General features: G+C 34.5%; 55 protein-coding genes (1 of these 55 running past the window's edge). 6 read left to right on the plus strand and 49 right to left on the minus strand.

Annotated elements, in window-relative coordinates:
* Window positions 1-270 precede the first annotated feature (270 nt).
* From alaS to nagB, 10 genes are all read right to left on the minus strand, one after another.
* Window positions 271-2,889: an alanine--tRNA ligase gene (gene alaS, locus ACVRZD_RS03130; protein WP_447450255.1), complete on the minus strand. Its 2,619-nt coding sequence runs from the start codon at window positions 2,887-2,889 to the stop codon at window positions 271-273.
* A gap of 254 nt (window positions 2,890-3,143) precedes the next feature.
* Window positions 3,144-4,088 carry a peptidylprolyl isomerase PrsA gene (prsA, locus tag ACVRZD_RS03135; RefSeq protein ID WP_037625866.1) on the minus strand — a complete coding sequence of 315 codons (945 nt, stop codon included), beginning with the start codon at window positions 4,086-4,088 and terminating at the stop codon, window positions 3,144-3,146.
* Window positions 4,089-4,150: 62 nt separating this feature from the next.
* Window positions 4,151-4,858 (minus strand): O-methyltransferase, encoded by a 708-nt coding sequence (locus ACVRZD_RS03140; RefSeq protein ID WP_037625868.1) that lies wholly within the window; start codon window positions 4,856-4,858, stop codon window positions 4,151-4,153.
* 135 nt (window positions 4,859-4,993) lie between these two features.
* Entirely contained in the window at window positions 4,994-6,241 is a 1,248-nt protein-coding gene (locus tag ACVRZD_RS03145) for an L-lactate MFS transporter (RefSeq protein WP_447450256.1), read from the minus strand.
* 137 nt (window positions 6,242-6,378) lie between these two features.
* Window positions 6,379-7,017, minus strand: a complete 639-nt coding sequence (locus tag ACVRZD_RS03150) for an HAD family hydrolase (protein ID WP_037625991.1) — start codon at window positions 7,015-7,017, stop codon at window positions 6,379-6,381.
* A 169-nt stretch (window positions 7,018-7,186) separates the two neighbouring features.
* A complete protein-coding gene (pepF, locus tag ACVRZD_RS03155; protein WP_447450257.1) occupies window positions 7,187-8,989 on the minus strand; it encodes an oligoendopeptidase F in 1,803 nt (600 codons plus the stop codon).
* A 25-nt stretch (window positions 8,990-9,014) separates the two neighbouring features.
* Window positions 9,015-9,956 carry a competence protein CoiA gene (locus ACVRZD_RS03160; RefSeq protein ID WP_447450258.1) on the minus strand — a complete coding sequence of 314 codons (942 nt, stop codon included), beginning with the start codon at window positions 9,954-9,956 and terminating at the stop codon, window positions 9,015-9,017.
* Window positions 9,957-10,033: 77 nt separating this feature from the next.
* Complete coding sequence (locus tag ACVRZD_RS03165) at window positions 10,034-11,179, minus strand: MFS transporter (RefSeq protein ID WP_037625870.1); 1,146 nt, start codon at window positions 11,177-11,179, stop codon at window positions 10,034-10,036.
* Between the two features lie 97 nt (window positions 11,180-11,276).
* Window positions 11,277-11,993 carry a pseudouridine synthase gene (locus tag ACVRZD_RS03170; RefSeq protein WP_447450259.1) on the minus strand — a complete coding sequence of 239 codons (717 nt, stop codon included), beginning with the start codon at window positions 11,991-11,993 and terminating at the stop codon, window positions 11,277-11,279.
* 72 nt (window positions 11,994-12,065) lie between these two features.
* A complete protein-coding gene (gene nagB / locus ACVRZD_RS03175; RefSeq protein WP_037625872.1) occupies window positions 12,066-12,776 on the minus strand; it encodes a glucosamine-6-phosphate deaminase in 711 nt (236 codons plus the stop codon).
* A 191-nt stretch (window positions 12,777-12,967) separates the two neighbouring features.
* On the opposite strand from nagB, the gene queA reads away from it, so the two are divergent.
* On the plus strand, window positions 12,968-13,996 hold the full coding sequence (queA, locus tag ACVRZD_RS03180; RefSeq protein ID WP_447450260.1) for a tRNA preQ1(34) S-adenosylmethionine ribosyltransferase-isomerase QueA: 1,029 nt from the start codon (window positions 12,968-12,970) through the stop codon (window positions 13,994-13,996).
* A gap of 61 nt (window positions 13,997-14,057) precedes the next feature.
* On the opposite strand, the gene ACVRZD_RS03185 is transcribed toward queA, so the two are convergent.
* The 6 genes from ACVRZD_RS03185 to ACVRZD_RS03210 form a co-directional block, all read right to left on the minus strand.
* Window positions 14,058-15,116: a serine hydrolase gene (locus ACVRZD_RS03185; RefSeq protein ID WP_037625873.1), complete on the minus strand. Its 1,059-nt coding sequence runs from the start codon at window positions 15,114-15,116 to the stop codon at window positions 14,058-14,060.
* Between the two features lie 315 nt (window positions 15,117-15,431).
* A complete protein-coding gene (sodA, locus tag ACVRZD_RS03190; protein ID WP_037625874.1) occupies window positions 15,432-16,040 on the minus strand; it encodes a superoxide dismutase SodA in 609 nt (202 codons plus the stop codon).
* A gap of 112 nt (window positions 16,041-16,152) precedes the next feature.
* Complete coding sequence (holA, locus tag ACVRZD_RS03195) at window positions 16,153-17,181, minus strand: DNA polymerase III subunit delta (protein ID WP_037625875.1); 1,029 nt, start codon at window positions 17,179-17,181, stop codon at window positions 16,153-16,155.
* Window positions 17,182-17,226: 45 nt separating this feature from the next.
* Complete coding sequence (locus ACVRZD_RS03200; RefSeq protein WP_155274943.1) at window positions 17,227-19,281, minus strand: DNA internalization-related competence protein ComEC/Rec2; 2,055 nt, start codon at window positions 19,279-19,281, stop codon at window positions 17,227-17,229.
* Between the two features lie 169 nt (window positions 19,282-19,450).
* Window positions 19,451-20,128 carry a helix-hairpin-helix domain-containing protein gene (locus ACVRZD_RS03205; protein ID WP_037625877.1) on the minus strand — a complete coding sequence of 226 codons (678 nt, stop codon included), beginning with the start codon at window positions 20,126-20,128 and terminating at the stop codon, window positions 19,451-19,453.
* Window positions 20,129-20,187: 59 nt separating this feature from the next.
* Window positions 20,188-20,928 carry a lysophospholipid acyltransferase family protein gene (locus tag ACVRZD_RS03210; RefSeq protein WP_037625879.1) on the minus strand — a complete coding sequence of 247 codons (741 nt, stop codon included), beginning with the start codon at window positions 20,926-20,928 and terminating at the stop codon, window positions 20,188-20,190.
* Window positions 20,929-21,064: 136 nt separating this feature from the next.
* Between ACVRZD_RS03210 and ACVRZD_RS03215 the strand changes: the two genes are divergently transcribed.
* Window positions 21,065-21,838 carry a tRNA1(Val) (adenine(37)-N6)-methyltransferase gene (locus tag ACVRZD_RS03215; protein WP_037625881.1) on the plus strand — a complete coding sequence of 258 codons (774 nt, stop codon included), beginning with the start codon at window positions 21,065-21,067 and terminating at the stop codon, window positions 21,836-21,838.
* Window positions 21,816-22,103 (plus strand): GIY-YIG nuclease family protein, encoded by a 288-nt coding sequence (locus ACVRZD_RS03220; protein WP_447450261.1) that lies wholly within the window; start codon window positions 21,816-21,818, stop codon window positions 22,101-22,103. Before ACVRZD_RS03215 ends, ACVRZD_RS03220 begins: the two co-directional genes overlap by 23 nt.
* A 19-nt stretch (window positions 22,104-22,122) precedes the next feature.
* On the opposite strand, the gene ACVRZD_RS03225 is transcribed toward ACVRZD_RS03220, so the two are convergent.
* Together ACVRZD_RS03225 and cshA are read right to left on the minus strand one after the other, a co-directional pair.
* The gene (locus ACVRZD_RS03225) at window positions 22,123-24,120 is read right to left on the minus strand and encodes a KUP/HAK/KT family potassium transporter (protein WP_447450262.1); all 1,998 of its coding nucleotides are present in this window, start codon (window positions 24,118-24,120) and stop codon (window positions 22,123-22,125) included.
* Window positions 24,121-24,280: 160 nt separating this feature from the next.
* Window positions 24,281-25,900: a degradosome RNA helicase CshA gene (gene cshA / locus ACVRZD_RS03230; protein WP_037625883.1), complete on the minus strand. Its 1,620-nt coding sequence runs from the start codon at window positions 25,898-25,900 to the stop codon at window positions 24,281-24,283.
* 150 nt (window positions 25,901-26,050) lie between these two features.
* Between cshA and ACVRZD_RS03235 the strand changes: the two genes are divergently transcribed.
* A complete protein-coding gene (locus ACVRZD_RS03235) occupies window positions 26,051-26,827 on the plus strand; it encodes a Cof-type HAD-IIB family hydrolase (RefSeq protein ID WP_037625885.1) in 777 nt (258 codons plus the stop codon).
* Between the two features lie 115 nt (window positions 26,828-26,942).
* On the opposite strand, the gene ACVRZD_RS03240 is transcribed toward ACVRZD_RS03235, so the two are convergent.
* From ACVRZD_RS03240 to ACVRZD_RS03290, 11 genes are all read right to left on the minus strand, one after another.
* Window positions 26,943-27,152 carry a hypothetical protein gene (locus ACVRZD_RS03240; RefSeq protein WP_037625887.1) on the minus strand — a complete coding sequence of 70 codons (210 nt, stop codon included), beginning with the start codon at window positions 27,150-27,152 and terminating at the stop codon, window positions 26,943-26,945.
* A gap of 220 nt (window positions 27,153-27,372) precedes the next feature.
* The gene (locus ACVRZD_RS03245) at window positions 27,373-28,917 is read right to left on the minus strand and encodes a peptide chain release factor 3 (protein WP_447450263.1); all 1,545 of its coding nucleotides are present in this window, start codon (window positions 28,915-28,917) and stop codon (window positions 27,373-27,375) included.
* A gap of 146 nt (window positions 28,918-29,063) precedes the next feature.
* Window positions 29,064-29,759: a TMEM164-related integral membrane acyltransferase gene (locus tag ACVRZD_RS03250; RefSeq protein ID WP_037625889.1), complete on the minus strand. Its 696-nt coding sequence runs from the start codon at window positions 29,757-29,759 to the stop codon at window positions 29,064-29,066.
* A gap of 99 nt (window positions 29,760-29,858) precedes the next feature.
* On the minus strand, window positions 29,859-31,229 hold the full coding sequence (locus ACVRZD_RS03255; protein ID WP_037625890.1) for a UDP-N-acetylmuramoyl-tripeptide--D-alanyl-D-alanine ligase: 1,371 nt from the start codon (window positions 31,227-31,229) through the stop codon (window positions 29,859-29,861).
* 296 nt (window positions 31,230-31,525) lie between these two features.
* Window positions 31,526-32,572: a D-alanine--D-alanine ligase gene (locus ACVRZD_RS03260; protein ID WP_037625892.1), complete on the minus strand. Its 1,047-nt coding sequence runs from the start codon at window positions 32,570-32,572 to the stop codon at window positions 31,526-31,528.
* A 121-nt stretch (window positions 32,573-32,693) separates the two neighbouring features.
* Entirely contained in the window at window positions 32,694-33,290 is a 597-nt protein-coding gene (gene recR, locus ACVRZD_RS03265; RefSeq protein WP_447450264.1) for a recombination mediator RecR, read from the minus strand.
* Window positions 33,291-33,304: 14 nt separating this feature from the next.
* Window positions 33,305-35,395 (minus strand): penicillin-binding protein PBP2B, encoded by a 2,091-nt coding sequence (gene pbp2b, locus ACVRZD_RS03270; protein WP_037625996.1) that lies wholly within the window; start codon window positions 35,393-35,395, stop codon window positions 33,305-33,307.
* Between the two features lie 88 nt (window positions 35,396-35,483).
* On the minus strand, window positions 35,484-36,254 hold the full coding sequence (locus ACVRZD_RS03275) for a formate/nitrite transporter family protein (protein ID WP_037625894.1): 771 nt from the start codon (window positions 36,252-36,254) through the stop codon (window positions 35,484-35,486).
* Window positions 36,255-36,364: 110 nt separating this feature from the next.
* Window positions 36,365-36,901 carry a hypothetical protein gene (locus tag ACVRZD_RS03280; RefSeq protein ID WP_037625896.1) on the minus strand — a complete coding sequence of 179 codons (537 nt, stop codon included), beginning with the start codon at window positions 36,899-36,901 and terminating at the stop codon, window positions 36,365-36,367.
* A gap of 67 nt (window positions 36,902-36,968) precedes the next feature.
* Window positions 36,969-37,490, minus strand: coding sequence for a transcription repressor NadR (locus ACVRZD_RS03285; RefSeq protein ID WP_037625998.1), 522 nt, complete (start codon window positions 37,488-37,490; stop codon window positions 36,969-36,971).
* 96 nt (window positions 37,491-37,586) lie between these two features.
* Complete coding sequence (locus ACVRZD_RS03290; RefSeq protein ID WP_037625898.1) at window positions 37,587-38,279, minus strand: phosphoglycerate mutase; 693 nt, start codon at window positions 38,277-38,279, stop codon at window positions 37,587-37,589.
* Window positions 38,280-38,512: 233 nt separating this feature from the next.
* Here ACVRZD_RS03290 and ACVRZD_RS03295 point away from each other — a divergent pair, with 233 nt between their 5' ends.
* Entirely contained in the window at window positions 38,513-39,448 is a 936-nt protein-coding gene (locus ACVRZD_RS03295) for a dihydroorotate oxidase (RefSeq protein ID WP_037625900.1), read from the plus strand.
* 307 nt (window positions 39,449-39,755) lie between these two features.
* On the opposite strand, the gene ACVRZD_RS03300 is transcribed toward ACVRZD_RS03295, so the two are convergent.
* From ACVRZD_RS03300 to ACVRZD_RS03390, 20 genes are all read right to left on the minus strand, one after another.
* Entirely contained in the window at window positions 39,756-39,938 is a 183-nt protein-coding gene (locus ACVRZD_RS03300) for a hypothetical protein (protein ID WP_037625902.1), read from the minus strand.
* Window positions 39,939-40,005: 67 nt separating this feature from the next.
* Window positions 40,006-41,859: a heavy metal translocating P-type ATPase gene (locus ACVRZD_RS03305; RefSeq protein WP_037625904.1), complete on the minus strand. Its 1,854-nt coding sequence runs from the start codon at window positions 41,857-41,859 to the stop codon at window positions 40,006-40,008.
* Window positions 41,860-42,132: 273 nt separating this feature from the next.
* Window positions 42,133-42,408 (minus strand): non-specific DNA-binding protein Hbs, encoded by a 276-nt coding sequence (gene hbs / locus ACVRZD_RS03310; protein ID WP_037625905.1) that lies wholly within the window; start codon window positions 42,406-42,408, stop codon window positions 42,133-42,135.
* A gap of 92 nt (window positions 42,409-42,500) precedes the next feature.
* Window positions 42,501-43,106, minus strand: coding sequence for a YpmS family protein (locus ACVRZD_RS03315; RefSeq protein ID WP_037625907.1), 606 nt, complete (start codon window positions 43,104-43,106; stop codon window positions 42,501-42,503).
* Window positions 43,093-43,926, minus strand: a complete 834-nt coding sequence (locus tag ACVRZD_RS03320) for an SGNH/GDSL hydrolase family protein (RefSeq protein WP_037625910.1) — start codon at window positions 43,924-43,926, stop codon at window positions 43,093-43,095. The genes ACVRZD_RS03315 and ACVRZD_RS03320 overlap by 14 nt, the downstream gene beginning before the upstream one ends.
* Window positions 43,919-44,758, minus strand: coding sequence for a fatty acid kinase binding subunit FakB (gene fakB / locus ACVRZD_RS03325; RefSeq protein ID WP_037625912.1), 840 nt, complete (start codon window positions 44,756-44,758; stop codon window positions 43,919-43,921). The genes ACVRZD_RS03320 and fakB overlap by 8 nt, the downstream gene beginning before the upstream one ends.
* A gap of 117 nt (window positions 44,759-44,875) precedes the next feature.
* Window positions 44,876-46,537 (minus strand): DNA repair protein RecN, encoded by a 1,662-nt coding sequence (gene recN, locus ACVRZD_RS03330; protein WP_037625914.1) that lies wholly within the window; start codon window positions 46,535-46,537, stop codon window positions 44,876-44,878.
* A 15-nt stretch (window positions 46,538-46,552) separates the two neighbouring features.
* Window positions 46,553-47,023, minus strand: a complete 471-nt coding sequence (locus ACVRZD_RS03335) for an arginine repressor (protein ID WP_037625918.1) — start codon at window positions 47,021-47,023, stop codon at window positions 46,553-46,555.
* Window positions 47,010-47,837 carry a TlyA family RNA methyltransferase gene (locus tag ACVRZD_RS03340; RefSeq protein WP_037625919.1) on the minus strand — a complete coding sequence of 276 codons (828 nt, stop codon included), beginning with the start codon at window positions 47,835-47,837 and terminating at the stop codon, window positions 47,010-47,012. Before ACVRZD_RS03340 ends, ACVRZD_RS03335 begins: the two co-directional genes overlap by 14 nt.
* Window positions 47,830-48,699, minus strand: a complete 870-nt coding sequence (locus ACVRZD_RS03345; RefSeq protein ID WP_037625921.1) for a polyprenyl synthetase family protein — start codon at window positions 48,697-48,699, stop codon at window positions 47,830-47,832. The genes ACVRZD_RS03340 and ACVRZD_RS03345 overlap by 8 nt, the downstream gene beginning before the upstream one ends.
* Window positions 48,699-48,914, minus strand: a complete 216-nt coding sequence (locus tag ACVRZD_RS03350; RefSeq protein WP_037625923.1) for an exodeoxyribonuclease VII small subunit — start codon at window positions 48,912-48,914, stop codon at window positions 48,699-48,701. The genes ACVRZD_RS03345 and ACVRZD_RS03350 overlap by 1 nt, the downstream gene beginning before the upstream one ends.
* Window positions 48,892-50,232 (minus strand): exodeoxyribonuclease VII large subunit, encoded by a 1,341-nt coding sequence (xseA, locus tag ACVRZD_RS03355; protein ID WP_037625925.1) that lies wholly within the window; start codon window positions 50,230-50,232, stop codon window positions 48,892-48,894. The genes ACVRZD_RS03350 and xseA overlap by 23 nt, the downstream gene beginning before the upstream one ends.
* 128 nt (window positions 50,233-50,360) lie before the next feature.
* Window positions 50,361-51,206 (minus strand): NAD(P)H-hydrate dehydratase, encoded by an 846-nt coding sequence (locus ACVRZD_RS03360; protein ID WP_447450265.1) that lies wholly within the window; start codon window positions 51,204-51,206, stop codon window positions 50,361-50,363.
* On the minus strand, window positions 51,203-52,057 hold the full coding sequence (locus ACVRZD_RS03365) for a bifunctional methylenetetrahydrofolate dehydrogenase/methenyltetrahydrofolate cyclohydrolase (RefSeq protein WP_037625927.1): 855 nt from the start codon (window positions 52,055-52,057) through the stop codon (window positions 51,203-51,205). The genes ACVRZD_RS03360 and ACVRZD_RS03365 overlap by 4 nt, the downstream gene beginning before the upstream one ends.
* 62 nt (window positions 52,058-52,119) lie before the next feature.
* On the minus strand, window positions 52,120-52,257 hold the full coding sequence (locus ACVRZD_RS10645) for a FeoB-associated Cys-rich membrane protein (protein ID WP_230588946.1): 138 nt from the start codon (window positions 52,255-52,257) through the stop codon (window positions 52,120-52,122).
* Between the two features lie 5 nt (window positions 52,258-52,262).
* Window positions 52,263-54,416, minus strand: coding sequence for a ferrous iron transport protein B (feoB, locus tag ACVRZD_RS03370; RefSeq protein ID WP_037625930.1), 2,154 nt, complete (start codon window positions 54,414-54,416; stop codon window positions 52,263-52,265).
* Between the two features lie 16 nt (window positions 54,417-54,432).
* Entirely contained in the window at window positions 54,433-54,891 is a 459-nt protein-coding gene (locus tag ACVRZD_RS03375) for a ferrous iron transport protein A (RefSeq protein ID WP_037625932.1), read from the minus strand.
* A gap of 114 nt (window positions 54,892-55,005) precedes the next feature.
* Window positions 55,006-55,740, minus strand: coding sequence for an amino acid ABC transporter ATP-binding protein (locus ACVRZD_RS03380; protein WP_037625934.1), 735 nt, complete (start codon window positions 55,738-55,740; stop codon window positions 55,006-55,008).
* A complete protein-coding gene (locus ACVRZD_RS03385) occupies window positions 55,737-56,426 on the minus strand; it encodes an amino acid ABC transporter permease (protein ID WP_447450266.1) in 690 nt (229 codons plus the stop codon). Before ACVRZD_RS03385 ends, ACVRZD_RS03380 begins: the two co-directional genes overlap by 4 nt.
* Window positions 56,427-56,554: 128 nt before the next feature.
* The gene (locus ACVRZD_RS03390; protein WP_037625936.1) at window positions 56,555-56,785 is read right to left on the minus strand and encodes a DUF1797 family protein; all 231 of its coding nucleotides are present in this window, start codon (window positions 56,783-56,785) and stop codon (window positions 56,555-56,557) included.
* Window positions 56,786-57,072: 287 nt separating this feature from the next.
* Between ACVRZD_RS03390 and ACVRZD_RS03395 the strand changes: the two genes are divergently transcribed.
* On the plus strand, window positions 57,073-57,671 hold the 5' end (the start) of the coding sequence (locus ACVRZD_RS03395; RefSeq protein ID WP_447450267.1) for an ATP-dependent Clp protease ATP-binding subunit. 1,681 nt of this gene lie beyond the right edge of the window; 599 of the gene's 2,280 nt are visible here — the first part of the coding sequence; its start codon is at window positions 57,073-57,075; the stop codon falls past the right edge of the window.

The raw sequence follows: 57,671 nt of genomic DNA on the forward strand, positions 1-57,671 counted from the left end.
TTTGGAAGGGCTAAAGAATATCACAACCTTCGTTATACGAGAGAAATTGGAATGTCCAAAATGAAAGCTAAGGTTGGACTGACTTTGGCGTGCCTAAATCTCAAAAAATTGGTTAAAATGATGGCATGAAGGCCTTTTTATTTTGGCTTAAATAGCATAATTTATCAGATTTTAGAGAAATTAAGACTAGACAAGAAAAAACAAACTAGCAACTTCACTAGTTTGTCTTCGTTCTGAAAGTAGAAAAGAGTAACTTTTCTACTTTTTTTATTATAGTTGATTTTGCACTTCGTTTAGAAGATTGTCAATTTTACTTGCATCAGAACCACCAGCCATTGCCATGTCTGGTTTACCACCACCACGACCTGAAACAATTGGAGCCAAAGCTTTAATTATATTACCAGCATGAATATCTTTTGATTTACTTGCCACTAAGACATTAACTTTTTCACCAATTGTTGCAACAAGAACTAACACATCTGAGTAGTCTTTTTGTTTCCAGTTATCAGCAAAAGTACGGAGTGCACCTGCGTCAGAAACTGAAACTTGTGTTGCAATATAAGTATGCCCATTAACTTCTTTAACATCTTTAAAGACATCGCCAGCTTGAGCAGCTGCTGCTTTTTCTTTCAATTCAGCAACTTCTTTTTGCAATTCACGGACTTGTTCATTCAAGCTTGCTACTTTTGTAGGCACTTGTTCAATTTGCGGCGCTTTAATTGTACTTGCAATTTCTTTCAAGGCATCTTCTTCTTTGCGGTAAGCTTCAAATGCTTGTTTACTTGTAACTGCTAAAATACGTCGTGTTCCTGAACCAATACCTTCTTCTTTAATAATCTTGAACAAACCGATTTCAGAGGTATTTGAAACGTGTGTCCCACCACAAAGCTCAACAGAATAGTCACCAATAACAACAACACGAACTAACTTGCCATATTTCTCACCAAAGAGCGCCATAGCCCCCATTGATTTAGCTGTTTCAACATCTGATTCAACAGTTTGAACAGTAATGGCATTCCAAATTTGTTGGTTAACTTCTTCTTCGATACGACGTAATTCTTCAGCAGTCACTGCCTCAAAATGCGTAAAGTCAAAACGAAGGAATTCTTCTTCATTTAATGAACCTGCTTGAGTCGCATGTTTACCAATAATATGATGCAAAGCAGCATGTAATAAGTGCGTTGCTGTATGATTTTTCTCTACTGCAAAGCGACGCTTGTGATCCACTTTAAGCATATATTTTGTACCAACTGATAAACTTGCTAGAACCTCAACTGTGTGAAGAGCTTGACCATTTGGTGCTTTTTGAACATCAATGATATTGGCTACAACATCACCAGTATCATTTAAAATGATACCATGGTCAGCAACTTGCCCACCCATTTCAGCATAAAAAGGCGTTTGGTCAAATACTAATAAGGCTTGACCTTCCGAAACAACTTCTCTACGTTCATTATCAACGACGATGACTGATAATTTACCTTCTAATTTTTCTCTGTCATAGTTAAATTCAGATAACTCAGTGATGTTTGCAAGAGTTTCATTTTGCATACCCATTGAACCACCCTTAACGACAGCAGCACGCGCACGGTCTTGTTGTTCTTTCATGGCAGCTTTGAAGCCATCATGATCAATCTTATAACCGGCATCTTCTGCCATTTCCTCAGTTAATTCGACTGGGAAACCATAGGTGTCGTATAGTTTAAAGATGTCCTTACCTTCAAGAGTATCTTTACCATCTTCTTTTAACTGTGCCAACAATTGATCCAAATGACCAGAACCAGCATCAATAGTACGCGCAAAGGTTTCTTCTTCACGTTTAACAATTTTTTCGATGAACTCTTTTTTCTCTAAAACTTCGGGATAGTAAGATTCCATGATTTGACCAACAACAGTTACCAACTTATAAAGGAAAGTTTGGTTAATCCCTAAACGACGACCATGCATAACCGCACGACGAAGTAAACGACGTAAAACGTAACCACGACCTTCATTACCTGGAAGGGCACCATCACCAATAGCAAATGATAAGGCACGAATATGGTCAGCAATAACTTTAAAGCTCATATTGTCACCATCTTGATCATAAGTTTTACCAGAAAGCTTTTCAACTTCACGAATGATTGGCATAAACAAATCTGTTTCAAAGTTAGTTTTAGTACCTTGCATAACAGCCACAAGACGTTCTAAACCAGCACCCGTATCAATGTTTTTATTCGGCAACTCTTTATATTCAGATCGTGGAACTTCAGGATCAGCATTAAATTGGGATAGAACAATATTCCAAATCTCAATGTAACGATCATTTTCTAAGTCTTCTTCCAAAAGACGAATACCAATGTTTTCAGGATCGAAAGCTTCACCACGGTCAAAGAAAATCTCTGTATCAGGACCTGAAGGACCTGCACCAATTTCCCAGAAGTTTTCTTCCAAGGGAATTAAGTGACTTGGCTCAACGCCAAGAGCAATCCAACGGTTGTAAGAATCAGTATCAGCTGGATAATAAGTCATGTATAGTTTGTCTTTAGGGAAATCAAACCATTCTGGACTGGTTAATAATTCAAAACCCCATTCAATGGCTTCATCACGGAAGTAATCCCCAATTGAAAAATTCCCAAGCATTTCAAACATGGTATGATGACGAGCTGTTTTACCAACATTTTCAATGTCATTTGTACGAATTGATTTTTGTGCATTAGTAATACGTGGATTTTCTGGAATAACAGAACCATCAAAATATTTTTTTAAGGTTGCAACACCAGAATTAATCCAAAGCAAAGTTGGATCATTTACCGGCACCAGATTAGCTGATGGCTCAACCGAATGACCTTTTGACTTCCAGAAATCCAACCACATTTGGCGAATTTCAGCTGATGTTAATTGTTTCATAACTATATCCTCTTTTACGTTTTCATAAAAAACAAAACAAGCCCATTGGACAGAGGGCGAAAACCGCGGTACCACCTCTATTCAATGAACTTATCATTATCTTTAAATTCTATTTAATTTTTTGGTTAAGTAGCAAATTTATCAGATTATCCATGACTTGCATCAACCGTCATTTTTCTGTATCAAATCTTAATAGATTATTCTTAACTTACTAAGTATACTGTCTTTTTTAGCAAAGGTCAATCAAAAGTCGATTATTTATCAACTGTTGTTTTTAATGAACTATTTGTTGCTTGTTTATCTGAAGCAAACTGTGACAAGATATTAGCAAAGGCTTTATCTTTAATTTTAACATTTGCTTTGTCTAATGCTTTAGCAATTACTTTATTTTGGAAAGCTGTGTCATTTGTTTTTTCTGATAAGATAATTTCTTTTAGACGAGATTTGTATTCTTTCCAATCAGCTTTCTTATCTTCTTTTTTAGTCATATTAACAATATAGTATTTTTTCTGATACGTTTTAACATCTACGACAGAAATCAATTCAGATTTTTCACCAGCTTTTAATTTACTAGCTTCTTTAATAACATCATTTGGAAGGCTAGTGTCTGAAGAATCAAATGTATAATTTATTTGTTTCTTCTTATCAATTGTATTATTTTTTGCAATCTCTTCGAAATTAGCACCATCAGCTTTAGTTTCTTCTAAAACTTTTTTTGCTTTCTCTTCATCGTCTAAAGCAATGACTTGCGTAGTCATTTGTGGTGTATAATTTTTATAAGCATTTTGATAATTCGCATCTGTTAATTCTTTTTTAGCTTCTTCTTTAACAGCATACTCTACTAACATAGTAGTTCGAATTTGTTTTTTATATGTTTCTTGTGTCATACGAGCTCGCGACAAAGCTTCTGAGAAGGATGAACCATATTGCTCTGCTGTTTTGTTGTATGATTTTTCAACATCTTTGCTAGAAACTTTTTTACCATATTGCCCTTCAAAGACACGTGATAAAATTAGACTAAGCATTGACTGCTGAGCAGCTTGAGATGTTTTAGCTTCTTTATAGAAATCTGTTACAGTGATTGCATCACCTTTCATAGAAACAAGTTTTGTGCTTTCATTTGTTGAATTACACGCTGCTAATGTCATTACTGAAGCAAGCGTTATAAAACCAGTAATCAACTTATTAGATTTTTTCATTTAATTATTAGCTCCTTTTTATCTTTAACTCAACCATTATAACATATTTTCTTAAACATTACTTAATCTGGGAGATCAATTGTCTCTTGGTTTTTGCGAATCATTAATAAACCATCAGAAAGGGGTAAAAGTGATGCGGTCAGCCCTGGATTATCTAGCGTAGCATCAAAGAGTCTCTGGAGTCCTCGGTAAATCGTTCGTTGCCCACGTCTAACCTCCTCGATAGGCTTTGCGATATCTCCACCTTGGAAAATATCATCAAAAACAATAATCCCTCCAACCTTTACATGCTTTAAAATCTCCGGTAAAAAAACAATGTACTTCGATTTTGCAGAATCCATAAAAACAAAATCAAATTCTTCATCCAGATTAGCTATTAAATCCGCAGCATCTCCTTCAAGTAAGGTAATTTGTTTTCTTGTATCGTATGTTGCAAAATTTTCTTTTGCAAAAGTAATCATCTCTTCATTTCGATCAATGGTTATAATTTTAGAATGCGGTGCATTTTCAGCCATCAAAAGTGCAGAAAAGCCAATTGCAGTTCCAATTTCAAGAATTTTTTCAGGCTGTAAGCTTTGCATCAGAAGTCTGAAGTAAGCCACAACTTCGTGCTGAATAATTGGAATATTTTCTTGCCGAGCAAATACCTCAAGTTCAGCTAAAAAACCAGTATTTTGTGCTTGATGCTGCCTCATAAAATGAACAATCTCATCTTTTACAACGGGACGACGCATATTATGATTAGCATTCTTACTATATGAATTTACCATAAAAGTAGCATATCACAGACCATTATCTAGTGTCAAGAATAGCGACATAATCAGCTTTTTAAAGAATTAAAATAAACCACTATTCAAAATAAACAGTGGCAAATTTCATCTTAAAGAAGCATATTAGTTAACAGACTATAATTTATTTATATTACTAATAGCTTCCATTTGTGTAGACTGCAAACTATTTTTGAGCCAAACTGCGATTGACAAAGCAATAATATAAAAACCAATGAAAACAACTAAGGTATTATTATAACTTTTTGTCATTTCAAAAGTGACAGATAATAACATTGGTCCAACTAATGCAGCTATTGCCCATGCAGTCAAGACATAGCCATGCAATGTCGCCAATTCTTTTGCTCCAAAAATATCACTCAGGTATGGGGGAATAAGTGAGAAGCCAGCTCCATAGCAAGTCATCAATATTGCCATTGCAAAAACAAACAATAGTGGTAAATGGAATAATATCAAGAAGACTGACATAATAATATTAACCATAAATAAAATAACAAAAGTTAACGGCCGGCCAATATAATCTGAAAGACTTGCCCATAATAAACGACCAATTCCATTGAAAATTCCCATTAATCCGACTACTACGGCAGCCGACTCAACTGACATTCCTGCAAGGTCTTGAGCCATAGGGGAAACGACCGAAATTAGGCCTAATCCACAGGCAATATTAATAAATAATATGAACCATAAAATATAAAATTCTTTTGTTTTCAATGCTTGTTTTGCAGACAGGCCCTTTGTTAAATCAGTTGCTGCTTTATCTTTACTTTTATTAACTAAATTTTGAAATTCTCTTGTCGTTGGCTTTTTAATAAACTGTGAAGCAAGCAACATTATAACAAAATAAATTAGCCCTAAACTATAAAAAGTGTTAACTAATCCTTGGTGTTCAATAAGATATTGCGCAATTGGACTGGTTAACAATGAAGCAAATCCAAATCCCATGATTGCTAAACCTGTAGCCAGACCTCTTTTATCAGGAAACCATTTTATTATGGTTGATACTGGTGTAATATAACCTGCCCCAAGTCCCAGTCCACCAATGACACCATATCCTAAGTAAAGCAACCATAATTCATGATTGGCAATAGCTAGTCCTGTTAGTATTATTCCACCAGCATAAAGTACAGCAGAAATCGTTCCTGTTAATCGTGGTCCAAATTTTTCAACCAATGTCCCCATAAAAGCAGCCGAAATTCCCAAACAAAAGATAGCTAAAGAAAAGGCAAATGCAACTGATGATTGCTGCCAGCCCGTTTCTGCCATAATTGGGTTTCTATAGACACTCCATGCATATGTTGACCCAAGCATTAAATGAAGTACCACTCCTGCTGTAGCTACTATATATCTATTTGTTTTTTTCACCAAAAACCTCTTCCTTAAAATCCGTATACCTAAATGATATAATTGAGTTAATGTTAGGTTTTTAGTTTATTAAAGTTGTTATTTTATGTCAATTTATTTGTTTTTTTATGATTAAATAGCGTACATTTCTTCGTCAATCAAAGAAAATCATATGCTTCTTCAAAGTTAGAGATTATCTTATCGCATGCTGATAAATCTTGTTTAGGATAATCAGGGTTGGCAAAACCGATACAGGTCATGCCTGCTGCTTTTGCTGCAATACTTCCATTTTTTGTATCCTCAAATACAATACAGGCTTCCTGTGGGGCACCTAATAACTGCGCCGCTTTTATAAAGACATCTGGAGCAGGTTTTGACTGTTCAACTTCTTCACCACTAACTAGAACATCAAAAATGTGATCAAGTTTGAGTGCTTTTAAATTTCGTTCAATATCTTGTTTCGGGGAAGAAGACGCAACTGCTAATGGGTAACCTTTTTCATACAGATAAGTAATAAATGCCGGTGCATTTTTTATAGCTTTCACACCACCTCGCTGAATCATTTGTTCACGCCGAACAGTCATTTCGTCAATCAAGTCATTGACTGACTCTTCTAACTGACACTCTTCTTTCATTTTTTGCCACATAAACTCAAATGTAGTCCCCATAAATTGATACTGATAACTTTCATCCGTATCAATATCACGCTCTAAAAGCATTTTCGTTTTACTGCTTAAAAATGTGTATTCTGAATCAACAATAACACCATCCATATCAAATATGATAAATTTTTTCATCATTTCCCCTCCATAGAAATTGAATAAGATTCTGAATATACTAAAAAAGTCATCAATTGATAGTAATTGTCATATCAATTGAATGACCTTTTTAAGACGCTTGAATAGTAGACAAATTGTCGCTAGTTGTTCTATTACATCAACTATCAATTAACCACTATTTAATTACTTATTTGTGAGCTCCTTTAGCTACGAGTTCTTCTAATTCCGTCAAACGTTTTTCAAATACAGTAAAAGCTTGGTCTAAGTAGTCTGCTTCTGTCATGTCAACACCTGCTTTAGCAATAACTTCAAGTGGGTAATCTGAATTACCAGCTTTTAAGTAGGAGAGATAAGCATCAATATCACTTTGACTTCCATGAACAATTTTATTAGCTAAATAGCTAGCTGCTGCAAAACCTGTTGAGTATTGATAAACATAATAGTTATAGTAGAAATGTGGTATTCTAGCCCATTCGTACTGAATATAATGATTATCTTCTTTTGCAAGACCATAATATTTTTCATTTAAATCGGCATACAAATTATTAACAAATTCACTTGTTAAAACATCACCATTTTGATCTGCTTGATGAATGGCATGTTCAAATTCTGCAAATTGCGTTTGACGGAAAACTGATCCTCTGAAACCATCTAAATAATTATTTAAGATAGCAAACCGTGCTTTATCGTCTGTTACTTCCTTAAGAAGTGCTTCAGTCAAGATATTTTCATTAGTCGTTGAAGCAATTTCTGCCAGGAAAATACTATAGTCACCATAAACGTAGGGTTGATTCTCCCTAGTAAGTGTTGAATGTAAGCTGTGACCAGTTTCATGAACAAGAGTATACAAATTATCAAGATTATTCTGCCAGTTTAAGAGCATAAAGGCATTGGTATCATAAGATCCTCCAGAATAGGCACCTGATCGTTTACCTTTGTTAACATGAACGTCAATCCAACGTTCTGTAAATGCCCGATTGACACGCTCTGAATACTCCTTGCCAAAGACTTCTAAAACAGTTTGTGCCTTTTCAATCGCTTGATCATAAGTCATGTCAAGGTTTGTTTCTGATAATGGCGTATAGATATCATACATTCTAAGTTGATCAACATCTAGAACTTCTTGTCTTAGTTTTAAATAACGATGAAGCAATGGTAAATGCTTATTAACAGAAGTAAGTAATGTATCATATACAGCTTCAGGAATGAAATTAGCTGACATCGCTGCCTGACGAGCTGAATCATACTTATGAACACGTGCTTTATAATTTTGTACTTTTACATTTGTTTGTAAAGTTTTAGCATAGGTATGTTGAAATTGCTCATAGGTACTATACATAGCCTCATATGCAGCCTGTCTAACTGTTCGATTCTTAGATTCCATCAAACTAATGAAATTCCCATGCGTTATTTCAACTTCATTACCTTCATCATCTGTAATAATTGGGAATATTAAATCTGCATTATCTAGGATACTGAAAGTTTCCTCAGCTCCGTTAAAAATCTCTTGAGCACCAGCTAATAATTCTTCCTCACGTTGTGATAAAATATGTTCTTTGTTTTTTAACAATTTTTCAAAATAATGGTTATAAAGACCTAGTTGTTTTTCTTCTGCCATAAATTCTTCTAATTGTTTGGCAGTGATCATCATAAATTCTGGCTCATAAAATGAAAATACTTGAGCAAATTTTGCATATAAAGCTGAAGCTTTAGCTTGATATTCCTGATATTTAGCAACTGTCGTATCTTGATCATTTTTCATATGGGCATAGACATATACTTTTTCAATTCGTCGTGATAGTTCAAGTTGACTTTCAGTAATTTCTAATAACGTTTTGCTAGAATCTAATAAGTGACCTACATACTTCTGAGCTACATCAGTATCCTGATTCAACTGGGCTAATTCTAATTCAAAAGCCTGATCTGTTTTAAAAATAGTGCTTAAATCCCAAGTGTACTTTTCCTCAATATGACTTCTATTATCTGACATAGAGTCCTCCTAAATTTGTATTCTTTCATATTTTAACATAAAAGTCAGGTGGATGAAGCGTTTGCACAGTTTTATTAGAAATTTCTTTATAATAAAGATGAAAAGCTTCATAGTATTTCTCTAAATCACTATCGATCTGACTAAAGCCTTGTTGACAAGTAGGAGGATGAAATTGGGGATAAAAATCGTCAACTGACAAATTCAAAAGATTTGAACCAGATAAATAAGCTTGTTCTTGTCTTATCAACCAGTTTTTATCTTTATATCTTAAAGCCTTTTGGATTTTCACCAATAAATTGTGGTCACTTGTCACAACGAGCGGTTTAAAACATAATTTTTGAAATGGCAAACGAAAAAAAGCCATGAGATCCTCATCCAGTGAGCACTTCCTAGTCAAACAGGTTACCTTACCCATTAAATCCTCATGAATCATAAAATGTAATCGAAGACAGTGAGCATTCAGATCAATTTCCCATAAGTAAAAACCGATTTCCCATGAAAAGGACAAAAATTGTCGCTGAAGAGTCGTTAGTCTATTTTTTAACCACAAATTTTTTCCCAATAACCAAAATACAATCTGGTCTTGACGCCGATAGGCAATACTTCTCTTTTTAAGTCGCTCACAAGGTAAAGAACTACATTGGACTTCTAAAACTAATTTGTTGTTAACTTGTAAATCTGCAAGTTGGTGAATTTCAGGAAAATAACTCTCAAGCTTGACGTCTTCAGCTTGTATCAGATTTTTATATAAACTTGCCTTTAATAATAAATGCTCCTGACTTTCGTTATCTGAGTTATGTGAACAATTTAAAGCATTCTTATGAGCAAAGTGGGCTTGCTTGACTGGACCATTTTTTAAAATAACCTGGCCACGACAAACTGGACAGAAATATTGCCTTGTCTTATGAGGTAACTCATCCAAAAGCGCCACACGATTTCCCATAACGTCTATGGCTACTAACATCATTTCCTCCTCGCTTATCTTATCCTACCTAATTATTCGAAAAAGAAAATAAAAGAAAAGCTATCAATTGATAACTTTTCTTATTTTTTTGGTAATGCTAAATAAACCAGACAGGTTACAGCCATTAAGACACTTGCTATATAAAATGGTGTAATAAATAATTCCAAATGTAAAGCTGCTGGGAGTTTTGTTAAGATAAGTGGCGTCAAGATAACCCCAATATTTCCAGCAGTGATTGCAAGACTTGTTACAAAATTAATATGTTGGCGGTCATAATACTTAGCAATATAATTGAACACCGATGACATGGTCCCAACAAAACTGGCACCAATTAAGAATGCAGCTAAGAAGAATAGAATTTTACTATTCGACAAAGTCATCATAAAGTTGCCAAGCCCCATTAAGATAACCATAATAAGCATAGTTTTTTCTGCTAACACTTTTGTTAATTGTCCAAAAATAAGACCCACAAAAATTCCACTAAAAGCCAACAATGTCAAAAGATTACTTGCAAAAAAACTAGAATAGCCAAAGTGATTAACAAGTAAAGTAGGAATTTTAATAGTAGCTCCAATATAAGAGATTCCTATAAAAAACGTTACTAACATCAATAAAGCAGCTTTCTTATCAAAAATACTAGCAGACTTTATTTGTACAATTTCTTTATCTGACTTAGGAACAAATTTTGTAAAGAAGAAATAGACTGGAATAACTAAGAGATAAACCAAATACGTGTAATTAACCCCTATTAGTAACGCTAAACCAACTACAAATGTCGTTAATGCCTTACCAATGTTTAAAGTTGCTGTACGAAAACCTATCATATTTGCTCTTGTCTCACCCTCATAATAGTCACTTAAAATACTAATGGATAAAGCGTTGTATAGTCCGATACCAATCCCTAAAATAAGTCGACAAATCAAAACGATAGTGAAATTTTTTGTCATGAAGGATACTAAACCAGATACTAATATTAAAATAAGTCCCAGTTGAATCGTTTTCTTTTTACCAATTTTAGCGACTACAAAATTACTTAAAATAACAAAAATAGTAATCATCATCGCAGGAATAGTCACTAAACTCTCAACAGATGCAAGACCAATACTTGGGTTTTCACCATGATAAAGTTCAAATAGTTTGGGAATAGCAGGCGCAATGGCTAAATGCGACATGAGAAATATTGAAATTGACAGAATTGCCAACTTCGTCGATAGTTTATCTTTCATAATCATCTCCTTGTAAAATAATACTTACTAAGTATATAGTCACTTAGGCCTTTTTGCAAGAATTGTGATTTATTTCATAAAGATTAATGACGAGAGATTAATCTAAAAATTTTATGATTTCTGTAACTTCTGTTTCAGTTAATGGTCGATAATGACCTCTTGGTAAATTACCAAGGGTTAATCCTGCAAACGATATCCGTTTCAAATAAATGACTTTTAAGCCGTAGGCTAAAAACATTTTTTTCACTTGATGAAACTTTCCTTCAGAAATAGTAATAATAGCTTGTGACATTTCTGAACCTGTTGATAAAATATCCAATTGAGCTGGTTTACATTTAGTGCCATCTAAAAATACAATACCAGATTGAAAAAAGGAAATAGCATCCCCTTTTAATTCACCATTTAGGTGAACCAAATAAGATTTGTCAACATGATGCTTTGGATGCAACATTCGAAACCCAAGAGGACCATTATCCGTTAATAATACCAAGCCTTCCGTGTCACGGTCGAGTCGACCAATTGGATAAAGCTCAGGTGTTACATCTTTCCTTGTTAAGCAATCTAAAACAGTTTGATGCTCACGATCACTTCTTGCAGATACAACACCACTAGGTTTATTTAAGATAAAATAACGATGTCCCTTAGCATCTAATTCTTTTCCTGAGACACAAATCTTTTGTATCCCAGGATCGACATTTACCTTCCCGCTTGTAACAAGCTTACCATTAACCTTAACCTGTTGGCTTTTCAATAATAGTTTCACTTGATTTCTAGAACCAACACGTTGATTTTCTAATGATTTATCTATCCTCATAGAGGTAGTTTATCATATTATTTTAAAATAAAAAGAGCTAAGAAAAAAATCCTAGCCCAAGTGGAATGTGTTTTATAAATTACCTAATAGTGATGCTGCCTCAGTATCCACAATAACAACGCAGTTTGAATGTTTTTGTAAAATCGAAGCTGGTAACTCCTCAGTAACCTCGCCGGTTAACATTGCACGAACAGCCTCTGCTTTTTCTTTTCCAAATGCTAATAGGACGACCAATTTAGAGTCCATAATAGAAGCAATTCCCATTGAAATAGCTTGTTTTGGAACTTCATCAATTGATTTAAAGAAACGGCTATTTGCTTCAATGGTTGATGGTTCTAAATCAACAACATGTGTTTTTTCCTTAAAGGATGTCCCTGGTTCATTAAATCCAATATGACCATTTCGTCCAATACCTAAAATTTGGAAATCAATTGGGTGTTCAGAAATAATAGCATCATAGCGTTTAACTTCTTCTTCTAAATTATTAGCCAATCCATTCGGTAAATAGTTCATTTTAAATGGTTTTGTATTAAATAAGCGATCACGCATGAAATAATCATAGGACTGGTCATTTTCCACAGGAAGACCAACATATTCATCTAAATTGATACTTGTCACATCAGTGAAACTTAAGTCACTTGCTACGATCTCCTTATAGAAGGTTTCCGGAGTCGAACCAGTTGCTAACCCAAGGTTTTTTGCACCTTTAGCTAAACTATCTTTTAATAAAGTGAAGGCAACTTTTCCACCCTCTTCTTGATTTTGTACACGGATAACTTTCATTTCAAACTCCTTTTATTGGTATAGACCTTTTGTGTTTCTATTATATGGTATATACCAATTATTGTCAAGACTAAGATTTCCTTTTTTGAAATTTATCTAATGACGCTTCCAGAATCACGTGATATAATAGTTAACGATCTTATTATTGCAAGGAATTTAAAGTTAGCTTTGCAATTAAACAAAGGAGAATAATGAATACTAACGATTTTGATTTTGACCTTCCCGAAGAATTGATTGCTCAGACACCTCTTGAAAAAAGGGATAGTTCAAAACTGTTAATCATCGATCATACAAATCAAACCATGGTAGATAGCCACTTTGACCATATCATTGAAGAATTAAACCCAGGTGATGCACTTGTTATGAATAATACACGGGTTCTTCCTGCACGCTTACATGGTGAGAAACCGGATACTCATGGACATGTGGAACTCCTACTTCTTAAAAACACTCAAGCTGATCAATGGGAAGTTCTTGCAAAACCTGCAAAACGACTCAAGATTGGTAGCCAAGTCGTTTTTGGGGATGGACGACTAAAAGCAACTGTTGTTGATGAATTAGAACATGGTGGTCGCATTGTTGAGTTTACTTATGATGGTATCTTTTTAGAAGTTTTAGAAAGTCTTGGGGAGATGCCGCTACCGCCTTATATCCATGAAAAACTAGAGGACTCTGAACGGTATCAGACTGTTTATGCGAAAGAAAATGGCTCTGCTGCTGCACCTACTGCCGGCTTACATTTCACTCAAGAATTGTTAGAAAAAATTGAAGCAAAAGGCGTTAAACTCGTCTACTTAACATTACATGTTGGACTTGGTACTTTTAGACCAGTTTCTGTAGACAAGGTCGATGAACATGATATGCATTCCGAATTTTATAGCCTATCCGAAGAAGCTGCTGCTAGTTTACGTCAAGTAAAAGCTGAAGGCGGTCGTATTATCGCGGTTGGGACAACCTCTATTCGAACACTTGAAACAATTGGTAGTAAATTTAATGGTGACATTAAGGCTGATTCAGGATGGACTAATATCTTTATTAAACCAGGCTACCAGTTTACCATTGTTGATGCTTTTTCAACCAACTTCCACCTTCCTAAATCAACATTAGTCATGTTAGTTTCAGCATTTGCAGGACGCGATTTTGTTTTGGAAGCTTACAAACATGCAGTTGATGAAAAATACCGCTTCTTCAGCTTTGGAGATGCGATGTTTGTCAAATAATGCTTAAGACATAAAAAAACGATAGAATCAGAAAGTCTATCGTTTTTTATTATAAAGTCTATTATGCAGTTGGATCAACTTTATTATGATTAACCCTGTGCCATTCATTGATAACATAGGTCAAGGCTGTTAATTGTCCATAGCCAACACCATTAATTTCACTTGATTCTTCCGTACTACCTCCAAGATTCTTAGTGTAAAGAGCAATCAAATATGGACTCTTTTCACAAACTATAGCATCAACATTTAGTGCTTCTCGCACGTATCCTGGTTTTTGGTAAATGGTGATATCAGATAAATAGGTTTTGTAATATTCATTTGGGAAAGATTCTCCAATATAATAAAGAATATCCTTATATTTATCTTTATGTTTCCAAAGATAATCTAAAACCTGAATATAGTAATCACTTGTCGTTTTATTACCAGATTCCTTGATTGTTTTGATATTAGCCTTTGATTGCCCATAACGTCCTAGTTTCCTATAAGCTTTTTTCATTCCACCCAAACGCTCACCTAAGGCATAGGCTGGTGTGTTTTCAGAATAAACCAAGGAGTATTCTTGCATATCTGGAATAGACATCGCACCACTAAACTGGGCCATATAAGCATTATGCTCATCAAGTAATTCATAGCTTGTGTTAGTAATATCAAACCGTTGGTCCATTGTATATTTTCCTTTGGAAACTTCATCGACAACTAGCATATTTAAAGGTAACTTGTAAGTAGAGCCAGCTGTCATTTCCTGCGTATCGTTCATTGAAGCTGTCTTACCAGACTCTAAATCTTTATATGAAAAAGCAACTTGATCATGAGAAATGCCGGCTTCATCCAAATAAGCTTTAACTGTATCTTCCAAACTTAGATGAGCATAATCATAATAGAGGTCCAATGCAGTCATTCTATCTAAATCTGCTGCCACTGTTGCATCTTTATCAGCTTGACTTTTTTCTTTGATACCTTGAGATTTTACCTTAACTTGTTTAACAACTTTTAACTCTCTTGCATTTGTATTTTGAGATAAAGAAACACCTACCAGAACTAAACTTGAGATGGTTATAAATCCCACACCTATTAATACTATTTTCTTCCTCAATAACAACTTGTTTCCCTCATTAAACATCTTACGTCTCCTACACTATTATTTTATAATAATTTAATAAATAATCAAGTAAATATGACGATTTTAGAACAAAATATTTCAAAAACATTACAAAACTTATCTTCAAAATAATTAAAATGCTCAACAAGTTTATTTATGTAATAGCATTTATGCTTATAATTTCAAGTTAGAGTTTACAAGGTTTTGTAAAATACAATAGAGTTACAGTAGACTAAGATTTTTGAAACAAAAAATGAACTGTCCCCAATCGTTAGCTCCTTGTCTAACTTTTGTAGCACAGTCCACTTTTAGTTAATCTTAATTTACATGTTATAATTAAGCTTTTGCTGATTGATATAGCTCAGCAACTTTATTCCAGTTAATGATTTCAAAGAAAGCCTTGATATAATTTGGACGAACATTACGGTAATTCAAATAGTAAGCGTGTTCCCAAACATCTAAAGCAAGGATTGGTTTTAAACCTAATGAAAGTGGCGTATCTTGATTTGCAGTAGACATAATTTCAAGTTTACCTTCATTATTTACCACTAACCATGCCCAACCAGATCCAAAGCGACCAGTTGCTGCTACTGTAAATTGTTCTTTAAAAGTATCAAATGATCCGAACGCCTCATTAATAGCAGATGCAACCTCTGAAGTGATTTCTGTTTTTTCAGGTGATAATAATTCCCAGAAAAGTGCATGATTAAGGTGACCACCACCATTATTAATTAATGCTTGACGAATATCAGCAGGAATTGATTCAACATCTGCTAAAAGAGCTTCTAAATCTTCACCAATTTCAGGGTGTTTTTCTAATGCAGCATTTGCATTTGCAACATAAGTTGCATGGTGTTTATCATGATGAAGTGTCATTGTTTCTTGATCAAATTGTGGCTCAAGTGCATCATATGCATAGGGAAGTTCCGGTAAAATAATAGCCATGTAAAAATCCTCTTTTCCTTTTATTATAGGTCTATAGTATCGCATTTTTTTAGAGCTTTCAACTAATTTGATTAAGTGCTCAGAGCTTAAATACTAAGTAAAACACAATATATTAAGACATTAATTTCAACAGTAAAACATCAAATAAGTAGGACTTATCGTAAGTGCCATTTTTTATCTGATAATCTGTTTCAATCAATGATTTAACAGCTGAATACAAATAAGCTAAACTGAGCGTACGCGAATCTTTCATTGCATATTTTACTTGATAGGGATTAATTTTGCGACCCAGAAAATCAGATAAAGCTAATACAATTTGTTGCTCATTCTTTCCTTGGTTACCCAAAATAGCAATTTGAAGAAATAACCTAAATTGTCCCAACAAAATTGCAATTAATTTCACTTCATCCTCACCATTTAATCGTAAATCGTGAACCAAGTTAGTCGATTCTTCCACCTTCTTTTGTAGAATAAAACGTGTCAAATCAAAGATATTATCCTGCAGTGATTTAGGAATTGCCTCATCAATATCAGTTAAGGTGATATGACCTTCTTTTTTATAGGACTTTAGAAAGTTAATATTTTTCATGATTTGGCTAAAATCATCATTTGATTTAAAAAGCAAACGTTCAAATACACCACTATCATAGGAAAGACCTAAATGGTGACTATATTTTTGAAAATAAGTCTTCAATTCTGCATCTTTTAACAAGTTAGCTTCAATCACTTGAGCATCTCTTTTTAAAAGCTTTACAATTCGACGTTTTCCATCTAGCTTACCAGGAGCAAAAATAATTAATCGCGTGGAATCCATCGGCTGTTCTAAATAAGATTCAAAGGATTTTAATTCATTCTCTTTTAAGTAATTTTTTTTTGTGGTCGTCAAATCTAAAAATTGATCAAAAATAACAACTTTTTGATCTGCAAAAAATGGTAAGCTCAGTAAATCAAGCTCAGCATCTTGATAATTACTTTCCGACAAATCAAAATAGGAATAGGTTAAATCATCCTTATCATAAGCAATTTTATCCATCAAAGCAGACTTTAGTTGTGTTAATTGCCCCAGATCTTCACCCGTTACTAGTGTAATTAAGTCAAGTTTTTCTTTAGTTAATTTCTCTATTTTTTCAATTGCAATCATGTCTATATTATAGCAGAAATTAGATTTAAATAGGCAGTAAATATTTTATGGATGAACAGAGTCAACTTTCCATTTAACTAATCCTTCAAATCGAATAGCTCCATTTTTATTTGTCTGCAATGTTTGAATTCTTCGCTTGGAAAATCTCTGTAATGTTTCGTCGTGAGGATGTTTGAACGTATTATTTTTTCCTGCAGAAAAAAGAGCTAATTTAGGCAAAATGTGGTCAATAAATTCGTCACTGGAAGCTCCTTTGGAGCCGTGGTGACCGGCCTTTAATATATCTACTTTTAAATCGGGATAATGTCTTATTACTTCTTTTTCCCCTTCTGCCTCTAAATCACCTGTAAAGAGAAATCGATTATTAAGCAGTTTACCATACAAAACAATAGAGTCGTTATTTTTACCATCTCCTTTAACAAAAGGATAAAGAACTTTAAGTTTTGCCCCCATTATTGCTAATTCATCACCTTTTTTTACCACCTTTGTTTTTATTGCCATAGCATTTAGTCGCTCAACAAATTTATGATTAGTTAAACTTCCTTGACTTACCAAGATCTCTTTTGTTGGAATAGCTTTCACGACATCTTCCATATCACCAACATGGTCCGTATCAGTATGCGTTAGTAATAATTGATCAATCTGTCTAATGCCACGACTTTTTAAATAAGGAATCAATGTTTTTTGAGCATTACTTATACTGTGTCTCTTCTTCCAGCCAGACTTCGACTGTACTTGGTGAATACCTCCGACATCGATCAATATGGTCTTGTGATAAATATCTCTTAATAAAATGCTATCCCCTTGACCAACATCAACTATTGTAACTTCATTTTTTAATGGCTGTACGATGGAAAAATAGAGTATCCCCAAAGATACAAACAAACAATATCGTACAAACCTTTTATTCCATAAATCATAGAGTAAAGCAAGAATAATAAGAAAAAGAAAAAGTTGTAATGGTGTTGGTTTTCCAAAAACCCATGGGTGGTGGAAATGCTCCCCAACCCAAAGCACTAAGACTTCCATCATTTCAAAGAGCTGATTAAAAATCCGTAGTGGCAAAATTGGAGTTAGAAAAAAGAGGAGAGTCAGTAAAGGCAATATGAAACTATCAAATAATACAGAAAAGATTGCTGTTAATACCATTGATAATGGATGATAAGCTGAAAAAAAGAAAATGAGTAAGGGAAATGCAGATATAGCAATAACAAAAGGCTGGACAAATTGATACCTTTTCTTTGTAGATTCACTCGTTACATATGAAATGATAAATGAATAACTAAAGGATAAAACACCACCAACAGTAGCCAAAAAATTAGGAGAAATAATGAATAATAAGAATAGAGTAAAGGCAATATTATTTTCTCGTTTCACCTTCATATTGCTTAAGTTTCGTTGGCATAAACTTCTCAAAACAGAAATACTATAACCTGTCATACTAGCATAAAAAAGAGAAAAAAAGAACTCTACTCCTGCAAAATACTCTTGCGGAATTGCTAATTTTATCATCAGTTTCCGGAAGAGATTAAGAAAAAAACCAACTTGCATTCCAGATAAGGCAAATAAATGGATAATACCTAGTTGACTATAGATATCTGTCATCTGTCCAAAACTTTTATCTAAATATCCAAAAAGTAACCCTGTCATATAATGTGCCATCGGATCAGGATAATTTTGCTGACAAGTCACAATTGCCTGTCTTCTCCATCTAGATAAATACTCAACAGGATGTTTAAGTCTTGATAACTGTATTTTTTTGATTGTTTTAATACGACCAATTCTATAAATTCCTTGGTTTCTTAAATGGTTTCGATAATTGAATCCATTAAAATTCCTCTGTCCATCTGCTACTTCCAGTTTAATATCTGCCTGCAAAGTAAGAAACTCACTATTTTTTCTAAAAAATATAAACTCCTCTTTTGACTTCATTTGATAAAACATTTGAAACCTATTCCCCTTTTCCTCGCCCTCAAAGGCTAACAGGTCGCCATTAATAGTCATTGAATCTGGAATCAAACGAATTTGTGAAATCGAGTCAGGTTGGTTTCTATCTGTATGATTTGCCCTATGCAAATTAAAACTAAAATACATTGACATAGCAAAACTTATTATACAGACTTGTATACATTTTATAAAACCATAATTTTTGAACAAGAAAAAATGGAGAAGAAGTAAAACGAGAGCCAAAAAAAGACTTGGAAAATAACTATTATAAAAAAGGATTATTGCCAAAAAAGCCAATTGCGCAATAGGTATCGGTAGATACTTAGTCAACACTTAAATCATCTTTCATTTTTTCAATTGTTTTTTTCCCAATACCAGAAATTTTTGTTAAATCATCTAAACTTTTAAAACCACCCATTTTATCTCGAGCCTCTATAATTTCTTGAGCACGTTTTTCACCTATTCCAGGTATCTTTGTCAACTGATCACTAGTTGCGCTATTAATATTTACTTTAGCACTTCCACCTGTTTCCTGAGTAGATTGGTGAGTAGGGTTTGGAATAACTGATTTATTTTCACCCTGTTTAGCAACATATACTACCGAAGCATCTGTTAGTCTTTGTGCTAAATTAATAGCTTGCCTATCTGCTTCAGGCAATAAACCACCTGCCATTTGGATTAAATCTGTTACTCGGCTCCCCGAAGAAATCTTATAGACACCCTCTTTTTTTACCGCTCCCTTTAAATCGACCATGATTTCTTTTTTAGTATCGGTCGAAACAACATCTTCTTGAACATGCTCCTTAGAATTACCTGTTTCTTCTTTAACCTGACTAAAAGTGACTGGCTCTTTCACTCTTTCATTATCAGCTTTGCTATTATTAAAAAAAACATAAGAGAATGAACAAAGTAGGACAATAATAAGTAAAACTGCAATGACTCTACCTATAATATAATGGCAATCATACCATTGCTTTATAACAGTAAGAATTTCTTTCATAATGCACCTCACTTATTAATTCGTAAATAACATAAAAAATCACTCAAGTGAAGTGATTTTTATTTTCTATGTTTTTCTGGATCCCAGACAAAGCTTGCAACGTATGAGAAGAGCATCGTCAATATTAAAACAATAATTAAAATGACTGCTAGTGGAATTCTGTAGATATAGGTTAAGGGATTTAATGCTTTTCCAGGTTGATAGGGAAGCATTTCAGCATCCAGGCGATCAAATTCTGCCTGTATCCTTCCGGCTACTTCTGAAATTCCTTCATCATTCATTCGTTTAATATCAGAAATATCAATTGGATGACCAAAATTCATATCCACTCGCTCACTTTTTAGTAGGCCTTTAATTGTCATTGGTCCAGCATAAGTTGCTGGCATAATACGAACCTTAGCCATTTTTGCAATGACCGCGACACCACCTTTTATGTCCTTAGAATGACGGCTACCACTAGGGAACATAACAAGGGATTTATCTTTCTTTTTTAAAACATTAACAGGATATCTGATTGCATCCTGACTTGGATGTTCACGATCAACTGGAAATGCGCCACACATTTTGATCCACCAAGCAAATAAACGATTAGTAAAGAGCTCTTTTTTTGCCATAAATATGAATTGTTTCGGTCTTGCAGCAAAGGCCATGTAAACAGGATCCCAAAATGTACGATGGGGTGCAACAAGGATATAATTTTCATCTGCTGACAAGATATTTTCTTGGTTATGGTAATGTGTATTGCCATTAACAACCCATAATAAAAAAACGACTAAGCCACGTAAATAAGAATAAAACACGTGTTTCTCCTTTTTGATTTCTATCTTGTTTATTGTATCATGAATAGTAACTTTGGGAAAGTGCATTATCTCTTCGACTACTTAACCTTTAATCTATCGACTTTCAGAGTTGTGCCTTTTCTGTTATAATAGGGGAATGAACAGAATAGAACTAAAAGAAGGAGAGCGCATCGATCAGCTCTTTTCTACTGACGTAAAAATTATTCAAAATAAAGATGTCTTCAGTTACTCTATTGATAGTGTCTTACTATCTCGTTTTCCAAAATTACCATCCAAAGGTTTGATTGTCGATCTTTGTTCTGGAAATGGAGCCGTTGGACTTTTTGCAAGTACAAGAACAAATGCTTCCATTCTTGAGGTTGAGTTGCAAGAACGACTTGCAGAAATGGCTCAAAGGTCAATTCAACTGAATAAACTTGATCACCAGGTAAAAATGGTTAATGACGATTTAAAAAATCTATTGGACTATGCACCACGATCTGGCGTGGATTTAATTCTCTGTAATCCACCTTATTTTAAAACAAATGAAACATCTAAAAAAAATGCTTCTGAATACTACCTTCTAGCCAGACATGAAATAGCAACTAATCTTGAAGAGATTTGCCAAATCAGTCGTCATGCGTTAAAGTCAAACGGTCGCCTTGCCATGGTACATCGCCCTGATCGTTTCATTGAGATATTAGATGGTCTCAGACAAAATGGACTAGCACCGAAACGAGTACAGTTTGTATATCCTAAATTAGGTAAAGATGCTAATATGTTACTCATTGAGGCTATAAAAGACGGCTCAATTGAGGGAATGAAAATTTTACCACCTTTGATTGTCCATAATGAAAATGGGGACTACACAGACCATATCAATGATATTTATTTTGGAAATAACCTACATGAACAAAAAAATGATTGCTAAGGATTCTTTAACAGCCTATATGTATGTTTTAGAGTGTGCAGATCATACCTTATATACTGGTTATACTACAGATATTGAAAAGAGACTAAAAGTTCATAATAGCGGTAAAGGAGCAAAATATACACGGGCTAGATTGCCAGTTAACTTACTTTATTTTGAAGAATTTGCTAGTAAACAAGAAGCAATGTCTGCAGAAGCACGCTTTAAAAAACAGAAAACCAGACAACAAAAACTGGATTATATTAAAGAGCATAAAAAAAGTTGAGAGATTATCTCTCAACTTTTTAGTTGATTTCTTTTGGTGCTTCAAACTCTTTGATCGGTAATTTTAAGACATCAGAAAGTATCAATGGTACAACTTCAACTGTTACCTCTGAATATTGTAAACCAAACCAACGCATAGGAGTCGCTGTAAAATGCTTGATACTTGCTTTAGTTTGCATAATAAAACGCTCAAAACCATTTAACTGACGTGCATTTGAAACACGCTCCTCTATGATAACAAATCGAAAATCTCCAACCTTACGTCCTGGAGTAATTGAATACTCTTGCTCTTGTTTTGGTAAACGTCCACTTTCCATTAAGTCCTGAACAATAGTTCTTAAATAGCGTGGAACAGACTGCGGCATTCTAAACCCAAGGAAAAGTTCAACTTTAACCATGTAATCCGTTCCCATCATATCAACTTTATACTTAGCTGTATAGGGTTCATCTGTCACCTTAACATTAACAAACCAATATACCTTAGCACGTTTTGGACGTTTGTCTAAAATGGAATATAAAATTGACTTATCAATCATATTGTCTTGCAACCTATTTGTCAAGTAAACAACATTTGTTTGATAAAGATCAATCGCTTTATCATCACGCAACGCTTTAATTTGTTCCCTATAATCTAGGAGGTTAAGAGATTTAACATATTTGAAGACAATTTTTGTCCCTTTATGCCATATAAACATGACTAACACAATGCCTAAGGCAAGAATAACAACTACGTAACCACCGTGCATAAATTTAACAGCTGAAGCTGCAAAGAAAATGAATTCTATCAGTGCAAAGAATGACATAACAACATGAGCTAATATCGAGTTCATCCCCTCTTTAATTAAGTAATAATTTAAGAGTACGGTTGTCATCAACATAGTTATGGTGATAGCTAAGCCATAAGCCGCTTCCATATGAGCTGAATTTCTAAAGTATAGAACCACACATGAAGTAATAAAACATAGTACCCAGTTAATAACTGGAATATATAATTGTCCTAAGTTTTGACCCGGGTATGTTACCCTGAATAATGGAAAAATTTTAAGACGCATCGCTTCTGCAACCAAAGTAAATGATCCAGTGATTAAAGCTTGTGAAGCAATGATTGCAGCAAGAGTCGCAATAATAACTGCCAATACTCTCACCCCTTCTGGTACTGCTGCAAAGAAAGGATTTAACTCAATTCCACTATTGCGATTGGCCAAAATCCATGCCCCTTGACCACAGTATGACAGTAATATACAAACCTTTACAAACGGCCAACTAAAATAGACATTACCTCGGCCAACATGGCCCAAGTCTGAGTACAGCGCCTCTGCACCAGTTGTTGCCAGGAAAATTGAACCTAATATAAAAATACCACGACTATTTTCAGGACTCAATAATAGATTAATAGCATAGTAAGGATTAATAGCTTTAAAGATTTCTAAATGGCCTAGCGTATTAAAAAAACCTATCAAGCCAAGGAAACTAAACCATATTAACATAACTGGTCCAAACATTTTCCCAATCATACTAGTTCCAAACCGTTGAAGACTAAATAATGAGAGAATGATTAGTAGAGTAGTGATTATAACATTCGTTTGATTCTGGTAAATACTACTAATCCCAGGTACAGCTTTTAAGCCCTCAATAGCCGAAGTCACTGTAACTGCTGGCGTCAATGCTCCATCCGATAAAAGTGTAGCTCCACCTATCATTGCCGGAACAATTAACCATGGAGACATTTTTCTAACTAGTGTATATAGAGAGAAAATACCTCCTTCATGATGGTTATCAGCCCTTAAAGCAATCCAAACATACTTAATCGTTGTAATTAACGTTAGAGTCCAAAATATCAAAGATATAGAACCTAAAATAAAGGTTTCAGAGACATTTGAAATACCTCCTTGGTTTTCAACCAAGGATTGCATTGTATAGAGTGGACTTGTTCCAATATCTCCATAGACAATTCCTAGTGCAATAATGAAACCGGCCTTAGTCGCTTTCTCAAAATCAGCGTGATTGGCATTAGACATCCCAATCGTCCTCCTAAAATTCATATAAATACCAAAAATGGTTGAGACCATTATAACAGATTATTAACAAAAAGGGAATTCATCTCAAAAAGAATAGATAGTGGGACAGACACCCATGAGAGCTTTGTCCTCATGGGTGTCTGTCCCAGACTCATACTTATTAATTTGATTTATTGCGAATAACAAAACCTTTATCTTTGTTTGATGATTTCTTATCTTTATTGTAAAAGTCTTTTGCATTACGCTTAGATTTACGTAAACCAGTTGAACTTGCATCATGGTTATCGCGTTTATCACGTTTGTTTTTACGACGGTCACCATCACGATCATTTCGGTCACGATATCCACCACGACGGTCATCACGTCTTCCGCGATTTCCACCACGTCCACGATCGTTACGACCACGTCCACCTTTGCCACCACCGTGACCACCACCAACATATTTAAATGGTAATGGTTTTTCACGAGCAATTTCAACTTCTGGTAAAGAATCTGGATCTTGAACAGTTAGGCTCAAAATATAAAGTGCTAACTCTTCTGGAGTAAATTCTGAGGCTAATTGAATAGCATCACCTTTAAACTTATCAAAGTTAGAACGAATAGTTTCATCTGCGAAATCACGTTCAATCTTTTTAAGAGCAATTTTCTTTTTAGCTTGGAATGCTTCTTCAGCTGTTGCAGGTTTCAAAGGTAGCATTTGTTTCTTAGTAAGGTTTTCAATCATTGAAAGGTAACCCATCTCATTTGGAGAAACAAAAGTGATAGATTCACCAGTTTTACCAGCACGTCCTGTACGTCCGATACGGTGAACATAACTTTCTGGGTCTTGTGTAATATCATAGTTATAAACATGAGTTACGCCAGAAATATCTAATCCACGCGCTGCAACGTCAGTCGCAACTAAGATATCAACTTGGTCGCCTTTGAAATCACGAATAACACGGAGACGTTTATTTTGATCCAAGTCACCGTGAATACCTTCTGCACGGAAGCCACGTAATTTAAGACCACGTGTAATTTCATCAACACGACGTTTTGTACGACCAAAAACAATTGAAAGTTCTGGTTGTTGGACGTCCATGAGACGAGTCATTGTATCAAATTTTTCTTGTTCCTTAACGCGAACATAAAATTGTTCTACATTAACATTAGTTAGTTCTTTGTTCTTAATTTGAACATGCTCAGGTTCTTTCATGAACTTAACGCCAATTTGTTTAATTGGAGCTGGCATTGTAGCAGAAAATAGTAAAGTTTGACGTTCAGCAGGAACACGGCTGATAATAGCTTCAATATCTTCAAGGAATCCCATATTAAGCATTTCATCTGCTTCATCAAGGATTAATGTTTCAACATGATCTAATTTCAACGCTTTACGTTTAATTAAATCTAATAGACGTCCTGGCGTACCAACAACAATATGTGCTCCTGATTTCAAAGCTTTAATTTGTTTATCGATACTTGATCCACCGTAAACTGAGCGAACCTTAACGCCCTTATCACGACCAAAACGGAACAATTCTTCCTGACTCTGAACAGCTAGTTCACGAGTGGGAGCAATTACAAGTGCCTGAATGATATTGTCATCCGTACGGATCTTGTTTAAAGTTGGCAAGCCAAATGCAGCTGTTTTACCAGTACCAGTTTGTGCTTGTCCAATAACATCTTTACCCTCTAGGGCTAATGGAATAGTCATCTCTTGAATTGGAGATGCTTTTTCAAAACCAGCTTTTACTACTGCTGATTGGATGTCTTCTGATAAGTTAAATTCTGTAAATTTCAAATGTTTCTCTTTTCTAAAAAAGCAGTGCGAAGCTGCCTTATAAGCCTTTATAGTTCTGTCGTTCCATTAACAACTAGACTAGTGTATCACAATTAAAAATAAAAAGATAGGAATAATGTCATGTAAGTGTTTTTATGATATCATGGACTCATGAACTATAAAGGAATTGTATTTTTTGACCTAGATGGCACGCTTTTAGATGCCACATCTCATGTCTCTATGGATAATCGCAAAGCATTGGACCAACTAAGAACCAATGGCTATTTACCTGTTATTGCAACAGGACGTTCTGTACTTGAATTGGAAAATATTTTAGAGGAATCAGGCATTTCTTCCGTGGTCATGCTTAACGGGATGGTAGTTCAAGTTGAAGGACAAATTATCTTTAAAGAAACAATTGATAAGTCAGATATTGAAAAAACGCTCAAAATTGCAAATGAATTAGGAGAAAACATTGCCTACTATACCCCCGATGAATTAGTACTGGCTGGTTTGTCAGAAGGTTTGCGTGGTCACTTCGCTTATTTCCATAGCCTCCTACCACGTATTGACAAAGATTACTTCAAAGAAGAAGATGTCAATATGCTCTTGGTTGGTGGATCAGATAAAAACAATGACCACTTCTATCATGGAGGTGTTCCTAACCTAAAATTTTTAAGAAATAGTCCCTTCTCTATTGATGTTGTTAAAAAAGGATATAACAAAGGTACTGGCGTGGCTTTGATTAAAAAAGCCCTGCAGTCTGAGCACATACCGACCTATGGTTTTGGTGACGGAGGAAATGATTTAGACTTACTAGCTGCCGTTGACCATCCAGTAGCAATGGAAAATGCAATCCCAGAACTGAAAGAATTAGCAGAATTCACTACGCATAAGAATACCGAAGATGGCATAAGATTTGGACTTAAACATTATGGGTTAATCTAAAAGAATGCCAAGAAATGAACTGCACCCCAAAAAGTAGACACAAAATCTAACGATTGGGTGCTTTTTTATGAAATTAAGTTATGAAGATAAAGCGGAAATTTATTATTTACGATAATCAGGTTGGTCTTGGACTATATTGAGTTGCTGGTAATTCAGATAAACTGGTTCCCTGAGCATCTGTTTCAGATTTAGTTGTCTCTTTACCTTTTTTTGGTTGATATGACGATTCCTTACTTCCAATCGGTTTTTTATCTTGATGGATTTTGCTATTTTTGGGGGGGATTAGATGATTTTGTTTCTTCTTTGTGGCAAGCAGATATCGCATTAAAAATTAATAAAGTAAGACATGACATAATTATATATTTTATTTTTTAATTTTAATTGTGTTTCACTCCTTTGATTCTTGAATCTAATTTTTAATCATATAATGAAAAAGATAAATATTTTTAATACTTTTATTTTTTTGTAATATTATGCTATAAAAAATACAAATAAAACAATAGGCATTTTACAAAAAACGTATGACCTCTCATACGTTTTTTAAATTACATTTTTTCTTCTAATTTTACATCAGGATACTTGTCAGCAAACCAACGTAGAGCAAAGTCATTTTCAAATAAGAATACTGGTTGGTCGAAACGGTCTTTAGCTAAGATATTACGGCTTGAAGACATACGCTGATCCAGGTCATCCTCACTAATCCAACGAACTGTCTTTTTACCCATCGGCGTCATGATTACTTCTGCATTGTATTCACCTTCCATTCGGTGTTTAAATACTTCAAACTGCAATTGACCTACTGCTCCAAGCATGTACTCACCAGTCTGGTAATTTTTATACAGCTGAACAGCTCCTTCTTGGACTAACTGTTCCATTCCTTTATGGAATGATTTTTGTTTCATCACATTTTTAGCTGACACCTTCATAAAGAGTTCTGGTGTAAAGGTTGGTAGAGGTTCAAATTCAAATTTATTTTTACCAACTGTCAGTGTATCACCAACTTGGTAAGTACCCGTGTCATAAACCCCAATAATATCACCTGCAACAGCATTCTGAACATTTTCACGTGATTCAGCCATAAATTGTGTGACATTTGACAGTTTAGCACCTTTACCAGTTCGCGTTAAATTAACAGACATTCCCTTTTCAAACTCACCAGAAACTATTCTGACAAAGGCAATTCTATCACGGTGACGAGGGTCCATATTGGCTTGGATTTTAAATACAAAACCAGAAAAATTCTTGTCCAAAGGATCAATCATTTTATCATCTTTTGTTTTATGGCCATGTGGCTCCGGAGCAAATTCTAAGAAAGTATCTAAGAAAGTCTGCACACCAAAATTTGTTAAAGCAGAGCCGAAAAATACAGGCGTCAACTCGCCATCCAGAATAGATTGCTCAGAGAATTCATTCCCTGCTTCCTCAAGAAGCTCAATATCTTCCAAAGCCTGCTCATAAAAAGGATTATTAGCAAAAAGTAATTGCCCTTCCTCAAAATTAGCAAAACGTTGATCTCCCTTATAGAGTTCTAAACGTTGATTATGTAAATCATAAAGTCCTTCAAAAGCTCTTCCCATTCCAATTGGCCAGTTCATTGGGTAAGAGGCAATACCTAGGACTTCCTCAAGTTCTTCTAATAGTTCAAGAGGCTCACGACCATCACGGTCTAATTTATTTATAAATGTAAAAACTGGAATGTTTCTGTGTTTAACAACTTCAAATAATTTTTTGGTCTGTGCTTCAATCCCTTTTGCAGAGTCAATAACCATAACAGCTGCATCAACAGCCATTAGTGTACGATATGTATCTTCTGAGAAGTCTTCGTGCCCTGGTGTATCCAAGATATTGACACGTTTTCCAGCATAGTCAAATTGCATAACAGATGAAGTAACTGAAATTCCACGTTGTTTTTCAATGTCCATCCAGTCAGATTTTGCAAAAGTTCCTGTTTTTTTACCTTTTACTGTACCTGCTTCTCGGATTTCTCCCCCAAAGTAAAGTAACTGTTCTGTAATTGTCGTTTTACCAGCATCCGGGTGACTGATGATGGCAAAAGTTCGACGTTTTTTTATTTCTTCATTAAGTGACATATTTTTTCCTTATTTTAATAATATGATATGATTGTTACCAGTCATTATGTGATTACATTGGCTTTACTCCATTTGCTTATTATAAAAAGAGTCATATTTTAAACAACTCTTTCATTATATCTGATTTTATTAGCTTTCGCAATGTCTTACTTTCTAAGCGTTGCTTTAGTCCAATTACGATTGGGCTCTTGACTTTTCTTAAAAATAAGCTCAACTGTTTTTATCATCACTGTTAAACCACTAGTTACCAATAAGTAATTAAACACTAAGTGATGCGTATGAATAATGGGAATATCCATTAAGAAACCATAGTTACCTTTGGTAAACACATTAACAATTAGAATAAAAAAGTTAATGTAGAGCAAGTCTTTAAATAGAACTGCTGTAGGTAATAGTTCCTTCTTATAGTACTTGGTCAAATATAAAACACCATTTACCAAAAGTGCATAATGTCCAAGATAAAAGGCCACATTTGTCACATGGAATAAGGAATAAGGATAATAATCTGGTGATAATAAAGCTAAAAATGTTCCGCCTATACCTAATGTCATAAACAATTGCTTGTAACGATTATTATTCGGTAATAAGAATACAGCCAACATAGCAATCCTACAATGATAAAGTGGCAAGGCTTCACGAAGTGGAAATCCTTTAAAAACATACCAAATATAAAGTGACAAGATTTGACTAATTTGTAACAAGATAAACGCTCTTGCGTAGGTCTTTGAGTCTTGTAATTTATATGTTAATACCACAAGCATCAAAGCAATTAGAATGGTTCCGAGATAAAATATAGGAGTAACATGAGGTAGTCCTACAGGGATTGTACTAAAAAATTCCATAAACAGTCCTTTCTTTATCTTTTTATTATACCTTATGAACTTATCATTAACAAGTTTATTTTTTAATAAAGTTAAAGAAAATGTTTATAGATTTACTTTTTAGTTAGTAAATTCCAATAAATCTACTAGTTTGTCAAGTTGCATTGAGTGACTGCCTTTCAGCAGAACTTGATCATTAGGAGATAACATCTCCTTAGTTAATTGGCAAAGTTGCTCAAATTGATCCTCATTAGCATTCTTAGTAAAGAAGTAGACATGTCCAATTGGAAACATTTGACTTGCCAATTGTGATAGCTCTTGGATATCTTTTCCATAAAAAATCAGTGTATCAATTTTTTCTGGGTTTAGACTCATAATTAGTTTGGAATGCAATGCGACAGCATCTTGCCCAAGTTCTTTCATATCTGCAAGCACAGCAATTTTCTTTCCATCTGGGTTACTGGGAATATTAGAAAATGATTCTAAAACAAGTTGCATTGCAGTTGGATTGGCATTATATACGTCTGAGAGAATATCTGCACCATTATTAGCTTTTTTCCACTCAGTTCTATTTTTGGTCAATTGAACGGTTTCTAAAGCTTCAACAATATCTTCCTCTGCTACAGCTAATAATTTACCAACATAGGCTGCTATCATGGCATTTATCGCATTATATTTGCCCGATAATGGTAAGGTAAGTGGTCGAGCAAGGACATTAGTTGTAAAGGTTATGGAATTTTTATCTTCTTTTATGTCTTTGACAAAAATTTCTTGGTTCTCACCAAAACGAATTACCATCTGATTTTCTGGTAAGAATGGGTCAATAATTGAATCTCCAGGTACCAACAAAATACCATGCGAATCCATACCATCAACAATCTGCATCTTTCCTTGAGCAATTTTTTCCCGAGAGCCAAAGAATTCAAGATGTGCTTCGGCAATAATTGTTAAAACTGCAATATGAGGACGAGCAATTTCCGAAAGCAAGTGAATATCCCCCATGTGATCTTGTCCCATTTCAAGCACAATTTTTTCCGTCTCATCTGGCATATGGAGAACTGTATAAGGCAATCCAATTTCGTTGTTATAATTCCCTTGTGTTTTGTATGTTTTATAAGTCGTTGCCAAAACTGCTTCAATCATATCTTTTGTACTAGTCTTGCCATTAGAACCTGTCACAGCAATAACATCAAGTCTCATTTTCTCGATATAGTATTTAGCTAAAAGTTGAAAAGCATGGAGACAGTCATCCACCAAAATAAAAGGTTTTCCTGTAATTGGATATTCAGAGAAAGTTGCAACTGCACCGTTTTCAAAAGCTAAATCAATAAAACCGTGCCCATCTCGTTCACCTTTTAAAGGTAAAAACAAATCTCCCTTTTTAATCTGGCGACTATCAAATTCTATCTGATTCAGAGGAACGTCATCAAATTCAGATACTGAATTTTTTGCCTCCACAACTTTAGCAATTTCATGTAATGATAATTTCATTTTATTTCCTTCTTAATCGTATCGTCTGGACAGACTTTCCTACCATTATACCACATTTTTATTAATCTTCAGCATATTTAGAGAAAGCTACGATTAAATAGTTCTACTATTCTCGTAATAGTCTGAAACATAGAATATTCAATTATGACCTTTACATGTAGCATATTAAGTAATTGCGCATCAAAAAGAGTCTGGGACAAACTGATATACTCCCCTTATAGTAGACAGTGAAAAAACAAAAATTCACTAGAAACTATAAGGGGAGTATATCACAGATTCTCAGACTCTTTTTTAGTTTAAATTAAGTGACTTTCACGTTCAATAAACTTCTCAACAGCTAATCGAACTAATTCTTCAATTAAATGAGAATAAGACAAACCCATATTTTCCCAAAGTAATGGATACATTGACCACTGTGTAAAACCTGGCATTGTATTCAATTCATTTAAATATATTTTCCCATCTTCTGTTAAAAAGAAATCACAACGAGAAAGTCCACATCCACCTAAAGCTTTGAAGGCTACTTGAGCATACATTCTCATCTCCTTAACAATCGCTGAATCAACTTCAGCTGGGATAGCCATCATAATTTTGTTATCGATATATTTTGCTCTATAATCATAAAATGCAACATCTTTAACTACTTCGCCAGGTAATGTTGACTTCACATGAGAATTTCCTAACAAGCCAATTTCTATTTCACGAGCTACAAGTCCTTGTTCAATCAAGATTCGGCTATCATATTTCAAGGCTAACTCAATAGCATCTCTTAACTCTATTTCTGTTTCAACTTTAGAAATCCCTACAGAGGAGCCCATGTTAGCAGGTTTAACAAAGATTGGATATTGCAATTTTTCTAAGGTTTCAGTAATGCAAACCTCTAAGTCATCACCATCAATGTAAACTGTAAATGCCACTTGTGGAATCCCTACAGAAGCTAGTACATGCTTAGTAGTAATTTTATCCATCGCAACACTTGAAGCTAAAATATTAGTTCCAACATATGGCATTTTCAAAACCTCTAGAAAGCCTTGGATTGAACCATCTTCTCCCATAGGTCCATGAAGCACAGGAAATACAACTGCATCTTGTTCATAAATATCACTGGCTTTGATAAGTTGTGACCAACTAATACTTTGATTAGTCATCAATTTAACATCCTTACCAGGTTGTTGATCAAATTCTTGTGTCTTGTAAAAATCGCCTACTTGAGAAATAAAATATGTTTTAACAAGAAATTTATCATAGTTTACAGCTCTCATGACACTTTCTGCTGATAAAACTGAAACTTCCCGTTCAGCAGAACGACCACCATATAGTAAAACAAGGGTTTGTTTTGACATTGTTATTCTTCCTATCTGATTAATTTCTCCTAATTATATCAGAAAATGAATGGCATTTCAAAAACTATTAGAAAAGATAAAAAGAAGAAAGTAAGAAGTGACCTTCATACTTTCTTCTTTATTAAAGCTCTGTTCGATTTTCAATAGCTCGAAGTAAAGTCACTTCATCCGCATATTCTATATCTGAACCAACTGCTAATCCTCTTGCTAAACGGGTTACTTTAATACCCGCTGGTTTCAATACTCTAGATATATACATCGAGGTGGCTTCGCCATCAGCAGTAGCATTGGTGGCAACAATAACTTCTGTAACTTTTCCATCCATTAAACGTGTTATCAATGGTTTTAAGTTAATATCATCTGGACCAACACCATTCATTGGTGAGATAAGACCATGCAAAACATGATATAAACCTTGATATTCTTGAATTTTTTCCATTGCCGAAACATCTTTTGATTCTTCTACCACAAGAATGACTTCTTGCTGTCGATTTGGATCAGTGCAGATACCACATGGGTCATCATCTGTCAAATTACCACAAATAGAGCAATAGGTTAATTCACGTTTTGCAGCTAATAAATTCTTTGCAAAATCATTGACATCCTCATCACTCATTCCAATTGTATAAAATGCTAAGCGCGTCGCCGTTTTGATACCGATTCCTGGCAGTTTTGAATAACTATCTATTAATTTTGCTATGGGGGTTGGATATAACACTTTTGGGCTCCTTCTTATTTTTTATACTTATTCATATATTCTGAAATAATATCTCGTGCCATAAATTGATGTGATTTCGTTAATGAATCTAAAGCATGAGGATACATGATGGCCACTGCAATTTGTGGATCATGACTCGGTCCATATGCAACAACATTTAAATTATAAGTATCGAGAGTATTACCATTATTATCTTTTATATAAGTTTCAGCAGTACCTGTTTTAGCACTAATCGTGACATTTGTACCTAATAGACCCTTACCAGTTGCAAATCCACTCGGACTGTTAACAACTTGGAAAAAGCCTTCCTGAAGTAAGGCTAACTCTTTCTCGGAAATATTTACTCTATTTAATTCTTTTCCTGTTACAGTCTGACTTAATTGTCCTAAATTATCTGTTCCAGTTTTTACTGAATTCTCTTTTTCTTCATAGATACCTTCAACTAAATGAGGGGCAATTCGCTTGCCTCCATTTGCAATTGTCGAAACATATTGAGCAAGTTGCATCGTCGTGTAGTTATCATATTGTCCAAAAGATTCTGTAACAACATTTGAAACGGTATAATCTTTAGTCAAAAAACCTAAGGATTCACCAGGCAAATCAACCCCCGTACTTGTACCAAGTCCAAATTCTGCATATGTTTTTCTCAACTTGGACATTGCTGTTTTCATACCATCTGTTGTAAGGCTCATTCCAGTATGGTAATCCTGGCCCATCATTTTCAATGCTACTTGAACCATATACGTATTTGAAGAATATTCCAATGCTTGCACAGCTGAAATATTTTGTTGTCCTGCAGTAAACCAAGAATTAATTGGTTTTGAATTTCCAAATTGAATAGATTGGTCAGTTAAAATTTGATTGCCTGAGATAGCACCGTTTTCCCAACCAGAAGCCAAGGTAGCACCTTTGACTACGGATCCTGGCGTAAAGACATTTGTAATTGTTCCCAAAGCATTTTTTTGCAGTTGGTTTGTCTCAGGGTCATGAACTAAGCCTGTCATTGCAAGTACTGAGCCTGTTTTGGGATTAATTGCTACTGCATAAGCCCCTTCTGAGTACTTACCAGATCCAGAATTTATTTCAGCTTCTAAATATTTTTTCACGATATTATCAACATCTTTTTGAAAATCTGTGGAAATTGATAATTTAATATTTTTCCCCGCCTTACCTTGACGTTTGATCTGATTGGAAATAATTTTGCCTGATTTAGTTGTTCGAATTTGTCTAATGCCATGCTGACCTTGTAAAACAGTCTCATAAGCTTTTTCTAAATATGACGTTCCGACGCGATCATTCAATGAATAACCTTTTTTAATATACTTTGTCGCTTCTTCTTGCGGTAGTCCAGCCTCACGACTAGAAACTTGCCCAATAATCGAACTTAAACTTGCCTCTTCAACTTTCCGATTCCAATCCGTACTAACAGTTATACCAGGTAACTTTGCCTTATTGGCAACGAGATAAGCAATTTCTTCTTCACTTAATTCTTCTGTTTTAAGCGTGATTGTATCAAACGTTGCAATACTATTCATTTGATTAAAAATAGCGATTTCTTTTAAATCATTCACTGAATAATCAAGTTTTTTATCATTTAGCATGGCAACAGCATTTTTATAGACTTGACTTTCCTTTAAGTTATTTCCATAATTATCAAATTTCTTATTTTTAGGCATTTTTGCAACAACTTTTGCATAGTTTGATGGATCAGCCAAATAATAATCAATTTTTGCTCGATGCGAAACTGTCCTTTCTGGATACCTAACATATGCAGATAATTCTTTGACTAATTGTTTCATCTTATTTGCACTTAACTTAGGACTTCGTGTAAATGTTACGACATCCTTAATGTCATTTGAAACTAATATCTTACCATCACTATCAAATATCTTTCCTCTGGGATTTGATGATTTGATTGTATAGACGGTAGAAGACTTTAATTTCGCATCATAAAAGGCTTTGTCTTGTATTTGCATATTTGCTAAACGAAGAATTAAAGCAATAAAAAGTAACACAATTATCAAAAAAAGGATATGGATTCGATTAGTTATACTAGCTGTTTTCTTTACAAATTTTATCGATTCAAATTTATTTTTGATGACCAAATCCTCCAATTCACTATCCTTATTATTTTAACATAAAAAATAAGGCCGAGAATAAAATCTCGGTCAAAAAATTTTTAAGACATTGTTATCAATCTTCTTTTGGGTGATTGAATGCAAGATAATAAAACAAGCTAACAAAAACGGCTCCGCCAATGATATTCCCAAGGTAAACAAAGATGAAATTTTTGATAAAATCTAGCCAACTTGCCCCATTTTCAAAAATTGCTGCCGGGATAATAAATGCATTGGCAACACTATGCTGAAAGCCTAATGCAACAAATGTCATTACAGGAAACCAAATACCTAAAATTTTACCACTGGCATCTTTTGCTGCATAATTTAGCCATAATGCTAAACCTACAAACCAGTTACAGCCGATCCCTGAAACAAAGGCCTGAAGCGGACTCGCTGCTATTTTTGCATGGGCCACTTCGATAACTTCCTTTTTAAAAATTCCTGTGGATGTTAAGCCTAAAAAATGACCAAATACATAAGCAACAAAAAAGGCGCCAACAAGGTTGAACAAGGTAATGACCAACCAGTTTTTAAGTAATTCTTGAAAGGATACTTTTTTAGCAAAATAAGCTGCTGATACTGCCATCATATTTCCAGTAATTAGTTCACCACCAGCCATTAGTATGATAATTAAGCCAATAGGAAAGGCACTAGCTCCTAATATACTCGAAAAACTACCAAATACTTCAAGACCACTTGCTGCAATTCGAACATAAAGAAGGTAGCCTAAGCTAATCATCGCTCCCCCAATAAAACCTAAAATAGCCTTTGCTAGAAAGTTTTTTTCAATTTTATGGTAACCTATTTCAATTGTTGATTCCAAAATCATTTCAGGACTTTTCATATTTATCTCCTATTGTTACAAAACTCACAAATGCATTAACTAATATACCAGTAAAATAAAAAAAATGCAAGCCCTTCCAGTAAGAATGCTTACATTATTTAAAATATTTCTTAAATCAATTTGAATCCCATTTTTTTCACTAGAGTATCCCAAAGTGTCAAAGCAAGGTAAAAGTCAACCAAACCATGAATAAAAGTTCCTAAACCAACCAATAAAAAAATTGACCAAACATAAGCCAAATCACTCGCTTGTCCATTAATAAATAGCAAAACAACTAGAAATTCGGCCAATCCATGAATAATATTAATCGTTATAGCAAACGGCAGATCTTTTAAAGGCGACTGAAGTTTAGTTGCGTTTTTCTTTAGATAAAGCGCTGCTATTATTGTAAACACAATATGAGAAAAGGCTCTTAAAACAATAATAAACGGAAATCCAGCTAGAAAGAAGCCTAAAGTTGTACCCAAGCAAACAAATATTGCAACCGGTAATGAAATGAAAGTTGCTAAGAAAAGAGGAACATGGCTAGCAAGGGTATAAGATGATGGGCCAATAATAATTTTTATCGGCATTATCATAGGAATTAAAATTCCAAAAGCAACTAGAATAGATGAATATGCAATAGTTTGTGTTGTTTTATTAGTCATAAATACTCCTTCTGACTAATATTATAAGCCAAAACAATTACAAGTGTCAAGACACTTGTAATTGTTTTTAGTTGTTTTGATATAAAATATTCCTTTTTGCTAATTCTTTTTTTATCTTATCAAAACTTTCCTTATCTGGGGATGAAATGAGGTGACTATGTAAACCATTTGTTAATGAAGATAATAACTCAGCTTGAGCATTAGTAATCTTAGTCATAAAGTCACTGATATCTTCTTTAGTCTTTATATTTAAAGATGCAACTATCATACCATAAATAGGGTGTTCTATTTCAACCGTCAAAATGGATCCACCATTTGCTATAATGATTTCTAATTCTTCTTGAGTTTCTTTGTTGCTATGTTGGCAAACAATTCTACCCTTAAAATCATTCGTAAGCAAAAATTGATTGAAAATATAGCCTCTTGGTGTTGATAAGATATCATGCTTTGAAGCTCTTAATATTGCAATATCTCCTACAATAATTTGTCTGCTTACACCAAGTTCTTCCGCAAGATAAGATGCAGACAAAGTCTTTTCACTATTTTCTAACATTTCTAAAATCTGCTGTCTACGCTCATTAGCTTTCATTAAAGCAACCTCACTTTCTATAACATCATACCATAAAACATTTAGAGATGATAAGAAATAAAAAGAAAAATCAAGCAATAAGCCTGATTTTCACTTTTATTTACCTAAGTAGTACTCAGCCGTAAGGTTTAGTTTTTCATCGAATTCGAATACTAATGGTGGGAAATTAGGAATTTCAACATCCATGATTTCGTCATCCGACAATTGTTTAATATGTTTAACAAGGGCACGAATAGAGTTACCGTGTGCACCAACGAAAACATTTTTGCCATCTACTAAAGCTGGAGCAATTTTGTCTTCCCAGAAAGGTAAAGCACGTTCTAATGTTACTTTTAAGTTTTCTGCATCAGGAATAACTGAATTATCAAGATGTGCATAACGACGATCTGTATGAGCTGAATGCTCATCATCTACTGCCATATTTGGAGGCAATACATCATATGAACGACGCCAAATGTGAACTTGATCATCACCAAATTCTTCAGCAGCTTCTGCTTTGTTTTTACCAGTTAAGCCACCGTAATGACGTTCATTTAAACGCCAAGATTTTTCAGTTGGTACCCAAAGTTGATCAGAGTATTCAAGTGCAAGATTTGTTGTTTTAATGGCACGTTTAAGTACTGATGTAAAAGCTAAGTCAAACTCAATTCCAGCTTCTTTAATTAATTTACCAGCATCAATTGCTTGTTGAGTTCCTTTTTCTGATAGATCAACATCAGCCCAACCAGTGAAGAGGTTAGCTTTGTTCCATTCTGACTCACCGTGGCGAGCGAAAACCAATTTTACCATTAGTAATTATCTCCTTTTATTTTAGGTTTAAACCTAGTACTCTACTATTTTACAAAAAATAGGGTAAAAAAGCTAGTGGATTCTTAGAGATTTTGAAAATGCTCTGCTATTATCATGAAAATACCATAATGTTCGGAATTATTTTTTAAACAGTACTTTTTTTCATTTTTATCTTGTCATTCTCTAAGTCTAGTGATAGAATAGAAAAAATTTGCCAAAATTTGGAGGATATTATGATTTCAACTGCAACAAAAATTGCCAACTTTGAATTTGCTAACTGCTTAATGAATGCCGCCGGTGTCTATTGCATGACCAAAAAAGAATTGCTCACAATTGAGCACTCTCAAGCCGGCTCATTTGTAACTAAAACGGGTACCTTAGAAAAAAGAGAGGGCAACCCCGAGCCACGCTATGCAGTAACTGAATTCGGTTCAATTAATTCTATGGGATTACCAAACTTAGGGTTTCATTATTATTTAGATTTCCTGATTGAATTGTCAAAAGATTCAACTAGCAAAAATCATTTTCTATCTGTAGTCGGAGTATCACCTGAAGATACTCACACCATCTTAAAAGCTATCCAGGAATCAGATTATCAAGGCTTGGTTGAATTGAACTTATCTTGTCCAAATGTTCCTGGAAAACCTCAAATTGCTTACGATTTTGAAACCACCTCACAATTATTAGCAGAAATCTTCTCCTACTTCACTAAACCACTTGGAGTAAAATTACCACCTTATTTTGACATTGTACATTTTGATCAAGCAGCTGAAGTCTTTAACCAGTTCCCTATAAAATTTGTTAACTGCGTTAATTCGATTGGAAACGGCCTTGTAATTGACGATGAAAGGGTTATTATAAAGCCTAAAAATGGTTTTGGTGGTATTGGTGGAGATTACATAAAACCAACTGCTTTAGCCAATGTACATGCTTTTTATCAACGACTAAACCCGTCTATACAAATTGTTGGCACAGGAGGAGTGAAATCCGGGCGAGATGCATTTGAACATATTCTTTGTGGCGCGAGTATGGTTCAAATCGGCACTGCTTTACAAGAAGAAGGACCTGAAATTTTTGAACGTATAACTGAAGAATTGAAAGAAATAATGAAAGAAAAAGGCTATCAAAGCTTAGATGATTTTCATGGAAAACTCAATTATATCAACTAGATCAAGTTTAGAAGTTTTTTGAAACTTAGTCTAAAAAGTAAGGCATTACATATCCGGGAGAAATAAGGGTTTGTACTGTGAAACTATTGCTCTAGAGTTCTTTTCTATGTAGTAAAAATGGCTGATATACTTATTGTCAGCCATTTCCGGAAAATTTTGGCAGAATTAGTTCAATGGACTAATTCTTTGTGATCCTTGAAATAAAAAGCGAGGGTCTAAAATTTTAACAATGGAATTCCAAAGGAAGTCCCCTGTATCCAGACCACCAAGAAAAGTGAAGACAAATGACTTTGTCTTCACTCTGAGACTACTTAAAGTAGTCTCTTTTATATTTAGTCGACTCATCTAATTGTGAATCATCACTTAGTTCAACTATATCATCATTATTTTTTGGCTTTCCTTTTATAAAATAAATATCTGATAATTTAATAAGAGCAACAATTTTGACAATTGAAAAAAGAGCTAAACCAATTAAAGCAAGTTCAAACATACTATCACCTCTAATAAATCTCGTAGTAATAGTATAACCGCTTTCACACTAAGTTTCAAGTTTGATATTATTTAAAGCCTAATAGTCGCATACCATTTAAGATAACCAAAATAGTCGACCCTTCATGACCTACAACTCCTAAAGGCAATGTCACCACTTGGAAAACGTTGGCTAAAATTAAAATACTAATGATAGAAAGAGCAAAGATAATATTTGTTTTAACAATTCCCTTCATTTTTCTTGATAATTTGATTGAGAACGGAATTTTTGTTAAATCATCCATAATTACACTATCAGCGCTTTCCATTGCGATGTCAGTTCCTGATCCAATTGCATAAGAAACGTCTGCTTGTGCAAGTGCAGGTGCATCATTTATCCCATCACCCACCATTGCTACAAAACCGTATTTTTCCTTAACGTCGTTAATACGAGTTACTTTATCTTGCGGCATACAGTTAGCAACAACATCATCAATACCTAATTTTTCAGCAACATATTTTGCTGTTTTCTCTTGATCCCCTGTTAACATAATAGTTTTAATCCCCATATCACGTAACATCTTAATAGCTTGACGAGATTCTTCTTTAATATCATCTAATAAAGCATAGTAAGCAACAAGCTCTGTTCCTTGACTTACATAAACTAAAGTTTTTCCTTGTCCTTCTAACTTTTCAATGTCAGCTTCTAAATGATTAATATGAGCAACAACCTCTAAGATAAATGATTTTTTGCCAATTCTCCATTCTTTTCCTTGATAATTAAAGATAAACCCTTTACCAGAAATTTCATGACTTTCTTCCAAAGTAAGGCGTTGACTTTCTTTTGTATATTCCTGTAATGCTTTAGAAATTGGATGACTAGATGCTTCTTCTGCTGTTTTTACCAGAGCGTCAATAACTAGCTTATCACCTTCATAATGACTATCAACCACTGAAGGTTTGCCTTGCGTTAATGTCCCCGTTTTATCCAACACGACTGCTTTAATATCACTCATATTGTCAATGATATCTCCACCTTTAATAATTAATCCTTTTCGCGCTGCTCTACTAATGGCCGACAGACTGGCAGGTGAGGATGAGGCAATTAATGCACACGGAGAAGCAACTGTTAGAAGTATCATTCCTCTATAAAATGCTGTTAGCCAATCCCATCCTAAAAGGAAATGACAACAAAGAATAAAGAATGGTACTAATAGTAACACAAATTTCACATAGGCATCTTCCAAATTTTCAATGAAAGTAGCCGTTTTACTTTTTTGAGTTTGTGCAGATTCCACTAAATTGACAATTTTTGCAAATAATGTATCTTCATTTTCAACTGTCACTAACATATCAATGGTTTGCCCTTCATTAATAGTCCCACCTATTAATGCTTGACCTTTTTCTTTATCAACTGTAATTGACTCACCAGTTACCATTGATTCATCAAATTGACCAAATGGGCTAAGTAATTCACCGTCAATTGGTACCGATTCACCTTTACGTACCTGAAGTCTATCACCAACATGCAATTGCTTTGTTTCAACTTCAATTATTTCATCTGAATTATCATAACGACGCGCTGTATCAGGTGTCAAATTCATCAAAGCTGAGATGGAATCTCTACTTTTCTCCAAAGCCATCTCTTCAAGTGTACTTGAAAGTGAGAAGATAAAGATAAGCAAGGCCCCCTCTAGCCAATAGCCAATAATTCCTGCACCAACAGCAGCCAATATCATTAAAACATCTACAGAAAGATGCTTATTTTGAATTAAATCTAATAGCCCTTCCTTTGCTGATTTATAACCCCCAATTACAAATCCAGCAATAAAAAATCCAACTCCTAGCTGTGGATGCTGTCCAAGCAATGGTAAACCAATTAAAATTAATAGTAAACACGTTAATGTTTCCAATAAATGAATATGTTCTTTAATCCAAGTCATGATGTTCCCTCCAAGTAAAACACGTTTAAAAATTGTCTTTATTTTTAAATTTTATTATCTACTTTAATTATAATCGTTCTAAATAAAAAAGTCAATTAATTTAGAATCATTCTAAATAAACTTAACCAGCTAAGGAAGTCATTTAGCTTGGATTATCTTAAAAACACAGTAACTTAATGAAATGGATTGTTAATAAGTTTTGCCTCCAAGACACATAAAAAAGCCTATCACATCAGCTTAAAAGCTTGATATGATAGGCTTTTTAAATATTAATTATTTAACAGCGTCTTTAAGAGCTTTACCTGCTTTGAATGCAGGTACTTTAGATGCTGCAATTTCAATTTCTGCACCAGTTTGTGGGTTACGACCTTTACGAGCTGCACGTTCGCGAACTTCAAAGTTACCAAAGCCGATTAATTGAACTTTTTCACCTTCTGAAAGGAATCCTTCGATTGCAGAGAATACAGCATCTACAGCTGCTGCTGAATCTTTTTTAGTAAGTTCAGTTGCTTCTGCAACTTTTGCGATTAAATCTTGTTTGTTAGCCATTTAACAAATCCTCCAATTAATTAATAAGCAATATGCTTTAACAATACTTATGATATCTAAAAAAAGCTTTCAGGTCAAGTATTTAACGTTATTTAAGCTTTTTTCTTATAAATATCGAAAGTAATTTGATTATTAATTAAATCCACTTTTTTTGCCTTTAAATAAATACCAGCACCATTTTTTATTTCTTGTAAGTTGACAATAATTGAAGATTTTTTACTATTTACAGTTACAAAGCTCGGTAGTTTATAAGTAGATTTAATATACTGGAGTACTTCTGACTCTGGTAACGGTAATGTCCCCGCAGAAATTGAAGAAACTTGTAGTTGTAAACTCCCATCTTCTAAAGCAATTGGTTGAAAATAAATATAAAGAGGAACTTCATAGCCTAGAAATTGATATTTGCCTTCAAAGATGATTGCTGAAGAGGTTGTGTAGATTTTATAGATCAAATCTTTTTTTTGATAATCTTGTAAGTAACTTGCTACAGTTTTATTAATTTGACTTCGATTTGTCGAAATCGTTCCAACCTTAACAGAGTTGGAAACTGTAGAAACAAGCTTTTGAGAATTTGGCTCTCTGACTTGAATCAGCCTACTTCCAATGACTAAAACAAGCGCAAAGTTAAAAGCTATTAAGAATAGACATGCTAACTTCCATTTGTTTTTTAGTTTTTTCGTTGTTTCACTTCTTTTCATGTTTTTTAATCGTCTCCAATACTGCATCTGACATTATTTGGTAACCAATATTATTCGGATGGAAATGATCTTGATTAAATAAGGCATCATTAACCACTCGAGTTTGATCCCCGGTCGATTGGACTATTCCTTCTTGTCCATTAATTCCTTTATACAAACGATTGTTGATGGGAACAAAATAGACACCCTTATAACTATCTGTAACCTCTTTTGTTTTACTATTCCAATTATCAATCACATCTTGCATTTCAGTTAATTCAGGAAAGTTAAGATAGAAAGGATTATAAATTCCCAAAATATAAATTTGGAGAGTTTTATTATCTTTACGCGCTAGCTTAATAATTTCTTTCAGGCGCACCTGATAATCCTCCCCTGGACCATCAAAACTTGATAATTTTAAATGCGCTAACTGTTTTCTAATAACAGCCATGACATCGTTTCCACCAACTGTTATCGTTAATAAGTTCGCCTTTTTAAGATCATTTTTCAAGGCTCTGTCTGATCGCATCCGCTGCAAAATTTGCTTACTAGTGTTACCTGACACCCCATAGTTTTGAGAAGATACGTCTGCTGACTTAAGGTCGCCCAGATCATTAGCTAATAGTGGAACAAAGCCACCTTGTCCGGTAGAATCCCCAACACCTTCTGTCAAAGAGTCCCCTAGAGCAACATAATGATAAGTGTGAGACTTTATTTGTAAGTAATCACTCTTTTTTATCTGAGCATCTGAATTTGGAATAACCCAATTCAATAGTAGCATACTCAAAATCAGACAAAGTGCAAAAAAAACAATATCTTTAAAAAACTGTCTTTTATTCATATTTAATCATTACGGCAAATGCGCCCTCTCCTGTATGCGTCTGAATAATAGAGCCTGTTTCTAGGAATGAAATAGGGCCACTATAGTAGTCTCTAATAATATTTCTTAAATGATTTGCTAAACCTTGATCACCTGCATATGAAATACCTAGCTCTGCAATAACCTTATCTTTAGTGTCACTCATATAGGTTTCTAACCATTTATTAAAGGTCTTATTACCACGACCTTTTGCCACGGTTTTAAGTTCAGCATTTTGTAATTCCATTAAGACTCTCATATTAAGTAGTGTAGAAATTAATCCAGTTACTCGGCCAATTCGTCCACCCTTGACCAAATTTTCAAGAGTTGACACACCAATAAATAGTTTTGTTTTCTCCTTAGTCTCTTGAATCTTTGTCAAAATATCAACTACTGAAGCACCCTCACTAGCTAACTTTGCTGCTTCCTCAACTTGGAATTTCATTCCTTGATCGGTAAAGCCAGAATCAATAATATGGCAATGAGCACCAGCTAATTCAGCTCCCTGACGTGACGCTTCAATGGTCCCGGACAAAGCTGGAGTAAGGTGAATTGCGATTATTTCATTATAGCCCTGCTCTATAAACTCTTTATAATATTCTGCAAAGAGACCAACTGGTGGCTGACTCGTTTTAGGAAGCTCCTTACTATTTTTCATTAATTTCAGAAACTGACCTTCTTCTTTCAGATCATTATCTGAATATAATTTCCCATCAACCATAACAGATAATGGCACGACAGTAATATCATATTTTTCAATTAACTCTTTTTCAATTGTAATAGATGAATCTGTTAGAATTTTTATCTTTTCCATGTATAAGTTCCGTTCTTTCACTTGACTTTTATCATTATATTTTAACATTGATTGTGCAAAAAATCAAAATTGGCAATCCACTCAAAAAGAGACGCGATTAAGCTGTCTCTTACTGAATTATGGCTTAATTAATAAATCTCTTGCCTGTTCTCGTGCCGTCTCAGTGATTTCATTTGCTGCTATCATATTAGCAATTTCTTCAACCCTTTGCTCATAGGTTAACAGACTAACTGTTGAAACAGTCGTGTCTTCCTTACTTTCTTTAGAAATAAAAAATTGATAGTCAGCAATAGCAATAACTTGCGGTAAATGCGAAATAGCAAGAACTTGTCCATGTTGACCAATTTTGTGAATCTTTCTAGCAATTGCTTGAGCTACACGACCTGATACGCCTGTATCAACCTCATCAAAGACAATACTAGTTTTATCTTCACGTTTTGATACTGCTGATTTGATAGCCAACATCAATCGGGATAATTCCCCACCTGATGCGACTTTAACTAATGGCTTAAAACCTTCCCCTGGGTTGGTTGAAATGTAAAATTCCACGGATTGATTTCCTTGAGAATTGAATTTAGAGGTTTCAAAACTAACTTGAAAATCTGCTTTCTCCATGTATAAATCTTTTAACTCTGCTTTAATATCAGCTTCCAATTGCTGAGCTAGCTTTTGTCTTTCTTCACTTAATTGATTTGCCTTTGTAACCAGCTCTTTCTCTAACGTTTTTAAGGTAGAATCAGTTACACTAGATGACTGAGTAGAACCTGTTAAGAGTTGATACTCTCTTTGAATATTATCATAATAATCTAGTAAGTCGTCAACAGAACCACCATATTTTCGAGTTAAACTATCAATTAGTGTTAGCCTACTCTCTATTTCCATGAGGCGAGCTCCATTAAAATCAAGAGAATCAACAGTATCTGACAGTTCTTTGGTGACATCTTCAAGAATATAGTATGCCTCAGAGATACTTGTTGAGAGCTTTTGATACTGAGTATCAAAAGACTCAATTGCCATTAAATCATTCATAGCTGATCGGATATTGTTTAAGCTTGAAAAGTTCTCATTATCTAGCATAGCGTAACTATTTGCTAATGTATCAGCAATATTTTTATGATTTAACAACCGTTGGTACTCTTGATTAAGACTCTCATCCTCTCCTCGTTGAAGATCTACTGCCTCAATCTCGGCCAATTGGAAAGATAGCATATCAATACGTTCTTTGTGTTCACGCTCATTTTTTTGTCTTTCAATAACCTGTTTGCGAACAGACTTGTAGTTGTTAAAAACCTCTTGATAATCATGTTTTAAAAGACTGAAATCTTGACTGCCAAATGAATCTAAAATAGCCAAGTGATGAGACGCTCTCATCAACTCTTCCTGGTCATGCTGACCATGGATATCAACTAAAAATTGTCCAACCTCTTTTAAAAACGTCACATTAACCATTTGCCCATTAATTCTACTAACACTTCGGCCATTAGCAAAAATTTCACGACGGATGATTAACTCTTCTTGACCATCTAAACCATTTTCCTCTAAAAGTAATTGTAATTCAGCATTTTTTTCAAGAGAGAAAAACCCTTCTATTTCTGCTTTCTTTTGACCATGTCGAATAACTTCTGTACTAGCACGCGCACCGAGCATCATATTCATTGCATCAATAATGATGGATTTACCGGCGCCTGTTTCCCCAGTTAGGACAGTCATGCCATTTTCAAATGTCAATGAAATTTCTTCGATGATTGCAAAATTTTTGATTGAGATTTCTAATAACATTCCATCTTCTTTCTATTACAACTTTTCTACTCTCCACAAGTTTACTTGTTGTCGAATATGATCGGCATCAATTTCAGTATTAGCAATTAATAATATGCTGTTGTCATCAACAATGACAGAAAAAATTAATTCTGCAAAGTCTGCCACCAAGTATTTTTTTATGAGCATAGCATTGCCTGGTACTACATTAAAAAATAAGTGGCATTTTAAATCAGATCGTTTCTCAGAAATACTTAGAATTGTACTTTTTATTGACCTTGGTCTTTGCAGGATTTTTTTGCCACTATCTTGAGATAACCCGTAAATATAGCGCCCATTCCCAGAAGGAATTTTTACAATGCCAATCTCATTCATATCTCGTGAAATGGTAGCTTGTGTTAATTCCAGACCTTCTTCTTTCAACAATGAAAGTAAATCATGTTGCGTTTCAATCTCATTTGTTAAGACCATTCGCTTTATTAAATCTAAACGTTCATTCTTCTTCATTTTGCTTAAATTCCTTATGTGCTTTTTCTACAACTTCAGAAAGTAATCTGTGATCTAGTTGTTTTGCCGGTTCAACATTTTCCATATAAGCTAGAAATTCAATATTTCCATGTCCTCCTTGTATTGGAGAAAAATCTAACCCTTTAATAGTAAATCCGAAATCCTCGGCAAAAGTTGTAACTTGTTCCAGTACTTTTATATGTACGGCTTTATCTTTTATAATCCCATTTTTACCCACCTGCGATTTACCAGCTTCAAACTGTGGTTTAATCAAAGCAACTACTTTTCCAGATTCGGCTAAAATTGTTTTTAATGCCGGTAAAATAAGATGTAATGAGATAAAAGAGACATCAATACTGGCAAAGATTGGTTGCCCTTCTGAAAAATCTTCTAACTGTGCATAACGAAAATTATACTGCTCCATACTTTGAACACGTTTATCTTGGCGTAATTTCCAAACTAACTGATTTGTTCCTACATCAACAGCATAAACTAATTGCGCTCCTGATTGCAGCATCACATCTGTGAAGCCTCCTGTAGAAGCCCCAATATCAATACAAACTTGGTCTTTAACCGATATGTCAAAAGTGGTTAACGCTTTTTCAAGCTTTAAGCCACCTCTACTGACATATTTAAGCTTCTCACCTTTTAATTTTAACTCTATTCCATCATCAATTTTCTCACCAGGTTTATCAAAACGTTGTCCATTAATTACTGAGATAACTAAGCCAGCCATAACACCTCTTTTGGCTTGTTCTCTAGTATCAAATAAACCTTGTTTGTAAGCTAATACATCCACTCTTTCTTTAGGCATCTAATCTTAACCTTTCTACTAATGCAATCAGATTTTCTGGCTGAAAATTTATCTGGCTTGCAAGCTTTTCAAAAATTAATAAAGCATCATTCAAATCAGCATTTAAAATGTGATACGATTTTTCCAAACCGACTAAACCTGGATAGGTTGATTTGTTTGCTTTGATATCTTTATTTGGTGTTTTACCTAATTCTTCAAATTTTGCGGTGATATCAAGAATATCATCTCTCACCTGAAAAGCATGGCCAATTAACTCTCCAGCTTTTGTTAAATCAGTAACGATAGTATCAGGCAGTTTTGCAATAATTGCTGCTGCAGTAAATGGATAAGCTAATAATTTTCCTGTTTTATGGTTATGAATTTCTTGTAACTCTGACAAATTCAAGTCTAGACCTTCTGCTTTCATATCAAGCATTTGCCCTCCAACCATTCCAAAGGTTCCAGCTGCAAGTGCTAGTTGGGAAATTAGGGTTACTTTAACCTGAGCATCAAAAGTTGTCTCCGAAATTAATAAAAAGGGGTCAATAAATAAGCTATCCCCTGCTAAAATTGCTGTAGCTTCATCAAACTGTTTGTGGTTTGTCAATCGACCACGGCGATAATCATCGTCGTCCATTGCTGGTAAGTCATCATGAATTAAACTTCCCGTATGAACCATTTCTAAGGCAGAAGCAACTTTTAAATGATTTTGATTAATCTCTTGTTGAAGCGCTTCTAGAACTTCAAGTAGAAAAAGGGGACGAATTCTCTTGCCGCCTGAATCAACAGAATACATAATTGCTTCAATGAGATCTTCTGAAACAGACTGATAATGATGATAAAATTGATTAATTGTCTGATTAATTTCTCGTAACTTATCCATTAAGCATCCATATCTACTTCTGTGCCATCAGCTTGCATAACTTTTACTAAAGTCTTTTCAGCATTTTGCAATGTTTTTTGAAGATCCTTTGAAAGTACCATTCCTTTTTGAAATTCTGTTATGGCTGTTTCAAGAGGAACATCACCATTTTCAAGTTTTGAGACGATCATTTCCAATTCTTGTAAATTTTCTTCAAATGTTTTCTTTGTTGACATCTTTTACCTCTACTTCTACTTGACCATCTCTTAGTTGAATACTAAGTTGATCACCTTTTTCTATTTCTGTAATAGAAGCTATAACTTTATTATCTTTCTGTAAGAGAGCATAGCCTCGTGCAATAATACGACTGGTATCGAGTGATAACAAGGTATCCTGTGCTTTTTCAAAACGTCTTAATTTAGCTTCATATGACGCTTTTGTATTGAATATTAACTGTTGATTAAGACTTGTAACCCTGTCCTGGAAACGATTAATGCGACTGATTAAGTCTATCGACTGTAGTCTATGCCTCATTTGAATTTCTGATTCTTTATTGCTAGACAGAGTTTCCTTGAGTGATGACAGTAAGCTCATGTTAAGACGATCTAACTTTTGAAGATAGCCATCATACAACCTTTCAGGTTGACGAAAAATAACTGACTGCGCAAGCTTATTCACTCGTTCTTGCTTTTCTTTAACAATTCGATTACTTGCTTGAAAAGCACGGGTCTGCCGCTCATTTATCCAGGCTAAGATATCAGCTTTGGTTACAGGTGTCGCTAATTCAGCAGCTGCAGTTGGCGTTGCAGCTCGGCGATCGGCGACGAAGTCCGCCAAAGTCGTATCCGTTTCATGACCAACACTGGAAATAATGGGAAGCTGAGATTCAAATATGGCATGAACTACTTTTTCTTCATTAAAAGCCCAAAGATCCTCAATTGAACCGCCACCGCGGCCAACAATCAATAGATCCAGATCATCTCTTTGGTTTGCTTTAATAATATTATCAACAACTTCTTGAGCGGCACCTTCACCTTGTACTTTTGTTGGAAATAATAATATCTCAATACCTGGAAAGCGACGAGAAATCGTCGTAATGATATCACGAATAACCGCACCACTAGGAGAAGTTAACACGCCAACTTTAGTCACAAACTGTGGTAAAGCTTGCTTATGTTTATCATCAAAATAGCCTTCCGTCGTCAATTTCTTTTTTAATTGTTCAAACTGCAAAGCTAGGGCACCAATGCCGTCTGGTTCTGCTCGTTCTATGATGATAGAATAAGCACCCGATGGCTCATAGAGTTGGATACGTCCTATAACGTTAAGCTTCATGCCCTCTTCTAAATCAAACCCTAACTTACTGTAAACACCTGCCCACATTGTGGCTTGAATGACTGCACCTTCATCTTTTAGAGAAAAATACTGATGCTTTGGTCGTTTTCTAAAATTGGAAATCTGCCCAGTCAGATAAACCCTCTCTAAATAGGGATCCCGGTCAAACTTCAGTTTTAAATATTTCGTCAGATTACTGACACTTAAATAGTCTGCCATCAGGTTACCTTTCCTTACTATTACAGGCAATTACGCCATTTTACACTATTGCAATTATACCATTTTTAATGATAAATTGTGACTATAAGGGTCAAAAAAGAAGCCTTTTTCGGCTTCTCAATTTAAAATTATTTTTCTTGATTAACGAATTTTTTCATCCATTTAGGGACTTCTTGACTGATTTGAGTTGGAAGTACAACGTAATGGTCGCTAGAAAGGGCTTTAGCTATTGCGGAATGGAGATAAGTTGCTGCAGCAACCACTTGAAATGGAGGTGACTGCCTAAACTGAGCTAAAAAACCAGCAATTAATCCAGCCAGTGTATCTCCCATTCCACCAGTTGCTTGATAAGAGCCTCCAATAGTTAGAACAGCCACTTCCGAATGAGTGATAATTTTTGTTTGCTCACTTTTTGCAACTAGAATGCTTCCTTCTGGAAATACAGTCAAAGCTTTTTGTGAACGTTCTGTAGTTTGTTCGTCTATTGGAATGGCAGATAATCTTTCCCACTCTTTTTGATGTGGTGTTAAAACAAGTCTCTTATTCTCTAAGATGGTAATATCTTCTCTTGCTAAAAGGGATAGGGCTGAGCCATCTATGATTAAAGACTGGTATTGACTGCAAGAATCGACTACTAACTTGAATAAATGATAAGCTCTGCTATCTTCCCCAAGTCCTGGTCCTATTAAGAGGATATCTGCTTCCGTAATTGCTTTTTCTAAGGATGTCTGATCATCAACTGAAATTCCCATAGCTTCTGGAAGGTGACTATGCAATGCTATAATATTTTCTTTGTCAGTCGCAACCGTTACTAATCCAGCACCACTTTTTACTGCTGCAATAGCAGACATGATAATAGCACCACCATAAGGATAAAGACCGCCAATTAGAAGAACTCGGCCAAAATCGCCTTTATGACTCTTTTGAGGCCTAGGACAAATGACCCTACTTACAAACTCTTGATCTAAATTCATTTTGTCACACTTCTTAAACAAGCTTGATAAGTCTGTTCCAAAAGCATTGTGATTGTCATCGGTCCAACGCCACCTGGGACCGGGGTGATATAGCTTGCTAATGGTGATACTTGAGCAAAATCGACATCCCCAATTAATTTACCATTATCATCGCGGTTCATTCCAACATCAATAACTACAGCACCTTTTTTGATGAAGTCTTTGGTGATAAAGTTTCCTTGTCCAATTGCAACAATTAATATATCAGCTTGACTTGCTATTTTTGATAAATGTTTGGTTCGCGAATGAGCCAAAGTTACGGTTGCATTTTTATCTAATAACAATTGAGCCATTGGTTTTCCTACAATATTTGAGCGACCAATGATTACTGCATTTTTTCCCTCTAAATCGATATTATATTCACTGAACATTTCCATAATACCAGCTGGTGTGCATGGAACCATGAGCGGTCTTCCTGACCACAGATGACCTGTATTCATCGGATGAAAACCATCCACATCTTTATGAGGATCAATTGATAGAATGATTTTTTTATCATTGATATGAGCAGGTAAAGGTAATTGAACTAATATCCCATGGATTGTGTCATCTGCGTTATATTGATCAATGATTGCAATCAATTCTTCTTGACAAGTGGATTCTGATAAACGGACTGTTTCACTTTTGAAACCTGCTGCAATAGCAGCTTTTTCTTTATTTCTGACATAAACTTGACTTGCAGGATTATTACCAACCAAAATAACAACGAGCCCAGGAACCGTTTGATATCTCTCTTTTAGCACTTGTACTTTTTCAGCTAAATTTCTTTGAATTTTTTGAGCGAGTGCTTTACCATCTATTATTTGTGTCATCTTTGTTTTTCCTTATCTCTATTTTTATTATTATACCAAAAAAAGAGGGACTATCCCTCTTATTATTCTTTCTTATGCATTTTTTCTTTAATTGGACATGAACAATCACAGTCTCCACAGGAGCCATTTTGACTGTTATAATATATTAAACTAAGTAATACAAGGACAAGTAAAATAATAAAAACGATTACTGTAGACACGACTTTTATTCCTCTCCAAAATTGATAATATTAGTTAATGTAATTAAATCTGAATGACTTTCTTTTGGTTTTCGTAAGACCAAATAAGAAACGAGACCGACTAAAAATACAGCAATAACTGTCAGAAGCGAAACCTTACCTGTCTGAATGACTAGCCCGAGTTGATAAATCAGAAAACTCATCAAATAAGCCAGGACCGTTTGAAATAAAATAGCAAATAAAGACCATTTTCTACTATTCATTTCACGCTTAATGGCTCCGATTGCTGCAAAACAAGGAGCGCACAGTAGGTTAAATACCAAAAATGAATAAGCTGCCAAAGGAGGATAGTCCAATCTTAATTGATGCCATAAGAGTCCTGAATTAGAGGCATCTGAAATCTGATTGTTTTGATAAAAAATACCAAATGTCGCAACAACAGTTTCTTTAGCCAATAAACCTGAAAAGGTCGCCACTGTGGCCTTCCAGTTACCAAATCCTAAAGGTGAAAAGATCCAAGCAAACTGTTGTCCTAGTATAGCTAGGATACTATCTTGAGCATTAACAGCTTGAAAATGAAAATTATAAGAGGTCAAATACCAAAGGGCAATGGTTAAAACAAAAATAACTGTACCTGCTCTTTTAACAAAGCTTAACGCTTTGTTATAGGCGTACAAAACAACTGTCGGAAAATGGGGTAAGTGATAAGAAGGCAATTCCATAATAAAGGGACTGGCTTGACTTGAGAGTAATTTTGTTTTTTTCAAGGCAATACCTGATAGTATTATAGAGACAATACCAATAAAATAAGCACTTGGAGCAATTAAAGGATTGTTTGGAAAGAAAACTCCTGAAATAAGAGCAACGATAGACATTTTTGCAGAACAAGGCATAAATGTAGATGTCATAATGGTTATCTTGCGGTCTTGTTCATTTTCAATTGTACGACTGGCCATAATTGCTGGAACACCACATCCTGTCGCTATCAACATGGGAATAAATGTCTTTCCCGAAAGCCCAAACTTGCGAAAAATGCGATCCATAACAAAGGCAATCCGACTCATATAACCAATATCTTCAAGTATTCCTAAACAAAAAAATAACACAAATAACTGTGGAACAAAACCTAAGACGGCACCAATCCCCGCAATAACACCATCAATAATTAAAGACTTTAACCAATACTCTACTTTTAAATAAGTCAAAAAAGTCTGCATAGAATCAGGAACGAGTTTTCCAAATAAATAATCGTTAACCCAATCAGTTCCTAAAGTACCAATTGTTTGAATGGATAAATAATAAACAATAAACATAATAACAGCAAAAATTGGTAAGGCTAAAAAACGATTGGTAATCAGATTATCAATCTTATCGGATAATTTCAGTTCAAAATTATCTTTTTTGATTTGAGCCATTTGACAAACGGTATCAATATAGGCATATCTTTGATTAATAACAATCGATTCCGCATCTTCCATAAAGATTTTTTCTGTGATTGCTGAAATAGATTCGATTTCTTTAACAATAGTTGATGGTAAATTGAGATGAGCTTGAACTAACGGATCTCTTTCAAATAATTTTATGAGATAATGGCGTCTACTCACTCCTAAATCATAGTCAGATAACAGTTGATTTATCTGACTTAAGGCCGCTTCAAGCCGATCGTCATAGATTGGATATGGTGATGGAGAGCCATTAGTAACAATTTTTTGAATCTGTTTTATAAATGAATCAATTCCTTTATTTTTCAAGGCACTAATGGATACTACCGGTACCCCAAGTTGATAACTAAGCTTGTTACTATTAATCTGGTGCCCATTTTTTTCCACCACATCAATCATATTCAATGCAAGTAAACATGGAACCCCAAGCTCTAGGAGTTGGGTTGTTAGATAAAGATTTCTTTCAAGGTTTGAAGCATCCAAGACATCAATAATGACTTGTGATTGACCACTCAGTAAGTAATCTCTTGCCACCTTTTCCTCTGAGGTATAAGGCGATAAAGAGTACACACCTGGTAAATCTTGAATTTCAATAGCCTTATCAAGTTTAAGCAAACCACTTTTTCGATCAACAGTGACACCTGGCCAATTTCCAACTTTTTGGTTACTACCAGTTAATAAATTAAATAAACTTGTTTTTCCACTATTGGGATTACCAATTAATGTAACTTTCCTCATAATTCCTCTTACATACCTATCTTCGATTGACACTAATTAATTGTGCTTCTGATTTTCTCAGTGTTAGTTCGAATCCCCTTATTGAGATTTCAATTGGATCTCCTAGAGGCGCAACCTTTATTAGTTTAACTTGTGTGCCTTTTGTTAAGCCCATATCCATTAAATGTCGCTTAGTTTCTTTAGCAGTATAAATAGTCTCGATATATGCCACTTCACCTACAAAAAGGTCTGTCAATGGAATAGCATTTTGAGAATCTGGTAATACTTCAACGACAATATTTTCTAAAATACTTTTATCAAATGCTAGACGTTGGCCAGCTAAAATAAGAATTGCACTTACTTTTGTTTTTGAAATTAACATGACTTGTCTATCAGGTAACATTCCCAAATGAGATAAGTATCTTTGAAAAGAGTCTGGAAGATTAATAGATGTTATGATGTACTTTTTTCCGATTTCGGCTTGCAATATATTCAAAATAATCTCCTTTTATACCTTCCAATTATAACATAGGATAATAAAAATGTATTCCTTCTCAAGAATATTATTAAAAATAGGTTAAAAAAATAAACCGGCTTCAACCGGCTTATCCTACAAGACTTTACTAAGGAAATCTTTTGTTCTTTCTTCTTTTGGATTATCAAAGAGGTCAGTTGGACTGCCTTCTTCAACAACAAGACCTCCATCCATAAAAATGACACGATCTGCAACTTCTTTTGCAAAGCCCATTTCATGAGTTACAATTGCCATCGTCATTCCAGATAAAGCAAGGTCCTTCATTACAGTGAGGACTTCCCCAACCATTTCTGGATCAAGAGCAGAGGTTGGTTCATCAAACAAGAGCATATCCGGATTCATCGCTAAACTTCTTGCAATTGCAATCCTTTGCTGTTGGCCACCTGAAAGGGAAGCCGGATAGGCATTAGCCTTATCAACCAGACCAACCTTTTCCAAAAGAATTTGTCCATTTTGTTTAGCATCACTTTTACTAATGCCTTTTGTTTTAATTGGTGAGATTGTAATATTTTCCATAACGGTCATATTAGGAAAGAGATTAAACTGTTGAAAAACCATTCCCATTTTTTCACGCATTTTGAAAATATCATTTTTCTTATCAGTAATGTCGACACCTTCAAAGGTAATTTTCCCCTGACTTGGAACTTCTAATAAATTCATCGTTCTCAACAAGGTTGATTTCCCTGAACCAGATGGTCCGATGATTACAAGAACTTCTCCTTTTTCGATACTCAAGTCAATTCCTTTGAGAACATGATTATTCTCAAAGGATTTATGTAACCCTTCGATTGTTAATAGCGTTTGATTCATAAACTCTTAGCTCCCTGTCCCATTTTTTTCTCTAGTAATTGTAGTAACTGTGACATGACAGTTGTCACCATTAAGTAATAAAATGCAGCAAATAATAATGGCGTAATTGGTAGATAGGTAGCAGTAACAACAGATTGCGCACCATTCCATAATTCCATAACACCAATTGTTTGCAAGAGGGCACTGTCTTTAATAATAGTAATAAATTCATTGCCCAGAGCTGGTAAAATATTTTTAAAAGCTTGAGGTAAGATAACATAACGCATAGCATTTTTAGGACGAATCCCTAAAGAATAGGCAGCTTCTAACTGGCCTGCTGGAACAGCTTCAATTCCCGCTCTGACAATTTCTGATATATAGGCGCCGCTATTCAATGAAATAATAATTACCCCAGGTAGGAGGCGTGAAAAATCAAGATTTAAAACGCCAAATTCAATGACCGGCATCTGATTAAAATGCATCCAAGCAAAGGCAATCATTATTTGAACAACCATAGGTGTGCCACGAAAGATCCAGACATAAAAGTTAGCGAGCAATCTCAATGGTGGAAAAGAACTTCTTTTTAAAAAAGTAATAAAAACACCTAGTATAGTACCAAAAAATACGACTGAAATTGAAATTAAAATTGTGACGAGGACGCCATAATTAAAGTAGCCCCAATAGTGTGGCAGAAAAGAAAAATTCATATTTATACTCCAAAGTTCCTAAATAATAAAAAACAATGAAATAATTATAACACTTGCTGTATAATAATACAATACAAAAATAAAAAACCTGCTAATGCAAGTTTTCCACTACAAAACTATTGAAGTCATTAATATAATAAATCGTAAATTTCCATTGCAATTAAATCAATGCTATCAAATGAATATGATTCACGTGCATCAACATCACGTAATGTAAAAACTGGTCCAGTTTCAAGATCGTTAGCAAATGATACTTCTGCTACAACTACACCATCACGTTCAAAATTTCTTTTTAAATTGCCACCGTCATTAACCATTAATTCAAGGCGGTTGATGATTCTCACTAAATGTGATTCCATTTCAATTCTCCTATTTCTAAGTTTTCCATATTATTTTAACACAAATTACCCTAAACAAACACTAAAAGAGATAATTTTCTCAATCTTTTCAGTCATACTATTCAGGATCTTTCTTTTATCCTATTAAAAACAGTAAATCATGCATTTATCACTCCTAATAATAGAGTGCTAAAACAAGGAACTTTTTACTTGATTTCCTCTAAGAGGGTGCTATAATATGGTTATAAAGTTTGACCTTGTTTGACTATAAGTCAATCACGTTAATAGAAATGCAATGGAGGTATTCTATGCTCTGTCAAAATTGTCAATTAAATGAAGCTTCAATCCATTTATATACTAATGTCAATGGGAAACAAAAACAAATTGATTTGTGTCAAAATTGTTACCAAATCATGAAAACTGATGCTAATAATTCCATTTTAGGTGGTATTGGTGCTCGAAATGAGTCAAAACAGGATCCAGTCAATCCATTTTTTGATGATTTCTTTGGAGATCTCAATAACTTTAGATCTTTTGGAGATCTTCCAAATACCCCTCCAACACAAGCCGGAGGTAATGGTGGGAACAATGGAAAAATCCCTAACCAACAGTCTTCTCGCCACCAAGCGTCACAGACAAATCAGCAAGCTAAAGGCTTACTTGAAGAATTTGGTATTAATGTGACTGACATTGCTCGTAAAGGTGGCATAGACCCTGTAATTGGACGCGATGAAGAAATCACACGCGTTATTGAAATTCTAAATCGACGAACTAAAAATAACCCCGTCCTAATCGGAGAACCTGGTGTTGGGAAAACGGCTGTCGTCGAAGGGTTAGCCCAAAAAATTGTTGATAGTGATGTTCCCTATAAACTCCAGGGGAAACAAGTCATCCGCTTAGATGTGGT

The sequence above is a fragment of the Streptococcus hongkongensis genome, from assembly GCF_053206145.1.

Bases quoted from the DNA above. Each gene is read 5' to 3' on its own strand.
- alaS (WP_447450255.1), bottom strand. From the start codon at position 2,889: ATGAAACAATTAACATCAGCTGAAATTCGCCAAATGTGGTTGGATTTC.
- prsA (WP_037625866.1), bottom strand. From the start codon at position 4,088: ATGAAAAAATCTAATAAGTTGATTACTGGTTTTATAACGCTTGCTTCA.
- ACVRZD_RS03140 (WP_037625868.1), bottom strand. From the start codon at position 4,858: ATGGTAAATTCATATAGTAAGAATGCTAATCATAATATGCGTCGTCCC.
- ACVRZD_RS03150 (WP_037625991.1), bottom strand. From the start codon at position 7,017: ATGAAAAAATTTATCATATTTGATATGGATGGTGTTATTGTTGATTCA.
- pepF (WP_447450257.1), bottom strand. From the start codon at position 8,989: ATGTCAGATAATAGAAGTCATATTGAGGAAAAGTACACTTGGGATTTA.
- ACVRZD_RS03160 (WP_447450258.1), bottom strand. From the start codon at position 9,956: ATGATGTTAGTAGCCATAGACGTTATGGGAAATCGTGTGGCGCTTTTG.
- ACVRZD_RS03165 (WP_037625870.1), bottom strand. From the start codon at position 11,179: ATGAAAGATAAACTATCGACGAAGTTGGCAATTCTGTCAATTTCAATA.
- ACVRZD_RS03170 (WP_447450259.1), bottom strand. From the start codon at position 11,993: ATGAGGATAGATAAATCATTAGAAAATCAACGTGTTGGTTCTAGAAAT.
- nagB (WP_037625872.1), bottom strand. From the start codon at position 12,776: ATGAAAGTTATCCGTGTACAAAATCAAGAAGAGGGTGGAAAAGTTGCC.
- queA (WP_447450260.1), top strand. From the start codon at position 12,968: ATGAATACTAACGATTTTGATTTTGACCTTCCCGAAGAATTGATTGCT.
- ACVRZD_RS03185 (WP_037625873.1), bottom strand. From the start codon at position 15,116: ATGTTTAATGAGGGAAACAAGTTGTTATTGAGGAAGAAAATAGTATTA.
- sodA (WP_037625874.1), bottom strand. From the start codon at position 16,040: ATGGCTATTATTTTACCGGAACTTCCCTATGCATATGATGCACTTGAG.
- holA (WP_037625875.1), bottom strand. From the start codon at position 17,181: ATGATTGCAATTGAAAAAATAGAGAAATTAACTAAAGAAAAACTTGAC.
- ACVRZD_RS03200 (WP_155274943.1), bottom strand. From the start codon at position 19,281: ATGTCAATGTATTTTAGTTTTAATTTGCATAGGGCAAATCATACAGAT.
- ACVRZD_RS03205 (WP_037625877.1), bottom strand. From the start codon at position 20,128: ATGAAAGAAATTCTTACTGTTATAAAGCAATGGTATGATTGCCATTAT.
- ACVRZD_RS03215 (WP_037625881.1), top strand. From the start codon at position 21,065: ATGAACAGAATAGAACTAAAAGAAGGAGAGCGCATCGATCAGCTCTTT.
- ACVRZD_RS03220 (WP_447450261.1), top strand. From the start codon at position 21,816: ATGAACAAAAAAATGATTGCTAAGGATTCTTTAACAGCCTATATGTAT.
- ACVRZD_RS03225 (WP_447450262.1), bottom strand. From the start codon at position 24,120: ATGTCTAATGCCAATCACGCTGATTTTGAGAAAGCGACTAAGGCCGGT.
- ACVRZD_RS03235 (WP_037625885.1), top strand. From the start codon at position 26,051: ATGAACTATAAAGGAATTGTATTTTTTGACCTAGATGGCACGCTTTTA.
- ACVRZD_RS03240 (WP_037625887.1), bottom strand. From the start codon at position 27,152: ATGCGATATCTGCTTGCCACAAAGAAGAAACAAAATCATCTAATCCCC.
- ACVRZD_RS03245 (WP_447450263.1), bottom strand. From the start codon at position 28,917: ATGTCACTTAATGAAGAAATAAAAAAACGTCGAACTTTTGCCATCATC.
- ACVRZD_RS03250 (WP_037625889.1), bottom strand. From the start codon at position 29,759: ATGGAATTTTTTAGTACAATCCCTGTAGGACTACCTCATGTTACTCCT.
- ACVRZD_RS03255 (WP_037625890.1), bottom strand. From the start codon at position 31,229: ATGAAATTATCATTACATGAAATTGCTAAAGTTGTGGAGGCAAAAAAT.
- ACVRZD_RS03260 (WP_037625892.1), bottom strand. From the start codon at position 32,572: ATGTCAAAACAAACCCTTGTTTTACTATATGGTGGTCGTTCTGCTGAA.
- ACVRZD_RS03275 (WP_037625894.1), bottom strand. From the start codon at position 36,254: ATGAAAAGTCCTGAAATGATTTTGGAATCAACAATTGAAATAGGTTAC.
- ACVRZD_RS03280 (WP_037625896.1), bottom strand. From the start codon at position 36,901: ATGACTAATAAAACAACACAAACTATTGCATATTCATCTATTCTAGTT.
- ACVRZD_RS03285 (WP_037625998.1), bottom strand. From the start codon at position 37,490: ATGAAAGCTAATGAGCGTAGACAGCAGATTTTAGAAATGTTAGAAAAT.
- ACVRZD_RS03290 (WP_037625898.1), bottom strand. From the start codon at position 38,279: ATGGTAAAATTGGTTTTCGCTCGCCACGGTGAGTCAGAATGGAACAAA.
- ACVRZD_RS03295 (WP_037625900.1), top strand. From the start codon at position 38,513: ATGATTTCAACTGCAACAAAAATTGCCAACTTTGAATTTGCTAACTGC.
- ACVRZD_RS03300 (WP_037625902.1), bottom strand. From the start codon at position 39,938: ATGTTTGAACTTGCTTTAATTGGTTTAGCTCTTTTTTCAATTGTCAAA.
- ACVRZD_RS03305 (WP_037625904.1), bottom strand. From the start codon at position 41,859: ATGACTTGGATTAAAGAACATATTCATTTATTGGAAACATTAACGTGT.
- hbs (WP_037625905.1), bottom strand. From the start codon at position 42,408: ATGGCTAACAAACAAGATTTAATCGCAAAAGTTGCAGAAGCAACTGAA.
- ACVRZD_RS03315 (WP_037625907.1), bottom strand. From the start codon at position 43,106: ATGAAAAGAAGTGAAACAACGAAAAAACTAAAAAACAAATGGAAGTTA.
- ACVRZD_RS03320 (WP_037625910.1), bottom strand. From the start codon at position 43,926: ATGAATAAAAGACAGTTTTTTAAAGATATTGTTTTTTTTGCACTTTGT.
- fakB (WP_037625912.1), bottom strand. From the start codon at position 44,758: ATGGAAAAGATAAAAATTCTAACAGATTCATCTATTACAATTGAAAAA.
- recN (WP_037625914.1), bottom strand. From the start codon at position 46,537: ATGTTATTAGAAATCTCAATCAAAAATTTTGCAATCATCGAAGAAATT.
- ACVRZD_RS03335 (WP_037625918.1), bottom strand. From the start codon at position 47,023: ATGAAGAAGAATGAACGTTTAGATTTAATAAAGCGAATGGTCTTAACA.
- ACVRZD_RS03340 (WP_037625919.1), bottom strand. From the start codon at position 47,837: ATGCCTAAAGAAAGAGTGGATGTATTAGCTTACAAACAAGGTTTATTT.
- ACVRZD_RS03345 (WP_037625921.1), bottom strand. From the start codon at position 48,699: ATGGATAAGTTACGAGAAATTAATCAGACAATTAATCAATTTTATCAT.
- ACVRZD_RS03350 (WP_037625923.1), bottom strand. From the start codon at position 48,914: ATGTCAACAAAGAAAACATTTGAAGAAAATTTACAAGAATTGGAAATG.
- xseA (WP_037625925.1), bottom strand. From the start codon at position 50,232: ATGGCAGACTATTTAAGTGTCAGTAATCTGACGAAATATTTAAAACTG.
- ACVRZD_RS03360 (WP_447450265.1), bottom strand. From the start codon at position 51,206: ATGAATTTAGATCAAGAGTTTGTAAGTAGGGTCATTTGTCCTAGGCCT.
- ACVRZD_RS03365 (WP_037625927.1), bottom strand. From the start codon at position 52,057: ATGACACAAATAATAGATGGTAAAGCACTCGCTCAAAAAATTCAAAGA.
- feoB (WP_037625930.1), bottom strand. From the start codon at position 54,416: ATGAGGAAAGTTACATTAATTGGTAATCCCAATAGTGGAAAAACAAGT.
- ACVRZD_RS03380 (WP_037625934.1), bottom strand. From the start codon at position 55,740: ATGAATCAAACGCTATTAACAATCGAAGGGTTACATAAATCCTTTGAG.
- ACVRZD_RS03385 (WP_447450266.1), bottom strand. From the start codon at position 56,426: ATGAATTTTTCTTTTCTGCCACACTATTGGGGCTACTTTAATTATGGC.
- ACVRZD_RS03390 (WP_037625936.1), bottom strand. From the start codon at position 56,785: ATGGAATCACATTTAGTGAGAATCATCAACCGCCTTGAATTAATGGTT.